This window comes from Thiobacillus thiophilus (assembly GCF_055378705.1).
Genome location: NZ_AP042404.1, coordinates 2,981,886 through 3,036,787 on the forward strand (window position 1 = coordinate 2,981,886; position 54,902 = coordinate 3,036,787).

General features: G+C 63.6%; 58 protein-coding genes and 2 pseudogenes (1 of these 60 only partly in view). 33 read left to right on the forward strand and 27 right to left on the reverse strand.

The genetic code is table 11. From position 1 onward, the window contains the following. The 18 genes from uvrC to ACZ41T_RS15070 all read right to left on the reverse strand — a co-directional run. On the reverse strand, positions 1–1,066 hold the 5' portion of the coding sequence (gene uvrC, locus ACZ41T_RS14985) for an excinuclease ABC subunit UvrC (RefSeq protein WP_464922154.1). It extends 731 nt beyond the left edge of the window; the window shows 1,066 of its 1,797 coding nt (coding positions 1–1,066); its start codon is at positions 1,064–1,066; the stop codon falls past the left edge of the window. 97 nt (positions 1,067–1,163) lie between these two features. After that, complete coding sequence (locus ACZ41T_RS14990; RefSeq protein ID WP_464922155.1) at positions 1,164–1,349, reverse strand: tautomerase family protein; 186 nt, start codon at positions 1,347–1,349, stop codon at positions 1,164–1,166. Further along, the gene (locus ACZ41T_RS14995) at positions 1,313–1,975 is read right to left on the reverse strand and encodes a uracil-DNA glycosylase (RefSeq protein WP_464922156.1); all 663 of its coding nucleotides are present in this window, start codon (positions 1,973–1,975) and stop codon (positions 1,313–1,315) included. The genes ACZ41T_RS14990 and ACZ41T_RS14995 overlap by 37 nt, the downstream gene beginning before the upstream one ends. Positions 1,976–2,060: 85 nt before the next feature. Further along, on the reverse strand, positions 2,061–2,453 hold the full coding sequence (locus ACZ41T_RS15000) for a DUF6858 family protein (protein WP_464922157.1): 393 nt from the start codon (positions 2,451–2,453) through the stop codon (positions 2,061–2,063). A 50-nt stretch (positions 2,454–2,503) separates the two neighbouring features. Continuing rightward, entirely contained in the window at positions 2,504–3,100 is a 597-nt protein-coding gene (locus ACZ41T_RS15005; RefSeq protein WP_464922158.1) for a cytochrome b/b6 domain-containing protein, read from the reverse strand. Beyond that, positions 3,093–4,730: a tetrathionate reductase family octaheme c-type cytochrome gene (locus tag ACZ41T_RS15010; RefSeq protein WP_464922159.1), complete on the reverse strand. Its 1,638-nt coding sequence runs from the start codon at positions 4,728–4,730 to the stop codon at positions 3,093–3,095. The genes ACZ41T_RS15005 and ACZ41T_RS15010 overlap by 8 nt, the downstream gene beginning before the upstream one ends. A gap of 88 nt (positions 4,731–4,818) precedes the next feature. Next, on the reverse strand, positions 4,819–5,100 hold the full coding sequence (locus ACZ41T_RS15015; RefSeq protein WP_464922160.1) for a hypothetical protein: 282 nt from the start codon (positions 5,098–5,100) through the stop codon (positions 4,819–4,821). A 60-nt stretch (positions 5,101–5,160) separates the two neighbouring features. Then, entirely contained in the window at positions 5,161–5,796 is a 636-nt protein-coding gene (locus ACZ41T_RS15020; RefSeq protein WP_464922161.1) for an HD-GYP domain-containing protein, read from the reverse strand. A 153-nt stretch (positions 5,797–5,949) separates the two neighbouring features. Next, positions 5,950–6,276: a hypothetical protein gene (locus ACZ41T_RS15025; protein ID WP_464922162.1), complete on the reverse strand. Its 327-nt coding sequence runs from the start codon at positions 6,274–6,276 to the stop codon at positions 5,950–5,952. A gap of 96 nt (positions 6,277–6,372) precedes the next feature. Further along, a complete protein-coding gene (locus ACZ41T_RS15030; RefSeq protein ID WP_464922163.1) occupies positions 6,373–7,764 on the reverse strand; it encodes a 4Fe-4S binding protein in 1,392 nt (463 codons plus the stop codon). Next, positions 7,761–8,591 (reverse strand): FTR1 family iron permease, encoded by an 831-nt coding sequence (locus ACZ41T_RS15035; RefSeq protein WP_464922164.1) that lies wholly within the window; start codon positions 8,589–8,591, stop codon positions 7,761–7,763. The genes ACZ41T_RS15030 and ACZ41T_RS15035 overlap by 4 nt, the downstream gene beginning before the upstream one ends. Before the next feature lie 105 nt (positions 8,592–8,696). Further along, entirely contained in the window at positions 8,697–9,020 is a 324-nt protein-coding gene (locus tag ACZ41T_RS15040) for a cupredoxin domain-containing protein (RefSeq protein ID WP_464922165.1), read from the reverse strand. Between the two features lie 10 nt (positions 9,021–9,030). Beyond that, the gene (locus ACZ41T_RS15045) at positions 9,031–10,485 is read right to left on the reverse strand and encodes a carbohydrate porin (RefSeq protein WP_464922166.1); all 1,455 of its coding nucleotides are present in this window, start codon (positions 10,483–10,485) and stop codon (positions 9,031–9,033) included. Then, positions 10,485–11,039 (reverse strand): iron transporter, encoded by a 555-nt coding sequence (locus tag ACZ41T_RS15050; RefSeq protein ID WP_464922167.1) that lies wholly within the window; start codon positions 11,037–11,039, stop codon positions 10,485–10,487. The genes ACZ41T_RS15045 and ACZ41T_RS15050 overlap by 1 nt, the downstream gene beginning before the upstream one ends. Before the next feature lie 159 nt (positions 11,040–11,198). Continuing rightward, on the reverse strand, positions 11,199–11,381 hold the full coding sequence (gene hemP / locus ACZ41T_RS15055; protein WP_464922168.1) for a hemin uptake protein HemP: 183 nt from the start codon (positions 11,379–11,381) through the stop codon (positions 11,199–11,201). A gap of 256 nt (positions 11,382–11,637) precedes the next feature. Further along, complete coding sequence (locus tag ACZ41T_RS15060; RefSeq protein ID WP_464922169.1) at positions 11,638–12,042, reverse strand: hypothetical protein; 405 nt, start codon at positions 12,040–12,042, stop codon at positions 11,638–11,640. Positions 12,043–12,208: 166 nt separating this feature from the next. Further along, positions 12,209–12,955: a DUF4197 domain-containing protein gene (locus tag ACZ41T_RS15065; RefSeq protein WP_464922170.1), complete on the reverse strand. Its 747-nt coding sequence runs from the start codon at positions 12,953–12,955 to the stop codon at positions 12,209–12,211. 152 nt (positions 12,956–13,107) lie between these two features. Beyond that, positions 13,108–14,505, reverse strand: a complete 1,398-nt coding sequence (locus tag ACZ41T_RS15070; protein ID WP_464922171.1) for a PhoH family protein — start codon at positions 14,503–14,505, stop codon at positions 13,108–13,110. 158 nt (positions 14,506–14,663) lie between these two features. Between ACZ41T_RS15070 and ACZ41T_RS15075 the strand changes: the two genes are divergently transcribed. The 11 genes from ACZ41T_RS15075 to ACZ41T_RS15125 all read left to right on the forward strand — a co-directional run bounded on the left by ACZ41T_RS15075 (position 14,664) and on the right by ACZ41T_RS15125 (position 22,791). Further along, entirely contained in the window at positions 14,664–15,044 is a 381-nt protein-coding gene (locus tag ACZ41T_RS15075; protein WP_464922172.1) for an HIRAN domain-containing protein, read from the forward strand. Between the two features lie 11 nt (positions 15,045–15,055). Further along, positions 15,056–16,144, forward strand: a complete 1,089-nt coding sequence (locus ACZ41T_RS15080) for a PQQ-dependent sugar dehydrogenase (RefSeq protein WP_464922173.1) — start codon at positions 15,056–15,058, stop codon at positions 16,142–16,144. A 10-nt stretch (positions 16,145–16,154) separates the two neighbouring features. Further along, positions 16,155–16,844: a tRNA (adenosine(37)-N6)-threonylcarbamoyltransferase complex dimerization subunit type 1 TsaB gene (gene tsaB, locus ACZ41T_RS15085; RefSeq protein ID WP_464922174.1), complete on the forward strand. Its 690-nt coding sequence runs from the start codon at positions 16,155–16,157 to the stop codon at positions 16,842–16,844. Further along, positions 16,841–17,320: a ribosomal protein S18-alanine N-acetyltransferase gene (gene rimI / locus ACZ41T_RS15090; RefSeq protein ID WP_464922175.1), complete on the forward strand. Its 480-nt coding sequence runs from the start codon at positions 16,841–16,843 to the stop codon at positions 17,318–17,320. Before tsaB ends, rimI begins: the two co-directional genes overlap by 4 nt. 1 nt (position 17,321) lies before the next feature. Then, positions 17,322–17,966, forward strand: a complete 645-nt coding sequence (locus ACZ41T_RS15095; protein WP_464922176.1) for a uracil-DNA glycosylase — start codon at positions 17,322–17,324, stop codon at positions 17,964–17,966. A 114-nt stretch (positions 17,967–18,080) separates the two neighbouring features. Next, positions 18,081–19,133, forward strand: a complete 1,053-nt coding sequence (locus ACZ41T_RS15100; RefSeq protein WP_464922177.1) for a class I SAM-dependent methyltransferase — start codon at positions 18,081–18,083, stop codon at positions 19,131–19,133. A 33-nt stretch (positions 19,134–19,166) separates the two neighbouring features. Continuing rightward, complete coding sequence (locus tag ACZ41T_RS15105) at positions 19,167–19,790, forward strand: LemA family protein (protein ID WP_464922178.1); 624 nt, start codon at positions 19,167–19,169, stop codon at positions 19,788–19,790. Positions 19,791–19,797: 7 nt separating this feature from the next. After that, positions 19,798–20,628 (forward strand): TPM domain-containing protein, encoded by an 831-nt coding sequence (locus tag ACZ41T_RS15110; RefSeq protein WP_464922179.1) that lies wholly within the window; start codon positions 19,798–19,800, stop codon positions 20,626–20,628. Between the two features lie 326 nt (positions 20,629–20,954). Further along, the gene (locus ACZ41T_RS15115) at positions 20,955–21,425 is read left to right on the forward strand and encodes a TPM domain-containing protein (RefSeq protein ID WP_464922180.1); all 471 of its coding nucleotides are present in this window, start codon (positions 20,955–20,957) and stop codon (positions 21,423–21,425) included. Between the two features lies 1 nt (position 21,426). Then, positions 21,427–21,834, forward strand: coding sequence for an NfeD family protein (locus ACZ41T_RS15120; protein WP_464922181.1), 408 nt, complete (start codon positions 21,427–21,429; stop codon positions 21,832–21,834). Between the two features lie 42 nt (positions 21,835–21,876). Then, positions 21,877–22,791, forward strand: coding sequence for an SPFH domain-containing protein (locus ACZ41T_RS15125; protein ID WP_464922182.1), 915 nt, complete (start codon positions 21,877–21,879; stop codon positions 22,789–22,791). Here the strand turns inward: ACZ41T_RS15125 and lplT are convergent. Then, positions 22,788–24,005: a lysophospholipid transporter LplT gene (lplT, locus tag ACZ41T_RS15130; RefSeq protein WP_464922183.1), complete on the reverse strand. Its 1,218-nt coding sequence runs from the start codon at positions 24,003–24,005 to the stop codon at positions 22,788–22,790. The two genes, ACZ41T_RS15125 and lplT, sit on opposite strands and share 4 nt — an antisense overlap. A 145-nt stretch (positions 24,006–24,150) precedes the next feature. On the opposite strand from lplT, the gene ACZ41T_RS15135 reads away from it, so the two are divergent. Both ACZ41T_RS15135 and ACZ41T_RS15140 read left to right on the forward strand, forming a co-directional pair. Then, entirely contained in the window at positions 24,151–25,095 is a 945-nt protein-coding gene (locus ACZ41T_RS15135) for a LysR family transcriptional regulator (protein WP_464922184.1), read from the forward strand. Next, positions 25,095–25,463: a hypothetical protein gene (locus ACZ41T_RS15140; RefSeq protein ID WP_464922185.1), complete on the forward strand. Its 369-nt coding sequence runs from the start codon at positions 25,095–25,097 to the stop codon at positions 25,461–25,463. The genes ACZ41T_RS15135 and ACZ41T_RS15140 overlap by 1 nt, the downstream gene beginning before the upstream one ends. Before the next feature lie 11 nt (positions 25,464–25,474). On the opposite strand, the gene ACZ41T_RS15145 is transcribed toward ACZ41T_RS15140, so the two are convergent. The 3 genes from ACZ41T_RS15145 to ACZ41T_RS15155 all read right to left on the reverse strand — a co-directional run bounded on the left by ACZ41T_RS15145 (position 25,475) and on the right by ACZ41T_RS15155 (position 27,625). Continuing rightward, positions 25,475–25,783 (reverse strand): putative signal transducing protein, encoded by a 309-nt coding sequence (locus ACZ41T_RS15145; protein ID WP_464922186.1) that lies wholly within the window; start codon positions 25,781–25,783, stop codon positions 25,475–25,477. 15 nt (positions 25,784–25,798) lie between these two features. Next, positions 25,799–26,209 (reverse strand): Fur family transcriptional regulator, encoded by a 411-nt coding sequence (locus ACZ41T_RS15150; RefSeq protein ID WP_464922187.1) that lies wholly within the window; start codon positions 26,207–26,209, stop codon positions 25,799–25,801. A 222-nt stretch (positions 26,210–26,431) separates the two neighbouring features. Next, entirely contained in the window at positions 26,432–27,625 is a 1,194-nt protein-coding gene (locus ACZ41T_RS15155; RefSeq protein WP_464922188.1) for a mechanosensitive ion channel family protein, read from the reverse strand. A 235-nt stretch (positions 27,626–27,860) separates the two neighbouring features. Between ACZ41T_RS15155 and ACZ41T_RS15160 the strand changes: the two genes are divergently transcribed. Next, positions 27,861–28,319, forward strand: coding sequence for an outer membrane lipoprotein (locus tag ACZ41T_RS15160; RefSeq protein ID WP_464922189.1), 459 nt, complete (start codon positions 27,861–27,863; stop codon positions 28,317–28,319). 134 nt (positions 28,320–28,453) lie between these two features. Here ACZ41T_RS15160 and ACZ41T_RS15165 read toward each other — a convergent pair whose 3' ends face one another. After that, the gene (locus tag ACZ41T_RS15165) at positions 28,454–28,870 is read right to left on the reverse strand and encodes a hypothetical protein (protein ID WP_464922190.1); all 417 of its coding nucleotides are present in this window, start codon (positions 28,868–28,870) and stop codon (positions 28,454–28,456) included. 238 nt (positions 28,871–29,108) lie between these two features. On the opposite strand from ACZ41T_RS15165, the gene ACZ41T_RS15170 reads away from it, so the two are divergent. After that, complete coding sequence (locus ACZ41T_RS15170) at positions 29,109–29,513, forward strand: ribonucleotide reductase subunit alpha (protein ID WP_464922191.1); 405 nt, start codon at positions 29,109–29,111, stop codon at positions 29,511–29,513. A 17-nt stretch (positions 29,514–29,530) separates the two neighbouring features. Here the strand turns inward: ACZ41T_RS15170 and ACZ41T_RS15175 are convergent, their stop codons facing one another. The 3 genes from ACZ41T_RS15175 to ACZ41T_RS15185 form a co-directional block, all read right to left on the reverse strand. Continuing rightward, complete coding sequence (locus tag ACZ41T_RS15175; protein WP_464922192.1) at positions 29,531–32,410, reverse strand: EAL domain-containing protein; 2,880 nt, start codon at positions 32,408–32,410, stop codon at positions 29,531–29,533. A gap of 237 nt (positions 32,411–32,647) precedes the next feature. Continuing rightward, positions 32,648–34,198 carry a bifunctional aminoglycoside phosphotransferase/ATP-binding protein gene (locus ACZ41T_RS15180; protein ID WP_464922193.1) on the reverse strand — a complete coding sequence of 517 codons (1,551 nt, stop codon included), beginning with the start codon at positions 34,196–34,198 and terminating at the stop codon, positions 32,648–32,650. An 11-nt stretch (positions 34,199–34,209) separates the two neighbouring features. Continuing rightward, positions 34,210–34,608: a TraR/DksA family transcriptional regulator gene (locus ACZ41T_RS15185; protein ID WP_464922194.1), complete on the reverse strand. Its 399-nt coding sequence runs from the start codon at positions 34,606–34,608 to the stop codon at positions 34,210–34,212. 158 nt (positions 34,609–34,766) lie between these two features. On the opposite strand from ACZ41T_RS15185, the gene ACZ41T_RS15190 reads away from it, so the two are divergent. From ACZ41T_RS15190 to yrfG, 9 genes are all read left to right on the forward strand, one after another. After that, positions 34,767–36,098, forward strand: coding sequence for a replication-associated recombination protein A (locus ACZ41T_RS15190; RefSeq protein WP_464922195.1), 1,332 nt, complete (start codon positions 34,767–34,769; stop codon positions 36,096–36,098). A gap of 140 nt (positions 36,099–36,238) precedes the next feature. Next, complete coding sequence (locus ACZ41T_RS15195; RefSeq protein WP_464922196.1) at positions 36,239–36,475, forward strand: hypothetical protein; 237 nt, start codon at positions 36,239–36,241, stop codon at positions 36,473–36,475. 28 nt (positions 36,476–36,503) lie between these two features. Further along, entirely contained in the window at positions 36,504–38,243 is a 1,740-nt protein-coding gene (locus ACZ41T_RS15200; RefSeq protein ID WP_464922197.1) for an autotransporter assembly complex protein TamA, read from the forward strand. Beyond that, on the forward strand, positions 38,240–41,965 hold the full coding sequence (locus tag ACZ41T_RS15205; protein ID WP_464922198.1) for a translocation/assembly module TamB domain-containing protein: 3,726 nt from the start codon (positions 38,240–38,242) through the stop codon (positions 41,963–41,965). The genes ACZ41T_RS15200 and ACZ41T_RS15205 overlap by 4 nt, the downstream gene beginning before the upstream one ends. A gap of 230 nt (positions 41,966–42,195) precedes the next feature. Continuing rightward, a complete protein-coding gene (gene surE / locus ACZ41T_RS15210; protein WP_464922199.1) occupies positions 42,196–42,939 on the forward strand; it encodes a 5'/3'-nucleotidase SurE in 744 nt (247 codons plus the stop codon). Next, positions 42,924–43,604, forward strand: a complete 681-nt coding sequence (locus ACZ41T_RS15215) for a protein-L-isoaspartate(D-aspartate) O-methyltransferase (protein ID WP_464922200.1) — start codon at positions 42,924–42,926, stop codon at positions 43,602–43,604. The genes surE and ACZ41T_RS15215 overlap by 16 nt, the downstream gene beginning before the upstream one ends. A 5-nt stretch (positions 43,605–43,609) precedes the next feature. Continuing rightward, entirely contained in the window at positions 43,610–44,557 is a 948-nt protein-coding gene (locus ACZ41T_RS15220; protein ID WP_464922201.1) for a peptidoglycan DD-metalloendopeptidase family protein, read from the forward strand. After that, positions 44,554–45,498 (forward strand): RNA polymerase sigma factor RpoS, encoded by a 945-nt coding sequence (gene rpoS, locus ACZ41T_RS15225; protein WP_464922202.1) that lies wholly within the window; start codon positions 44,554–44,556, stop codon positions 45,496–45,498. The genes ACZ41T_RS15220 and rpoS overlap by 4 nt, the downstream gene beginning before the upstream one ends. A gap of 43 nt (positions 45,499–45,541) precedes the next feature. Continuing rightward, on the forward strand, positions 45,542–46,216 hold the full coding sequence (yrfG, locus tag ACZ41T_RS15230; RefSeq protein ID WP_464922203.1) for a GMP/IMP nucleotidase: 675 nt from the start codon (positions 45,542–45,544) through the stop codon (positions 46,214–46,216). A 115-nt stretch (positions 46,217–46,331) separates the two neighbouring features. Here the strand turns inward: yrfG and ACZ41T_RS15235 are convergent, their stop codons facing one another. Continuing rightward, positions 46,332–46,721 (reverse strand): Mth938-like domain-containing protein, encoded by a 390-nt coding sequence (locus ACZ41T_RS15235; protein ID WP_464922204.1) that lies wholly within the window; start codon positions 46,719–46,721, stop codon positions 46,332–46,334. Positions 46,722–46,869: 148 nt separating this feature from the next. On the opposite strand from ACZ41T_RS15235, the gene ACZ41T_RS15240 reads away from it, so the two are divergent. The 9 genes and pseudogenes from ACZ41T_RS15240 (at position 46,870) to ACZ41T_RS15280 (ending at position 54,861) form a co-directional block, all read left to right on the forward strand. Then, the gene (locus tag ACZ41T_RS15240; RefSeq protein ID WP_464922205.1) at positions 46,870–48,114 is read left to right on the forward strand and encodes a pyridoxal phosphate-dependent aminotransferase; all 1,245 of its coding nucleotides are present in this window, start codon (positions 46,870–46,872) and stop codon (positions 48,112–48,114) included. A 132-nt stretch (positions 48,115–48,246) separates the two neighbouring features. Continuing rightward, positions 48,247–49,560 (forward strand): homoserine dehydrogenase, encoded by a 1,314-nt coding sequence (locus ACZ41T_RS15245; protein WP_464922206.1) that lies wholly within the window; start codon positions 48,247–48,249, stop codon positions 49,558–49,560. A 13-nt stretch (positions 49,561–49,573) separates the two neighbouring features. Then, complete coding sequence (gene thrC / locus ACZ41T_RS15250; protein WP_464922207.1) at positions 49,574–51,016, forward strand: threonine synthase; 1,443 nt, start codon at positions 49,574–49,576, stop codon at positions 51,014–51,016. Between the two features lie 18 nt (positions 51,017–51,034). Then, positions 51,035–51,679, forward strand: coding sequence for a uracil-DNA glycosylase family protein (locus ACZ41T_RS15255; RefSeq protein ID WP_464922208.1), 645 nt, complete (start codon positions 51,035–51,037; stop codon positions 51,677–51,679). A 209-nt stretch (positions 51,680–51,888) separates the two neighbouring features. Beyond that, entirely contained in the window at positions 51,889–52,497 is a 609-nt protein-coding gene (locus tag ACZ41T_RS15260) for a glutathione S-transferase N-terminal domain-containing protein (protein ID WP_464922209.1), read from the forward strand. 235 nt (positions 52,498–52,732) lie between these two features. Continuing rightward, the gene (locus ACZ41T_RS15265) at positions 52,733–53,680 is read left to right on the forward strand and encodes an IS110 family RNA-guided transposase (protein ID WP_464922210.1); all 948 of its coding nucleotides are present in this window, start codon (positions 52,733–52,735) and stop codon (positions 53,678–53,680) included. Positions 53,681–53,799: 119 nt separating this feature from the next. Further along, the gene (msrA, locus tag ACZ41T_RS15270; RefSeq protein WP_464922211.1) at positions 53,800–54,336 is read left to right on the forward strand and encodes a peptide-methionine (S)-S-oxide reductase MsrA; all 537 of its coding nucleotides are present in this window, start codon (positions 53,800–53,802) and stop codon (positions 54,334–54,336) included. A 49-nt stretch (positions 54,337–54,385) separates the two neighbouring features. Beyond that, positions 54,386–54,627 (forward strand): annotated as a pseudogene (locus ACZ41T_RS15275) (DUF4160 domain-containing protein). A 22-nt stretch (positions 54,628–54,649) separates the two neighbouring features. Then, positions 54,650–54,861: pseudogene (locus ACZ41T_RS15280) on the forward strand (DUF2442 domain-containing protein). Positions 54,862–54,902: the final 41 nt, after the last annotated feature.

Below are 54,902 nucleotides of genomic sequence, written 5' to 3' on the forward strand. Positions count from 1 at the left end.
GCGCGTTGGCCTGCGCCATGCCGATCCAGACTTTTCGCTCGCCGGTGACGCGGTGCAGGAGCGTGACTTTTTTGCCGGCCTGTTCGGTCAGCAGCGCTTCCAGCGCGTCGGTCTCGATCGCTTCGCTCACCAGGATGCGCGCCGGGACCGGGTGCTCCAGATAATGCTGGGCAATGAAGGCTTCCAGCGCTTCGGCCGGCGTCGCCCCTTCGCCATGCTGCGGAAAGAAGCTGCGGTCGCCGAGATGGCGGCCGCCGCGGATCATGGTCAGGTTGACCGCGATCACCCCGCCGGCCTCGGCCACCGCCACCACGTCGGCATCGGCCTCGCCGCCGGTGGTGTCGACGAACTGCTTTTCACGCACCGTTGCCAGCATGCGCAGGCGGTCGCGCAGCAGCGCGGCGGTCTCGAAATCGAGCGCGGCTGCGGCGGCGTTCATCTGTTCGGTGATCAGCTCGGTCAGTGCGGAGGCCTCGCCGTGCAGCAACTGGGCGGCCGCGCTGACGTCGCGCGCGTAGGCTTCCGGCGTGACGAGTTTGACGCAGGGCGCGGTGCAGCGCTTGATCTGGTGCAGCAGGCAGGGGCGCGAGCGGTTGGCGAACACGGTGTCCTCGCAGGTGCGCAGCTGGAACACCTTCTGCAGCAGCTGGATGCTCTCGCGCACCGCGTAGGAATTGGGGTAGGGGCCGAATGCCTGGTCGCTCTTTTTCGGCGTGCCGCGAAAATAGGCTAGCCGCGGAAAGCGGTGCCCGGTCAGCAGCAGGTAGGGATAGGATTTGTCGTCGCGGAACAGGATGTTGAAGCGCGGCTTCAGCCCCTTGATCAGGTTGTTCTCCAGCAGCAGCGCCTCGGCCTCGGTGCGCGTCACCGTGGTGTCGATGTGATCGACGCTCTTCAGCATCAGCCGGATGCGTGGGCTCTGGTCGGTTTTCTGGAAATAGCTGGTGACGCGCTTCCTGAGATGCTTCGCCTTGCCGACGTAGAGTACCGCGCCGGCCGCGTCGATCATGCGGTAGACGCCGGGCAGGGTGGGCAGCGAGGCGAGAAATTCCTTGGTAATGTTCACATGCAAAACCGTTTTATCCGCGAAGGGCGCGAAGGGACACGAAGAAAATCTTCAGGGTCTTGTTTCGCGCTTCTTCGTGCCCTTCGCGGATAAAACGTCATTTCTCATCGAGCAGCTTGCCGGCGATCGCCCAGTTCTCGTCCGGCAGTTCCTCGAACGCGATATAAGTGTAGGAGGCCGGCTTGCCGGCGTGGCGCTCCAGCGTGGCGGTGATTTCCTCGGCGACTTTCTGCTTCTGCTCGCGGGTCAGCGTGCCGGCGAGCTTGATGGTGACGACGGGCATGATCGGTTCTCGCTTTGAATCAGGGTGAACACCGCCGCGAACATTTCCGGGGTGAGGCGGCGTGTCTGCGTATTGTAGCGGGAGCAGTGGTAGCTGCTGACCAGCCGCCGTCCGCCGGGCAGGCGGTAGTCGCTGGCGTGGCCGAAGGGGTAGTCTTTGAGTTTGAGGCCCTGCGCGCGCAGAACCGCCTGATGTGCAATCTGGCCGAGCGCCAGGATGCTGGCGTGCGTCGGCAAGGCGGCAATTTCGGCTGCCAGGAAACGATTGCATTCACGGATTTCGCCCGGTTCCGGCTTGTTGGCCGGCGGCAGGCATTTCACTGCGTTGGTGATGCGGCAGCCGCTGAGCGTCAGGCCATCGTCGACGGAAATCGACTGCGGCGCACTGGCGTAGCCGAAGCGGTGCAGGGTCTCGTACAGCAGTACCCCTGCGTGATCGCCGGTGAACGGCCGGCCGCTGCGGTTGGCGCCGTGCATGCCGGGGGCGAGACCGACGATCAGCAGGTCGGGCGCAGGATCGCCGAAGGCGGGCACCGGGCGCGCGTGGTAACCGGGATGGTGCGTGCGCACTTCGTCCAGAAAGCCGGCAAGGCGTGGGCAGGCGCGGCAGCCAGGATCAAAATTCATTTCAGGCACGCTGTAAACATCGGGGTATCGGGACGCGCATTGTAGTGGGTGCGCCCCGGTTTTCATGCTGGCGGCGGGGCGCCGCTCAGCCCTTGTTGCGCAGCCCTTTGACCCAGGCTTCCATGGCTTCGTTCGCGGGCCTCATCGGCGCTTCCATGAAGCTCACCACGAACTTGTCGCCCATGTCCGCCACGCCGATGGAGCGGGGACGCACCGCCAGCACCTGCGGATTGGGCAGGGCCAGGCCGAAGCAGAAGATCACGTCCACCGCGGCCTTGATGTCGGGATTGATCTCGCCTTCGATGCGTCGAGTGTGGGCGTAGTGGTCGAACACGCCGATGAATTGCACCTTGGGGTTGGCGGCGATTTTGTCCTTGAGGCCGCTCACCACCTCGTCGACGCTTTGACAGCGGGTTTCGGACTTGTCGATCTCGGCGACGAAGATCGGGTATTTTTCCTGCAGCAGGGTTTGTTTCATCAGGCATTTCTTCTCGGTTGCGGTTGGGTGGGTGCGGCGTCGAAGCCGTTTCAGTGCTCCTCTTCCCAGCCGGTGATCATGGCCTTGATGTGGGCGAGCGGAGTATGTCCGGTGGTGGTGAGGTAGACGTGAGCGACGAGGAAAACCAGCATCATGAAAGCGCCGAGCGTGTGGGCGATGGCGACTTCCTGCAGGCCGAGCCAGGCGGGCGCGAGGTCGCGCCATTCCGCGTAGAACAGGTAGGCGATTCCGCTCGCCCAGATTAACGGATTGATCGCGAGCTTCAGCCCCAGGTAGGCCAGGCGCTGCAGCGGGTTGTGCTTGCGTTCGGGCACCACCCTGTAGGGGTGCGGGCGGCCGAGAAAGATGCCGTAGCTGTAGTACTGGATCACCGCGCCCAACTGGTCGAAGCTGGGGATGTACTGGCGCCATTCGCCGGTGGTGAAATGCCAGAAAATGGCAAAGATCCACAGGCCCACCAGCAGCCAGGCGGCCGTGGTATGAATCGACACCGCCTGGCCGAAGTCGAGCAGGCTGTAGCTGCCGTGGACCTCGAATCCGGTGACCAGCAGGGTGATGACCAGCGCGGCCTGCGACCAGTGCCAGAAGCGCTCGAAGCGCTTGAAGAGGTAGATGCGTTCAGTCATTTCCGTGTTCCCTGCGTTTTCTGCGCGTGAAGATTCGCAGCGTGCCGTGGCCCAGCACGCCGAGCAAAGCGAGGCCGGCCAGCCCGAAGCCGGCGCGGTCCAGCAGCAGGTTGCGGTCGCGGCCCGGCAGATAGACGCCGCTGACCGCCTTCAGGCGGCCGTCGCGGCTGTGGCATTCGGCGCAGCCCAGTGCCTGTTCCTTCGGCGCCACCATGTGGGTGATGGGCCACAGCATCTCCGTTTCGACGAAGCCGAACCTGCCGCTGAAGGGCTGGCCGGCGGCGGCCGTTCCGGCGGCCAGCGCGCGATCCCAGTCGTAGTTGAACCACAGCGCGGTGTCGTCCGGCGTGGCGGTGTGGGGCACCAGCAGAGTGAGGTGCTCCAGGTCGTAGGGCTGCTTGCCGCGGAAGCGCTTGACCGGCCAGATGCGGGCAGCGGGCTCACCGGCATCGCCGTGGAAGGTGTTCATCTTGACGATGCGCGCCGGATCGATGCGGTCGCTCTTCAGCGTGTAATCCACGCGGCCGTCGAACCAGACGTAGTCCGGTTCGACATTCTCGCCCAGGCGGAAGTCGCCCTTCTTGCTGTCGAAAATGACGTGACCGTGTTCATCCTTTTTCTGGAACGGCTTGCCGTCGGCATCCAGCGTGCCCGCCGTGGACCAGTCCCAGAACATCTTGGTGGGCACGCCGCCGCGGGCGAAGGCGGGAATGTGGCAGGTCTGGCAGGCCAGCGTACGGGTATGGGCGTTGAGGCGGTCGCCCCGCGTCAGGCTGCCCATCAGGCCCGCGCCCGGTCCGGGCTTGTGCGGCTGGTCGCCGTGGCAGGCCTGGCAGCTTGCCGGATTGCGATCGGTTTTCTGGCCGCGCAGGATGGCAGGGTGCGGGTCGGAGGCGGTTGGCGCTATCCGGCTTCCGGCGATGCGGTGGCTTTCGGTCTTGTGGCAGGTGGCGCAGGTGAAGTTGCCCCCATCCACGCCCATGTGCACGTCCAGCTTGCGGTCGGGCTGCTTCAGCGAGGAATCCAGATCGCCGTGCTTCACTCCGTCGCCGCCGCCGCCGTAAAAATGGCACGCGCCGCAGGTGGCGCGGCTGGTCTTGCCGACCTGCCGGGCGACCTGCGACAGATCCACCGCTTCGATGAATTTGCCGGAACCCGGCGGATATTCCATGCGCTGGTAGGCGGGATGGCCGGCCAGGCCGGGAATCTTGACGTACTGGCCGGTGTTGTGGCAGGCCAGGCAATCGACGTTCCTTTCCGAGCTGAAGTCGAAGCGGTCGTCCTTCCAGCCGTAGCCCACATGGCAGGCATTGCAGAACGCTTCGTTGGAACGATCGGCGATGCAGAAGCTGTTGAGCATGGTCTTCTTGCCCAGGCGCTGGCCGGTGGACGGGTTGACGTAATCCCAGGTCCAGTGCCGCGTCGCCATCACCTGTTTGGCCGCCTCGGTATGGCAGGACAGGCAGGCTTCGGTCACTTCTTCACCGGTTTTGAACGGCTTTTTCAGCCGGCTGAACTTGCCGTGTTCGGCCGTGGACGCCTTCACCTCGGTCCGTGCAGGCACTGCGTCCGCAGCAGCCGACGCCTGCGTCGCGGCGTTCAGCGCCAGCAGCAGGAGACAGGCGAACAATGCACGCCGAACAAGATATCCGCCGATTAGGCTTGAGTTTTTTATCATGAGCGCTCCCTGTTTCGGTCAGGCACGAGGCGGTGGAAAATCAGTCAGACGAACCCCGGCTTTCCGTATCAAGTGTAGGTGATCCGGCTTGATTTTCCATGCCCGGCCCAGCCGCCGCGAGTCGGCGACTCATGCGCGATTCACCTTGCGGTAGGGGCGCAGGTACTGCCATTCGAAAAACCGCTTGGCCCAGTGGAACAGGCGGCACGGCGGCCATCGACAGGCCCAGCGCTTCGAGGGTGGGGACGGCCATGTTGTTGCCCACCCGGCCATAGACCACTTGCGATTGTACCGAAATCACATCGAGCGGCAGCGGCTTCATGGCTGCCCCAGTATGCCCCTTGATGCCGTCGACCAACACGTTATCGATAAAGTTTTTTTCTCATGTACCCCATCCCCCTCCCAGCCTCCCCCTTTGTTTGTAAGGGCGCTTGGAGGAGAGCGCGTCAAAGACATCGGCCACCGCGAAGATGCATGCGGCAAGTGGAATGGCGTCGCCCTTCAGTTGACGAGGATAGCCGCTGCCATCCCTTTTTTCGTGATGCGCCGCAACCACCGCATTGGCATCATCCAGCCACCCCATGCCGGTCACAATCTCCTCACCCAACGCGACATGGGTGCGCATAATGACGAATTCTTCTTCGTCCAGTTTGCCCGGCTTGAGCAAGATGGCATCGGGTATGCCGATTTTTCCAACGTCATGAAGAAAACTGCCTGCGATCAGGGCCTGCATATCGTGCCCCGTCAGCCCCATTTCTTCGGCAATGCGGGCAGAAACCCAGGCAACCCGGTAATTGTGTTCCCCGGTATCGGAATCCCGCTTGGCAATGGCCCGGCCCAAGGACTCCATCATGGAAATATGAGAATCGAGCACTTCGCGGGCTTTGCGTTCGTTATCCGTCGAAAGATGCACGACCACGGGATAAATCGCGGCACCGCACAGCAATGAGGCAAGACACGTCATCAACGCGACCGTCAGAGCATTGGCAAAGATTTGTTCCTGCTGCCATTTGGGCACCACACGAACACCTTCGAAGTATCCCGTTATGGGACCCCCGACAGCCTCGGTCTGTTCACGCAGGGGAATAAAGACTCGCAATACCCACACGTCGCCTGCCAGCTTGAGACTCTCAATAGGTCGTCGTCAGGTAATCGGGTTTGCCATGGCCGGTCAGAGACTGCTCAATGGCCTCCCCCCAGAGGTCATGGATTCTGCAAGTTTAGCGCCGTTTCCGTCGTAAATTTCCGCGATATCAAACAATCCGCCGACAATGATGTTTGCAGCAGCTTCGGCACGGCCAACCGCGTCCTCCCCCCCCCCCAGATTGATCGCATGGTGGCGGTGGAGCAAACGGCCCGATTCCTCCATGGCCAGGGAGACGATGCTCTCTTCTGCATTTTCTCTGGCGACATACCACGCAATAGGACCGCTGATGGAGGCGAGCAGCGCACTGACGCCGGCAATGAGAATGGCTGTGCGCTTTCTAAAGGGGTTCACGGGAAAAATCCGATCCGAATAAAATCACTTATATATTGTAGAAATGTATGTATTTGTGCCCCAATGTGTCGGCGAACGGTACACGGGACATGTTGTTCACCAGACGAAAAATTGCTGGTACCAGGCCCACAGGGGCAGGGCGGCGGCCAGGGCGACGCCGACCGGCGCGGCCCAGCGCCGCCGGCCGACCCGTGCCAGGCGCCAGGCCAGGCTGGCAGACCAGAGGCCGGTCAGGGCCAGCAGCGTGAGCCGGGCCGGGGCGGCCCAGGCCAGCACGATGCCCTCGCCGAACAACTGGCCGGTGGTGAGCAGGGACAGCCCGACGAAGACGCTGACCCCGGCGAAGGGGATCAGGGTCATGGCCAGGCGGGTCCAGTGTGTTCCCGCAAAGGCGGCGGTTAACCGCAGGCAGAGCCAGATCCAGCCGCCTGCGACCAGGGCGGTGGCGCCGATATAGGCCAGCAACAGGCCGCCATCCAGCCAGGTGAAGGCATCGTTCAATTCCGGGTAGTGGGTGAACAGCCACCACTGGCCGGGGGTGTCCAGTGCCCACCAAACCTCTTGCTCGATCAGCCATTCGGCCGCCACCTGCTTGGCGGCGATAAACCAGGGGCTGGCGCTCCACTGGAACGCACCGAGGGCGACGCCCAGCATGCCGAAGGCGAGCAGGCGCGCGGACCAGCGATCCTGCGGCTCGACCTTCGGGCCGGCATCAGGCAGACGCAGAATTTCCCATTCCGGGGAACGCAATGCCAATTGCACCGCGCCGCGCTTCCCGGCGCAACGGCCGCACATGTGGCAGGCGGAGGCGGACTGCATGCGACGGATATCGATCAGTGGCGCGCAGTTTACCGGCGCCCCGGACTTGGAGGCGCCATCCCAGACAGCCCGGTCCACTGCGAAGTGCAGTGGGGCGATGCGGGCCAGCAGATTGAATACGCCGGAGACCGGACACAGGTGGCGGCACCACACCCGCTTGTTCTTGCCGTACAGCAGGCCAACGACGATTGCGGCCAGCGTCGAGCCGCCCAGGATCAGCAGGGCCGGCTTGGGATATTCGTAGACGCTGGTCATCTGGCCGAACAGCGTGGTCAGCACGAAGGCCAGGAACGGCCAGCCGGCCCACTTCAGCCAGCGCGGTACCGGGAGGCCGAGGCTGAATTTCGAACTCCATTCAGTCAGTGCCCCTTCCGGGCAGAACAGACCGCACCAGACCCGGCCCAGGGTCATCATCGACAGGATGACGAAGGGCCACCAGATGCCCCAGAACAGGAACTGGGCAAAGCGGGTGAGGTTGTCGAGGATGTGGTCGCTCTCGCCGGGCAGGGGCAGGAAGACGGGCCAGGCCACCACCACGACGTAGAACAGCACCACCGCCCATTGCAGGGCGAGGATGCTGCCGCGGTGCCGGCGCAACCAAAGGCCCAGCCGAGCCAGGCGCTCGCCTTTGCCGCCTGCCGGCCGGGAGGACGGGGCACAGGCGCTCATCGCAATTCTCCCGCCGGCCTTGCCCGCAACGCCAGGGCGAAGGCCAGCCCCCACCACAGCGCCAGCGCCAGGTAGCTGAGGCCGGCGGGCTGGGCGCGCCAGCCGGTGAAGGCGGCGATGAGGCCGCCGGCACGGCTGCTGTCATCCAGCAGGAAACCGGCATCCCACAGCGGATCGACCAGCGCCGGCAGCGCCTCCAGACCGATCAGCTTGTCGAGACCGTCCACCAGCAGGGCACCGCCCAGCAGCAGCAACAGAATTTCCGTTGCGCGGAAGAACAGCCGCCAGGAGAACCAGCGCGCGCCCCGCACCAGCCCGGCATAGGCCGCCAGCGCGAGCAGGAAACCGGCCACGCCGCCGGCAAGCAGATCGGCGCCGCTGTCGTTGGTGGCGGCGCCGTACAGGAAGATCACCGTCTCGGCGCCTTCGCGGCCCACCGCGAGGGCGGCCAGCAGCGCCATGCCGGCCCAGTGGGCGCGTTCGGCGGCGACGGACATGCCGGCCTCCAGTTCGCGCTTGAGGCCGGCGCCGTGACGGCGCATCCACACGACCATCTGGAAAATCAGCCCGGCGGCGACCAGCGGCATGAGTGCCTGGAACCACTCCAGGGTGGTGTCGTCGGCCCAGGCCTGGATGCCCAGCAGGGTGAGCGCCAGCAGCACGGCCAGCGCCAGCCCGGCGCCGACGCCGCCCCACAGCCAGCGCAGGGCGCGGCGGCGCTGGTCGGGCAGCAGTCCTGAGTGGGCGGTGAGCCAGCCGTGCAGGATACCGACGACCAGCATGGCCTCGATGGTCTCGCGCCAGACGATGAAGGCAGCATTACCCATGATTCGTTCTCCCTGAAACCAGGCGCCACAGGGTGCTCGGGGGGAACAAGGTCGGCCAGGCTGCGGTAGCGCCGGCGAGCTGGGATGGAGGCATGGCGGGTGTTTTCATTTCGCGACGATGCGGCCTTTGGATGTGTCTGGGTGGAATTCGTCGAAGAAGTCGTATTCGCCCGGTTTCAGCGGGGCGATGACCACGAAGGAGCGGGCGCCGGGGGCCAGCACCTTTTCCTTCCTGAGTTGCAGGCTTTCGAACTCGATCGGTTCGCGCCCCGCGTTCTCGATGACGATCTTGAAACGCACTCCGGCGGGAACCGCCAGGGTGGCAGGCGTCAATCGCCCGCTTTTCGCCATCACCGTATAAGTGGGCAGATCGGCGTGGGATGCACCGGCATACAGGGCGGCGACGAGGAGGAAGGCACGGAGCTTCATGGCGCCGCCTTCAGAACGACAGGGCGGCGCGCAGGCCGGCCACGTTGCTGTTGCCGTTGGCCTTGTCGGCGGCGGCATGGCGGATGAACTGCAGGTCCGGCGTCAACATCAGGCTGGGGGTGGCCTGCCAGTTGTAGTAGAGCTCGACGGTCTGTTCGGCGCCGGCCGGGTCGGCCAGCGTCGCACGGTAGGCGTCGCTGACGGCAAGATGCGCCACCGCAACACCCAGGCTGTCGGCGGCCCGATTCCAGTAGCTGCCGGAAAAACTGGCGCCCAGCGTGACGGCCCGGTCGTACATGGGGGCGCCTTTCAGGGAATAGCCGTAGCGGCCCCACAGGATGATGCCGTCGCCGACCCGTTGATCTGCCGAGACGCCCAGGCCGGACTGCTTCTCGAGGCTGCCGTCGTGCACCGTGCCCTGGCCGGTGTGCCAGCCGTAAAGGCGGAAGTGGCCGTCGCGGCCGCCGAACAGCTTGTGGGTGCGCTCGAGCTGCAGGATGTGCAACGGTTTCTCGAAGCTGTCGACGAAGGCGGCGCCCCCGCCGGTGGCGAACAGACCGTAGGACACGCCCCAGGTGAGGGGGGCGTTGGTCTCGTTGACATAGGCCAGACGCATTCCCGGGGTGAAGCCGTAACTGTCGAACACCGCGCCACCACCCGCATCCAGCAGGGGATTGTGGACGAAGTTGAGGTTCAGGTATTGGGTGGTTTCGTTGTTAGAGGCGTCGTTGCCATCGAAGAAGCCGTAGGGATCCATTTTGCCGAAGGTGGCTTCCAGGTGTTCCCGGGAGGCACCCTTGAAACCGCCGAGGGGCAGCGGCACATTGAGCTGGTACCAGGCCTGGGCCAGCACGGCATGGACATTGGAGGGGTCGGAATGGGTCGCATCGAAGGCGGTGGCGTTGACCGGCGAGCCGCCGGCCTGTTCCACGCCGTCGCCCTGGCCCATGCGCAGGTGGAAAAAGAACTGGCCTTTGGCGTTGCCTACCTCGCCGCCTGGCATGCCAACTTCGACGTCGCCGCGCCAGGACAATTGGGACGGGTCGCTTGTGGCTGCCGGGTCGAGCTTACTGGCATGCTGGGCCACCAGGGTGAGGGCGCCGCCGGCGCTGATACCTTCCACCGCCTCGGCCAGGCGTCCCGCCGGCCCGAGCCGGCCCATGTCCGCCTCCATTGCCTTCAGGCGGGTGGCCAGCTCCGGCTCATCCTGGGAAAGACGCTCGCTGGCGAAGGAAGCTTCCAGCTTGAGATTGTCACTTTCCATCTGCTGCACCCGTGTTTCCAGGGCGGCGGCGGACGGGGCGGCGAGCTGCCGTTCCAGTTCGGCATTGCGCACCTCCAGACGGTCGAGGCGATCCTGCATCTGCTGCAGAGTCTGGGCCAGTTCGACGGGCAATCCGGCCGCATCGACGCTCGCGCTGCCGGCCAGCGCCATGGCCAGGACGACGGGTTTCAGGGCGCGCATCAATAGCCTCCCCGTTTGCCGATACCGGCGAAGCTGAAGTCCCATTCCACGGCGAACCGCTTGAACCAGGGCCGCACGCCGGTGAGCCGGTCGGTGTGGCGATGGAAGTGGTGGCCGGCGTGGTTGCCTTCGTCGTTGGGTGGCAGCACGGTGAACTTGACGCGGTACTTGCCGGGCCCCATCAGCTTGACGTTGTCGCCATAGTGCGGACCGTCGCTGGCCACCATGGGCAGGAAATCGCCCTTGATGCAGTCGCCGCCCTGCTTGCAGACCTCGTACTTGACCAGCAGGTAGGGGATCCAGTCGCCCTCGGCGAAGCCGTTTGGGTTGCTGCCCAGAGCGCGGATGTCGGCCTCCAGGTGCACGTCCGTCTGGCTGGCGGGCAGCATCTGATGGCCCATCACGGATTCCATCTCCACCGGCTGCAGGTAGACACCGGCGATTTCCATGCCGCTGCGCTGCTGCGGGGTGCCGATGGGGTATTCCGCTGCCAGGGCGGCGCTGGACAGGCTGGCGGCAAGGACCAGGGCGGCGAGGGGGCGAACGATAGCCATGAACTTCTCCTTTTCAGTTAGAGCCAATGAAAAAATGTATTGGCTGGCTACCGGGGCGGAGAGCCCGTTGGCTGGCTAAGACCGTCCATCCAGTCTTCTTGGGTTCAGGTGGCTTGCTGGCGCTTTGTGCGTTGGCGGGCGGGTGATGCGGTGGCAGATTTATTTGGTGAGAATCAGTTTGCCGTTCTTGGTGATGCGCAGGCGATAGTGCTCGCCTTTGTGGCTGATCAGGATTTCCTGATTGCCCTGGAATAAATAGTCTGTCGGGATGACGTCCGGCCGAAAAGTTCGCGTGCCAGGCTCAGCCGGGGAATGGGTGGATAAAGGTGTTTGCGTGTGCATGGATTGGGCGTCTGGTTTGGCTGGACCGGGTTTCATTCGTGCTGTTCTCGTTTGGTGAATGATAATCATTCGTATTAATGTGTCAAGCGGTGGCGGTAAATATTTACAAAAATAGGCGGATGGAGTCCACCGGAACAGCGGGCATGGCGGATCGCCAGTGGGGCGACTGGACGCTTACGAAGGAAGATATCCAGGTTGGCATCGATGGCAACCGGGTTTCGATCAGCGCCTGAACCAGGAAGTGGGAATCGTCTATTTAACGCGGCGCCTGCCAGCAGTTGTTGTTGATCTGCCAGGTCATAGAGAGTTGCTCGCTGGCGGGGTACAGCACGTATTTGACGCCCATGCGGTCGACACCTTTACGCCAGAACATGGCCAGCAGGTTCTTTTCGCCGCTGGCGATGACGCTGGTATGGGGGATGACCTTAAGCGGATTGCCGTAAAGGTTGGAATAATTCGAGGCGACGATGACAAAGTGGCGGAAGGCCGGTTCGATTTCCTGGTCGAACGCCACCAGCTTGTCGTTGCAGAAGGGGAACGGGAAGCGGCCGCCGCCGGGGCTGTCTGGCAGGTCGTAGACAAACAGGCCGTCGTTGCCGACGGGCAGGGCCTTGTCGAAATCCCAGGTTTTGAGCGTCCGCTCGACCTCGGCGCGACTCATGCCATTCTTGAATTCGCCGATTTTCCACGCCAGGGCGGGCCAAGCAGCAGCCCCGCAAGCAGGTCAAGCATTTTTTTTCACAGTTATGGCGATCCCGAATGCGGGGCGCGAACCCGTCTGAAGCATGGCCCTGCGTGCCACATGGCGTGCGGCGGTCTCGTCCACATTACTTGCCGCTGATGGCGCCGAAGACCTTTTTCAGCAAGTCGCTGCCGGTCTGCATGGGGTTGGCGCGGATGGCCGTCTCTTGTTCCCCGATCAGGGTATAGAGCCGGTCGAGTGCCTGCTGGGTGACGTACTGCTCGACGCTGGCCTGCTTGCTGTCGATCAGGTTGAACTGCGCGGCCGTGCCGGCGTACTGGTTGTACTGCTGCGCCAGTCCGACCTTGTCGGTGCTGGCCTTGACGATGGGGCCGAAGCGCTCGGTGAGCCGGGCCTCGGTTTTCCTGCGGAAGAAGTCGGTGGCCGAGGTCTGCCCGCCGCTCAGGATGCCTCGGGCATCGTCCAGCGTCATCTCCTTCACCGCGTCGACCAGCAGGGTTTTGGCTTCGGGCACCGCCGCCTCGGCGGCGCGGTTCATCGACAGCACCAGCTCGTCGGCCTGCTTGCCCATGCCGAGCATGCGCAGGGCCTTTTCGGCTTTTTGCAGGCTGGGCGGCAGCGGGATTTTCAACGCGGGGTTACCGAAAAAGCCGTCCTTCTGACCGAGCTGGGCGACGGCGGCATCCGCCCCGCGGGTGAGCGCCTCCTTCAGCCCGGCGTTGATGTCGGCGGTGGAGAGCGCGTCGACCCCGCTGGCCGTTGGCTGACTGGCGGGTTTGCCCAGAACGCCCTTCAGCATTTCGTTCCAGTCGATCGCGTGGGCGGGCAGGGCCAAGGTAAAGCCGGCGGCCAGGATCATCCATCGCTTCATGGTGCATCTCCTCAAGTGGTTCCTGAAACTGCAGTGCTCCCACCCTTAATCAACAAACCATTAATTTCCTGTCGTTCTCCGTGCCTCTGTGTCCCAAGGGATACCGTCTCTGCGGGACATATCTCTGTGGTGGGGGTTTCAGGGTGATTGGACTACAGCACTTCTGCAGCATAGTCGGCCAGGCGCGAACGTTCGCCCCGCTGCAGGGTGACGTGGCCGTTGTGCGGCCAGCCCTTGAAGTGGTCGACCACGTAGGTGAGGCCGGAGCTGCCTTCGGTGAGGTAGGGCGTGTCGATTTGCGCGATGTTGCCCAGGCACACCACCTTGGTACCCGGTCCGGCACGCGTGATCAGCGTCTTCATTTGCTTGGGCGTGAGGTTCTGCGCTTCATCGATAATTAGAAACTTATTGAGAAAGGTGCGCCCGCGCATGAAATTCAGCGACTTGACCTTGATCCGGGAACGGACCAGATCCTGCGTCGCCGCGCGCCCCCAGTCGCCGCCGTCGTCCTCGCTTTTGTTCAGCACGTCGAGGTTGTCTTCCAGCGCACCCATCCACGGCGTCATTTTTTCTTCCTCGGTGCCTGGCAGAAAGCCGATGTCCTCGCCGACCGGAACGGTGACGCGGGTCATGATGATTTCGCTGTAGAGCTTTTTGTCGAGCACCTGCGCCAGTGCGGCGGCCAGTGTCAGCAAGGTCTTGCCGGTGCCGGCCTGGCCGAGCAGGGTGACGAAATCGATCTCGGGATCCATCAGTACGTTAAGCGCAAAGTTCTGCTCGCGGTTGCGCGCGACGATGCCCCAGACGTTGTTCCGGGTGTGGCTGAAGTCACGCACCGTGACCATTTCTGCCAGCTTGCCCTCGACTTTGAGCACCTTGGCATAGAGCGGGTTGGGGCCTTCCTGGAAGACGAACTCATTCGGCAGGAAACTGGAAACCAGCGGTCCCTTGATGCGGTAATAGGTGTGGCCGTTGGCCTGCCACGATTCCATACCCTTGCCGTGGCTGTCCCAGAAATCGGCGGGCAGTTCGCGCAGACCGGTATACAGCAGGTCGGTGTCTTCCAGCACCTTGTCGTTGAAGTAGTCCTCGGCCGGCAGCCCCAGCGTGCGCGCCTTGATCCGCATGTTGATGTCTTTCGACACCAGGATGACCTGACGCTTGGGGTGGTGGCGCGCCAGGAACAGCACCACGCCGAGAATCTGGTTGTCTACCTTGGAAGTCGGCAGGGAGAGCGGGATGTCGCCGGTGATCGCCTGGGTCTGCAGGAACAGCTTGCCCGTGGCGGAATTGTGGCTGTGCGACGCCAGCGGCACGCCTTCCTCGATGGTGTCGAGCTTGCTGACCATCTCGTCGAGAAAGCGGCTGGCCTGGCGGGCGTTGCGCGAGACCTCGGTCATGCCCTTCTTGTGTTGATCGAGCTCTTCCAGGGTGGCGATCGGCACGTAGATGTCGTGCTCCTCGAAGCGGAACAGGCTGGTGGGGTCGTGCATCAGCACGTTGGTGTCGAGTACGAACAGCTTGGTCTGGGCAGCGGCTTTTCTCGGCATGGCGTGGGATCGCGGAGGTTGGAATGCATTCATCCTACATCAAGCCGAAGCGGGCTTGTCGAGTCGTAAAAGTAAACCCGAAACCTGTCCGCCGGCGCGGATTGGGCAGCGGTTTTTTCAGTAGAATGTTGCGTTAACCCTGAAATTCGAGCCATCGTATGTCTCGTCGGCTGCTGTTGCTGTGTATGGTGTGGGTGTGGGCGCCGCCGCTGTGCGCCCAGGTCGCCGCGCACATCCTGCTGCAGGATTCGCCGCTGGCCGGGTTTCAGTACCACGCGGACAAGGCGCTGTGGTCGCGGATGCAGGTGGGCGATGCGCTCACCCTGGTTCGCGAGCCGGACAACCCCCACGATGCGAGGGCCGTGCGGGTGGAATGGCAGGGCCACAAGATCGGCTATGTGCCGCGCCGCGAGAATGCCGATGTGGCGCGCTTCATGGATGGCGGCCGGACACTGGAGGCACGCATCGTGCGGCTGGCCGAGGTGCGCGAGCCGTGGTTGCGGGTGCGTTTCGAGATCCTGATTCCCTTGCAGCCCTGAAGGAGGACGTTATGAAGCGACTGATCCTGCCCATCATGATGCTGTTTGCCTGGCTGGCGCCGGCGGCCGCGGATTCCCTGCCGCTTGCCAGCCTTAAATTGCCGCCCGGATTCGAGATCGAGCTGTTCGCGCGCGTGCCCAACGCGCGGCAGATGGCGCTCGGTAACAACACCCTGTTTGTCGGCAGCATGCGCGCCGGCAAAGTCTATGCGATTCCGCTCGGGGGCGCGCGCAAGCCGGTGGTCATTGCCGACGGACTCAATATGCCGGTGGGCGTGGCGTTCCGCGACGGCGACCTCTACGTGTCGGCGGTGAGCCGCATCCTGCGGCTTGCCGGCATCGAGGCGCGCCTGGACAAGCCGCCACGGCCCGAGGCGGTCAGCAGCGCCTATCCGGGCGATCCCCATCACGGCTGGAAATTCATCGCGTTCGGCCCCGACGGCAGGTTGTATGTGCCGGTGGGCGCACCGTGCAACATCTGCGAACCCGACCCGGATCGTTACGCCAATATCACCGCGCTCGATGTGGCGAGCGGCAAGATCGAGGTGGTCGCGCGCGGCGTGCGCAACACGGTCGGCTTCGACTGGCAGCCGCAGAGCGGCGAGCTGTGGTTCACCGACAACGGCCGCGACTGGCTGGGCGACGACGCACCGCCAGACGAGCTCAATCGCGTCGGCCGGCCCGGCCAGCACTTCGGCTACCCGTATTGCCACGGCGGGAGGTTCGTCGATCCCGAGTTCGGCCGCGCCCGCCGTTGCGACGAATTCGAGCCGCCGGTGCAGAACCTGGGCGCGCACGTGGCGAGCCTGGGCATGCGCTTCTATACCGGCACCCAGTTCCCCGAGCACTACCGCAATGCGGTCTTCATTGCCGAGCACGGCTCGTGGAACCGCAGCAGCAAAACCGGCTACCGGGTCAGCGTGGTGCGCCTGCAGGATGGCCGCGCGGTCAGCTACGAACCCTTCGTCAGCGGCTGGCTGCAGGGCGACTCTGCCTGGGGCCGTCCCGCCGATGTGCTGGTGATGCCCGACGGCAGTCTGCTGGTGTCGGACGACCATGCCGGCGCGATTTACCGCGTCACCTACCGCGGTAGCCGGTAAAATTACACGCATGGAACTGCTTGTCCTCGATACCTCAACCGAATGGTGCTCGGTCGCGCTGTGGCTGGACGGCCAGATCCAGGCGCGCCGCGTGCTGGCCGGGCAGCGGCACAGCAGCCTGCTGCTGCCGATGGTGGACGAACTGCTGCGCGAGTCGGACCTCGGCCTGCGCCAGCTCGACGGCATCGGCTACGGCGCCGGCCCCGGCTCGTTCACCGGCCTGCGCATCGCCTGCGCGGTGACGCAAGGCCTGGCGTTCGGCGCCGACCTGCCGGTGGTGGGGGTCTCCACGCTGGAATCGATTGCCGAACAGGCGGGTGCGGAGCACGTACTGACCGTGCTCGATGCGCGCATGGCCGAGGTCTACTGGGCGGCGTATCGGCGGGATGCCAATGGCTGGTGTGCCGTGAGCGAGCCGCAGCTGGCGCTGCCCGAGTCGGTGACGGTGCCGGCCGGCGGCGAGTGGGTCGGCGCCGGCAACGGCTTTGCCGTCCTGGGCGAGGTGCTGCGCCCGCGCCTGGCGGCACAGCTCGCGCATATCGACGACACCCTGATGCCCGACGCCGCGGCGATGGCGCCGCTTGCCGTCCGGGCATTCGAACGTGGCGAAGGTGTGGATGCCGCGCTCGCCGCGCCGATTTACCTGCGCGACAAGGTGGCGCTGACGGTGGACGAACGCCGCCGGAAAAAGTCCGCATGAGTGCCCTGCCAGAGATTCCGGTCCACGAGGTCGCGCACCGCCTGCGCCCGATGACCGAGGCCGACCTGCCGCGCATCCACCGCATCGAACTGGCGAGTTACGAATACCCGTGGAGCCTGGGCAATTTCGCCGATTCGATGAGCGCCGGCTACAGCATGTGGGTGCGCGAAGCCGAGGGCGAGGTGATCGGCTATTACGCGATGATGGCGGCGGCGGGCGAAGCACATCTGCTCAACCTCACCATCGCGCCGATCTGGCAGCGCCACGGACTCGGACGCGATCTGCTCGACCACTGCCTGGCGCGCGCCCGCGATCACAAGACCGCAAGCCTGTTTCTCGAAGTGCGCACCTCCAATACGGCTGCCATTGCGCTGTATCGCAGCAGCGGTTTCGCCGAGCTGGCTGTGCGGCGCGGCTACTATCCCGCACGCGGCGGCCGCGAGGATGCGCTGATCATGAAGAAAGACCTGACCTGACATGCTGAGCCGCGACGACGTCTTCGGCGAACTCGGCATCGGCCCCGTCTGGCGCCTGCGCGAAACCCCCGCTTCGCCGCTTTCCGCTCCCCCCCACACCTGGGATACGCTCGCCGATGCCGTCGCCCATTGCACCGCCTGCAAGCTCTCTGCCACCCGCACCCAGGGTGTGCTCGGCGCGGGCGACCGCAACGCCGACTGGCTGATCGTCGGCGAGGCGCCGGGCGCCGAGGAAGACGCGCAGGGCGAGCCCTTCGTCGGCCCGGCCGGCAAGCTGCTCGATGCCATGCTGGCCTCGATCGACCTCGCACGCGGCGATAACGTCTACCTCACCAACGTGCTGAAATCGCATCCGCCCGGCAACCGCAATCCCGAGCCGGACGAAGTGGCCGCCTGCCGGCCTTATCTGCTGGCGCAGATCGAACTCATCCAGCCCAAGCTCATCCTCGCGCTGGGGCGTTTCGCCGCGCAAAGCCTGCTCGACACCGACGAAGCGATCGGAAGCCTGCGCGGTCGGGTGCACACGTTTCAGGGCGTGCCACTGGTGGCGAGCTATCACCCCGCCTACCTGCTGCGCAAGCCGACCGAAAAGGCCCGCGCGTGGGAGGACCTGTGCCTGGCGCGGCGGACGATGAAACGCATGTAAAACCCTTCACCACAGAGGCACAGAGGCACAGAGAAAAAAATCAACTGCCCCGTCCTTGAAGATTCCCTCTGTGCCTCTGTGGTGAGATTTTTTGTATCCGGATAACTGAGCCCTATGAAACTCCTGCATTCCGCACTACGCTTTCGCGTCAATTATTTTTCCGACCTCGGCCGCCATCAGGTGGTGATCTGGATGTCGGGCGACACGCCGCCGGTTGACGCCCAGATGGATGTCGGGCCGAAGATCGAGCACGAGGTGCCGAACGAGGCGTTCCGCAGCGACATCGCGCCGCTGAAACTGGGACGCTTCTATCCGTCGCTGCTGCTGCGCGCCGACGAAGCGCCCGGCCCGATGTTCCGTGTGACGAAGCTCGACGAATCCAGCTTCGTCGCCAACTTCAGCCACCCGCTGCAGGGCCGCATCTTCAGCATCGACAGCGGCAAGGCCGATGTTTCGACCGAGCCGGTCGGCAAGGTCACGCAGCTGCTGGAATGGAGCGGCATGGAAACGCAGATGCAGATGCCGACCGACTTCGAGGAGCCGGATTCGTTCAGCCGCGAGGATGAGTTCCCCGACACCGAGTTCTACTCGATTGCCAGAAAAGTCAGCCACGTCGACGCCGTTTGCGCGCGCCGCATCCAGGCGCTGTACCGCACCGTGCTGCCCGAGAACGCGCGGGTGCTCGACCTGATGGCGGGCTGGCGCTCGCATCTGCCCGATACGGTGCAGTCCGCCGTGGGACTGGGTCTGAACGCCGAGGAACTGGCCGACAATCCGCAACTCGCCGAGCGTATCGTGAAGGACATCAACGCCGACCCCACACTGCCGTTTGCCGATGCCAGCTTCGACGCGGTGGTGTGCACGGTGTCGTTCGAATACCTGACGCAGCCGCATCAGATCGTGGCGGAGGCGAAACGGGTGTTGAAGCCGGGCGGGATGTTGGTGGTGACGCTGTCGCACCGCTACTTCCCGCCCAAGGTGACCAAACTGTGGACCCAGTTGCACCCGATGGAGCGCATGGCCTGGGTCGGCACGCTGATCAAGCAGGCCGGCTTCAGGAAGGTGGAAACCTATGTCGAGCGCGGCCTCAAGCGCCCCAAAGACGACCGCTACGCCGACAGTCTCGCCGAATCCGACCCCCTGTTTGCCACCTGGGGCGTGGCGTAAACTAAGCTCATACAACACCCCCAGGAGGCTGACATGTTCAAGTGGCGCAATGTATCCCAATGGCTATTCGCAACATTCATGGTGTTGGCCCTTTCCGGCTGCGGCTACAACACGCTGCAGAGCACCGACGAGGACATCAAGGCCACCTGGGCCGAGGTGCTGAACCAGTATCAGCGCCGCGCCGACCTGGTGCCGAACCTGGTCAACGTAGTGAAAGGCTACGCGGCGCACGAGCAGGAGGTGTTCATCTCGGTGACCGAGGCGCGCGCCCGCGTCGGCGCGATTCAGGCAACGCCCGAGCTGGTCAACGACGAAGCCGCGTTCCAGAAATTCATCGCCGCGCAGGGCGAGCTGACCGGCGCGATTTCGCGCTTGTTGCTGGTGGCGGAAAACTACCCGCAGCTGAAGGCCGACGGCCTGTTCCGCGACCTGCAGGCGCAGCTCGAAGGCACCGAGAACCGCATCACCGTCGCGCGCAACCGCTACATCGCCGCGGTGAAAACCTATAACGTCACGGTGCGCGCTTTCCCGTCCAACCTCACCGCGATGCTGTTCGGCTACAAGACCAAGCCGAGCTTCACGGTGGAAAACGAGGCAGCCATCGCCGTGCCGCCGAAGGTCGATTTCGGTGCGCCCGCACCGGCAGTCGGCAACTGATCCCCGGATGAGCCGATCGGCCCGGACGTTCGCGGCCGGTTTCTTTCTGCTGCTGTGTGCGCTGTCCGCCTGGGCCCAGGTGGCGGTGCCCGAGCTGTCGCGCCGGGTCACCGACCTCACCGCCACGCTCGACGCCGCCCAGATCGCGGCGCTGGAAGGCAAGCTGGCTGCGTTCGAAGCACAACAGGGCAGCCAGATCGCCGTCCTCATCGTCCCCACCACCCAGCCCGAGGACATCGCGCAGTTCGGTATCCGCGTCGCCGAGCAGTGGAAAATCGGCCGCGCGAAAATCGACGACGGCGTGATCCTGATCGTCGCCAAAGACGACCGCATGCTGCGGCTGGAAGTCGGCTACGGGCTGGAGGGCGCGATCCCCGACGCCATCGCCAAGCGGGTGATCGCCGAAACCATTACCCCGTATTTCAAGGCGGGCGATTTCTATGGCGGCATCGACGCCGGCGTGCAGCAGCTGATGCGGGTGATCGAGGGCGAGCCGTTGCCGCCGCCCGGCGAGGCGGGCAGCAACGGCGACGATGGCGCCCTCGTTATGCTCATCGTTGGCGGTATGGTCGCCGGCTGGCTGCTCTCCCTGCTGATGAGCCGTCCGGTCGCGGGCGGGGTCGCCGCGCTCGGCAGCGGGGCAGTGGGGGCGATGCTGCTGGGATTCACCCCGCTGTTGCTGTTCATCGCCGTGTTCGTGTTCGCCGGGGTCGCCGGTGGAGGCCGCCACGGCGGCGGCTGGAGCAGCGGCGGCGGGGGTGGATTCGGCAGGGGAGGCGGTTCCTGGGGCGGCGGTGGAGGCGGATTCGGCGGCGGGGGCGCATCGGGCTCATGGTGAATACGATCCTAAAAACCACAGTTGACCGCTTGTTACCTTAAATGAGGCTCTCATGAATATTTGTCTTTTCCGCTTCGATACGATTCACCCATCAGGTAATGACGCTACGTACCCGCTGGCACGTTTGTGCGCGCGCCTGCCTTTGTACCCGCAAGGAGTAGGCCGGATTCGTAAAGCCGCTAAAGCGGCAACGACTCCGCTCTCGCGCCTCGTTGCAGGCACCGGCCTGCCGCCTCGTTGCTTCGCGGCAGACACACCCACAAACGCACCATCGGGCACGCCCAACTATGGTTCTTAGGATCAAACGTTTGGCGAGGCATTTTTTCATGCCGCCGTGGGCGTGGCGGCGCGCGTTTCCGCGGGCCACGCTCGATGCCATCGAGGCCGCGATACGGGTGAGCGAAACCCGCCACGGCGGCGAAATCCGCTTCGCCATCGAGAACAGCCTGCCCGGCACCCTGGCCTGGCGCGGCATGAGCAGCCGCGAACGCGCGATCGGGATGTTTTCCAACCTGCGCGTGTGGGATACCGAGCACAACAGCGGCGTGCTGATCTATCTGCTGCTGGCCGACCACGATATCGAAATCGTGGTCGACCGCGGCATCGCCGCGCGGGTGGACCAGGCAACCTGGGAGGCGGTGGCGCAAACGATGGAGGCCGCATTCAGGCAGGGAGAGTTCGAACACGGTGCGCTGGCGGGGATCGAGCAGATTGGTGCGCTGCTGGCAGCGCATTTTCCGCCGTCCGGGCATAATCCGGACGAGCTGGCGAATCGGCCCGTGATTGTGAGGAGATGAGATGCAGGCTTATGTAGCGTGGTGGATCCTGGCGGCGGTGCTGGTGGGCGTTGAACTCACCAGTGGGACGTTTTACCTGCTGCTGTACGGTCTCGCCGCAGCCGCCGCAGGCGTGGCCGCCTGGTTAGGCGCCGGCACGCTGGCGCAGCTGGTGACCGCAGGTGCGATCGCCGTGCTGGGCACCCTGGCCCTGCGCCGCTGGAAACGCAGTACCGGCCACCCGGAATCCACCGTGCAGGACATGGACATCGGCCAGAGCGTGCAGATCGAGTTCTGGCAGGATGATCGTGGCCAGGCCAAATACCGCGGCGCGCTGTGGGACGCCGAGGCCGAGTCGGCCGGCGTCGACACTATGCGTCCGCTGATCATTCGGGCAGTAAGAGGCAATACGCTGATTCTGGGCAACTGAAGCACGGGTCGCGGAACAGATAAACAAAGGGAGAAATAACAGATGGATATCGTTGCACTGGTCATCCTTGCCGTCATTGCTATCGTCGTCGCCAAGGGCGTGCGCGTGGTGCCGCAGCAGAACGCCTGGGTGGTCGAACGCCTCGGCAAGTTTCACGCGGTGCTCGTGCCGGGCCTCAACCTCGTGATTCCTTTCATCGACACTGTCGCCTACAAGCATTCGCTGAAGGAAATCCCGCTCGACGTGCCGAGCCAGGTCTGCATCACGCGCGACAACACCCAGCTGGCGGTCGACGGCATCCTGTACTTCCAGGTCACCGATCCGAAAATGGCATCCTACGGGTCGAGCGACTATATCGATGCGATTTCGCAGCTGGCGCAAACCACCCTGCGCTCGCTGATCGGCCGCATGGAAATGGACCGCACCTTCGAAGAGCGCGACGACATCAACCGCGGCGTGGTGCTGGCGCTGAACGAGGCTTCCACCAACTGGGGCGTCAAGGTGCTGCGCTACGAGATCAAGGACCTCACGCCGCCGAAGGAAATTCTTCACGCCATGCAGCGGCAGATCACCGCCGAGCGCGAAAAGCGCGCGCTGATTGCATCAAGCGAAGGCCGCATGCAGGAGCAGATCAATATCGCCACTGGCGCGCGCAATGCCGCCATTCAGGAATCCGAAGGCGAGATGCAGGCGGCGATCAACGTCGCCCAGGGCGAGGCCGAGGCGATCAAGGCCATCGCCGCCGCCAACGCCGAAGCCATTGCCCGTGTCGCACGTGCCGTTGAACTGCCCGGCGGCATGCATGCGGTGAATCTGAAAGTGGCGGAAAAATACGTCGATGCCTTCGCCGGTATCGCCAGGACCGGCAATACTCTCATCGTGCCATCCAACATGGCGGACATCAGCTCGCTGATTGCGGGGGCGATGAGTGTGGTGAAGTCGCAGAATGCGGGTTAATGCACGACATCATTGCGATGCCGTAGCCAGATGGCGCTCATCACGCTGCTGATAAACAGGCCGAATACCCAGATGATGGTGTGGATGTGCCAGTCGGCGCGTACCATCAGGGCGTAGGCGCCGGTCATCAGCAGGATGCTGATATTTTCGTTGAAATTCTGCTGCGCGATGGAGTGGCCGGCACCCATCAGCAAATGGCCGCGATGCTGCAGCAGGGCGTTCATCGGCACCACGAAATAGCCCACCAGCACCCCCGCCAGGGTTAGCAGCAACACGGCGGGCAACAGGCTTTCCACCCAGATCAGCGCAATCGGCACGAAGCCCAGCAGAATGCCGGCGGGCAGGACGCTGACGGCGCGCTGCAAGCTGACGAATTTGCCGGCCAGCACGGAACCGATGGCGATGCCGAACGCAGTGGCGGCGGTGAGCTGAGTCGCCTGGTCGAGTCCGTATTTCAGGTTGAGTGCGGCCCAGGCGATGATGAGCAGGCGCAGGGTGGCGCCGACGCCCCAGAACAGGGTGGTGACGGCGAGCGAAACCTGCCCGAGCGGGTCGCGCCACAACAGTTTGAAGCTGTGCCAGAAGTCATGCAGGATGAACAGCGGCAACCGGCTGGGGAGTTTGTGGTCGATCGGCAGGTGCGGGATGAACAGGTTGACGATGGCGGCGCCGAGATACAGGCTGGTGATGGCGGCGATGGCAAATTTTGGGGCGATCAGCCGGCTGTCCAGGCCGATGTTGACCAGAATGCCTTCGGCCAGCTGCGGGTTGATGAGCGCGCCGCCGACGATGGCGCCGAGCACGATGGCGGCAACGGTGGTGCCCTCCATCCAGCTGTTGGCGACGATGAGCTTTTCGGGCGGCAGCAGTTCGGTGAGGATGCCGTATTTGGCGGGTGAATACATGGCCGCGCCGACGCCGACAATGGCGTAGGCCAGCAACGGGTGCAGGCCGGCCAGCATGATGAGGCAGCCCGCGAATTTGATCGTGTTGGCGATCAGCATGACGCGGCCCTTGGGCAGGGCGTCGGCAAACGGCCCAACCAGCGGCGCCAGCAAAATGTAGGCAACGACGAAAACCGTCTGCAGCAGCGGTGAAAACCATTCCGGAGCCGAGAAGAACAGCAGCAGCCCGATGGCCGCGAAGAGCAAGGCGTTGTCAGCCAGCGCGGATAGGAACTGCGCCAGCAGGATGGTGTAAAACGCGCGGTTCACTTAGGGACGGCGGAGAGGGGTGTCGGGCAGGCGCCCAGGCGCTGGCAAAAGGCCATAAAATACAGTGGGTTGGTGATGGGAATGTTTCAACACGGGCAGGTTTGTGGTTAGATAAAAAGCTTTTCTGACCCGGGGGCGGGGATTTATGGCTGACCGCAGACTTCAAGTATTTTACACTGTTGCCAAGCAGCTCAGCTTCACCAAAGCTGCGGATGTTCTTTACATGACCCAGCCTGCGGTGACCTTTCAGATCAAGCAGCTGGAGGAGCATTTCAACACCCGCTTGTTCGAGCGCAGTCACGGCAAGATTTCGATGACGCCGGTAGGCGATCTGGTGTTAGGCTACGCTGAGCGTATTCTGGGCCTGACCGCCGAGATGGAGGCGCGCGTGGGCGAACTGACCGGACAGGTGACAGGGCCCTTGATGATCGGCGCCTCCACCACCATTGCCGAATACCTGCTGCCGCGCATCCTGGGGGAATTCAAGGAGCGTTTTCCGCAGGTGCAGGCGCGTCTGACCGTAGCCAACTCGGAAACCGTGGCGGCGAAAGTGGGTGACCATTCGCTCGATGTCGGCCTGATCGAAGCGCCGTCGCATAACCCCAACCTGACCACGCTGGCGTGCTGCGAGGACGAGCTGGTGATGATTTGTTCACCCAATCATGTGCTGGCCTCGCGTTCGAGCGTGAACGCCCGCGATATCGCCGACCAGCCCTACGTGTCGCGCGAGCACGGTTCGGGCACGCGCGAGGTGGTGGACGATTTCTTCAAGGACCATGGCGTCAACCCCGACGACCTGCACATCGAAATGGAGCTTGGCAGCCGCGAGGCGATCAAGGGCGCGGTCGAGGCCAATCTCGGCGTGGCCATATTGTCGGCTTCCACCGTCACCAAGGAAATCCAGCTCGGCACGCTGGTCGCGGTGCCGCTGACCCCCCGCTTGACGCGCGAGCTGACCATGGTCTACGCACCGAAAAAATTCCGCAGCAAGCTGCTCGATGCCTTCATCAACTTTGTCGACAACAAGTTCCAGCAGTGCAATCTCGATATCACTTCGCTGAAACGCCCGAATAAGGGACGCAGCCGCTGATGCGCGACAGCAAGCGCCTGCTGTCGATATTCCGTGCGCTGTCGGAAACACGGCAGCAGGCCTTGCTGGAATACGCCGAATTTCTGGCTGAGAAGGAAGGCGGCGAGATCGCCGCGGCGCCCCCCTCGGAGCCGCTGCCGATTCCACGTCCCGAGCAGGAAAACGTGGTCAAGGCGATTCAGCGTTTGATGCAAACCTATCCGATGCTGGAGCGCAACCGGATTTTCCACGAAGCATCGGCGCAGATGACCCGCCACCTGATTCATGGCGTGGCAGCGGCAGAAGCGATCGACGAACTGGAGCGGATTTTTATGCGCCAGTATCAGGACCACCTCGAAGCACTGAAACAAGACCCGCTATCACCCTGACCTCGCGCGGCTCAATCAGGCAGCGCACGCCCGCACTTCCAACAACTCAGAAAATTCCCGGGATTGAGCTCACCGCAATGGGCGCAGGTTTTTTCGTTGCGCGGCAGCGCGTTGCGCAAGCCGGCCAATACCCCACGCGCACGCGCTTCCTGCGCATCGTCGTCGACCCACACTTCGGGCTGCACCTGCATGAAGGGCACCTCGCCCAGTGCACCGGCGGCGTTGGCGTTGAAAATATGGGTGACGATGCCGAGGCTGGATAGCGTATCGACAGCCAGCTGGGCGTCGAGCAGGGTGGGAGCGATGAGAACCCGCTTCATCAACGGGCAGGAATGTCAGCTTGCGAGGCGGACACGCACAATGAGGTCGATGCCTTCGATCACTGTTCCTGCCGGCAATGGCGGCAGGCCGGAAACCTGCATGTACTCGGCACCGATGTCGGACAACTTGCCGGTGTCGATCTCGTAGAGATGATGATGCGGATGGGTGTTGGGGTCGTAAAACACCTTGCTGGGGTCGACGATGAGTTCGCGTACCAGGCCTTTTTCGACGAATAGCTTAAGCGTGTTGTAGACCGTGGCCTTGGACGTCTCGGAATGGTGCGTGTTGACGAACGCCATCACCTGGTCGGCCGAGAGGTGTTCCTGGCGCGAAAACAGTACGTATGCAATCTCGATCCGCTGGTGGGTCGGATTGATGTCGTGGCCACGCAAAAGGCCGATCATATTGTCTCGTGTGTAGAGCATTTGTACATGATACGCATTGATTTAGACTTTGTCTAATGCTGGCTGGCGGTGGCATGCGCCTGTTGTGGGATTAGCTGTGGCGGCGGCTTGCCAGACCTGTCGGGAGGCGATCAAGCTGACGACACGCGCCATGAGCCTCTTGATCGATACGCTGGATTGCCGCGCGAGTTTATGCCCTCTGGGTACTCGCAATGACGGTCTCAGCATCGGGTTCCTGCAAGCTCAGCCTGGCAGTTGCGGGGGCGTTTCCAGGCACGGGCCGGGTTCGATATGCAGGGTGCGGGTGGGGAAGGCGATTTCCGCGCCATGGGCCTGGATGATGGCCGCGACTTTCAGTAGTACATCCTGTTTGACCTCATGGAAGTACACCCACTGGACGGTTTTGGTGAAGGTGTAGATGAAAAAATTCAGTGACGACGCAGCAAATTCGTTGAAATTGACGATCAGGGTGGCGTTGGGGTCGATTTCAGGGTGGGCCTGCAGCATGGCTTTCACGTCGGCAACGATGGCGGCCATTTTGTCGAGGTCGGAGTAGCGGATGCCGATGGTTTCCTTGATGCGCCGGTTGGTCATGCGGGTGGGGTTTTCCACCACGATGGTGGTGAACAGGGCGTTCGGCACGTAGATCGGATTCTTGTTGAAGGCGCGCACGCGGGTGTGGCGCCAGCCGATGTATTCCACCGTGCCTTCGATCTGATGGTCCGGCGAGCGGATCCATTCGCCCACGGTAAACGGTCGGTCAAGGTAGATGGTGAGGCCGCCGAAGAAGTTGGCGAGCATATCCTTGGCCGCAAAGCCCATGGCAATGCCGCCGATGCCGCCGAAGGCCAGCACGCCGGAAATGCTGAATCCGATGGTTTGCAGAATGACCAAGGTGGCCACGACGATGACCGAGACCCGGCCCAGCTTGGAGAGGGCGTCGACGGTGGTGAAGTCCATCCTGTTTCCCGTTGCGGCGCTGCGGGTGAGGAAATTGCGGGAAGCCTGGCTGATCAGCTGCAGCAGGAACCAGGCCAGTGCGGCGATGATGAGCGAGTTGCGGGCAGGAAGTACGAAATCGAAGACGGGGGTACCGAGATGCTGGTGCACGATCTGGATGGCGTAAGTTGTACCCATCACCCAGATGATGAGGGTCAGGGGTTTGCGGGTGGCCTTGATCAGGGCGTCGTCCCAAACAACCGGAGTGTGCGCGGCGACCTTTTCGATGTGGCGCAGCAGGTAGTAGGCACCGATGTTGATGGTGGCAACGGCGGCAATCACCGTCAACACCTGGGGAAGCCAGGATGCGGCCAGGAAGGAAAGTCCGAATTGTTGCGCCAGATCGTTCATGAGCAGGGTTTTCTGTACGGGGTGGACTTGAGGGGACGGGGCGTCTGTGGGGATGTCAAGTTGAAAGCCGTGAATCTTTCCTGCCATATTACCGGGCCGCGCACGTGAACGGCCACATGAATTTGCCGCAGCAACCTGGCTGTAGCGTTTTCTGTTCAATTATCCTGAAAACTGCAGTTGACCGCTTATTGCTCGCAGGAATTTCCCATGAATGCTTGCTTGAGTGCCATCGATCACATTCACCTGTTGGGTGAGCACACTCGCGGTTTATAGGATTATTTCCTAGACTGAACACTCCAGATCAACAAGAAGGAGTTTGATCATGAAATATCGAATTGCATGGCCATTGATATTGTGTGCAACCTTAGTGGGGGGCTGCGCCGAAACGGGCAGCCTGGGGGGAACGAAATATGGCGAGACGGATATCACGGCGACGCGCCAGTCGGATCGCGATGGCACCATCGCGCAGTTGGAAAACATCGAGGTGGACGGCAACTACAAGCTGGGGGTGGGGACGGCCGTGGGCGCGGTTGCAGGCGGCCTTCTTGGCGCCGGGGTGGGCGACAGTACCACCGCCACAATGGCGGGTGCAGTATTGGGCGGTGTGGCCGGCACCTATGCCGAGAGCAAAATGGCCAAAAATGATGCGCAGCGGATCACCGTCAACATGGTGACCGGGGGGCGCGTAACGATTACGCAGCCGATGGATGGCCGCCTGCGGGAAGGCATGAATGTACGTATCGAGGGCAGCGGCGAGAACGCCCGCGTGGTACCGCGATAAATAGTGCGGCACGGTGGTGGAAGGCCGGCTTGCACCAGCCGCGCCGTTCGCTTCTACCAACGGTCGCTTCCCGAGATAAAAGCATTGTCCATCACGGGGTCCTGTTCAGCCATTCGCACCGGCCGTACCGGACATTATTGACTGTGTGCGTGACCGCGCTTGCCGGGTAGGATGCCGTCACTCCGATACCGATACTTAGCCGTCATGGCCCGTGTTCCCGCCCCGCTCACCGATCGTCGAATCCGCCAGGCAAGGCCGGTCGCACGCTGCACGCCGGTGAGGATGAACAGGCCCACGCGCTGGCGCTGGTCATGCAGCGGCGCAATCTGTTCCTGCGGACGATTGCGGCGATGAACGAAATGCTCGATGAGGACGGTGTAACGGTGCGTCCGGCGGCCGAGGCCGGCTTTGTTCGGGACGATCCCGCGCGGGTGGATGTTCGCAGCGACTGGAAAAACCGGCCACCGATCCTGGCCTTGCCATCGACCATCGCGCGTCGCTGGCGGCCCTGCGCGAAAGCGGGGAGCGCTTCCGTCTGCTGCTGGGTTCATCGCCAACAGTCCTGCCTGCACCAAACAGGAACTGCGCCATGTGCGGGATCATCGGGTGGTGGTAGGGGTGAGTCCCGCGCAGCCCCCAGGGCGAAGGAGTAACCAGACCAGCCGTCAGGTAAAGTTTTGCGGGATCGTTGCCTGCATTCGCTCCGGATTCGCTCATCGACGCCAATATGGATTTCAAATTTTGTCGGGGACGTTTATATTCCAGTAGTCCTGAAACAAGGTAACCTACATGAACATCTCGAATTATCCGGATCTGTTAAACGCCGCCAGGCAGCAGCCGGAACCGCAACGGCTTCTTTTCGTTTTTACGCAATCCGAACTGCCGGAAGGCTATACCGAAGCCCAGACGCAGCGTTTCAAAGCCGGAAAGGGGGGGGTGTTGACCCCCAAAATGTGCACCGACAAAGCACTGGACGAGCTGGGTGATTTTTCCGATCTGGTCGAGGAATCACGCAAAACCGGGCTGGACTGGAAAATCGTGTTTGTCGCCTGCCTGGCCGGGCGTGCAGGCGTCATGCCGAGTACCGAAGATGCGCAGACGCCCCTGAAAAAGATGGTCGATTCCATCCTGAATGGCGCGGTTTCCCAGTATCTGGCCTACGATTCGGACGGGAATCAGGTTCGGTTTTCCTGAGCAATTCAGCTGGACGGCTACCGCTTCAGCAAGGCCTCGAATTCGTCGGCAGGCAGTGGCCTGGAGAATAGATATCCTTGCGCATAGTCGCAGCCTGCCTGGGTCAGCAGCGCCCGCTGCGCTTCCGTTTCCACTCCTTCGGCGATCACCTTGAGGCCGAGCTTGTGCGCCATCACAATGATGGCCTCGGACAATGCCCGGTCATTCGGGTCGGTCACCAGGTCGCGCACGAACGACTGGTCGATCTTCAGATAATCGATATCGAATTTTTTCAGGTAGGACAGCGACGAATAGCCTGTTCCGAAGTCGTCGATTGCGATCTGAATGCCCGCGTCATGGAATCCGAGCAACTCGTCGGTGACGCCGGTTTCGGAATTGAGCAGCAAGCCTTCGGTGATCTCAACGACCAGGCTTTGCGCCGGCAGCGCCAGCTCCTGCAAATAAACGAGCCATGCCTTGTACAGGCAGCCGGCGTCGCCGAACTGTGCGGGCGACAGGTTTACGCTGACCTGAAGTCTGCTGTTGTACAACGCTTCCCAGTGTTTCAGTTGGCGCGCCGATTCCTTGAATACCCAGTCGCCGATTTCGACAATCAAGCCATTCTCTTCGGCCAGCGGGATAAGCTGCGCCGGGCTGACCATACCGAGTTCCGGGTGCTGCCAGCGGATCAGCGCTTCTGCCTTGTGGATGCGGCCGCTAGCCAGGTCGACGATGGGCTGGTAATAGACCCTGAACTGGTTGGCTTCCAGGGCGCCGCGTAAATCGTTGGTCAGACGCAGCCGGGCCTGTGCGGATTGCTGCATGGACGGGGTGAAATAACTGAAGCGGTTGCGCCCTTCGTTCTTGGCGGCATACATCGCCTGGTCGGCGTTCTTGAGCAGATCGTCCACATTGGTGGCGTCGTTGGGATAGAGCGTGATGCCGATGCTGGCCGATATGTAGGCTATTTCATTTCTCAGCAGAAACGGCATGGCCAGGCTTTGCCGGATATTTTCCGCGACCCGCTCGACACTGCCTGGATCGCCAAGCTCGGCCAGGATGACGGTGAACTCGTCACCGCCCAGGCGTGCCACGGTGTCGGTCTCGCGCACACAGCCGCCAATGCGGCGCGCGGCTTCCTGCAGCAGGATGTCGCCCATGGTGTGCCCCAGCGTGTCGTTGACCTCCTTGAATTTGTCGAGGTCGATGAACAGCAGGGCTATTTCGAGTTCGGCGCGATCTGCTTTCTTGAGTTCCTGCTCCATCCGGTCGTGGAACATGTGGCGGTTGGGCAGGCCGGTCAAGGTGTCGAAATTGGCCTGCTTCCAGATCAGCTCCTCGGATTCCTTCTTGCTGGTGATGTCGCGGATGAAAGCGCTGAATTCGTGTGTGCCCTTCGCCTTGATCGGCACGACGGCCAATTCGACGGGGAACTCATGGCCATCGCGATGCAGCCCGACAAGTTCGATCCGCGAATTCAGGACAGGCCCCTCACCCGAGCGCAGGAAATGCTTCAGCCCCTGCTCATGGGCCTCGCGATACTGGGGTGGAATGATGGTTTCGCCGAGTGGCCGCCCGAGCGCATTCCCGTGTGTCCAGCCGAAAATATTTTCCGCCTGGCTGTTCCAGCCGGTGATGATTCCTTCGCTGTTCATCTGCACCACGGCATCCAGTGCGGTCTCGATGATGGCGCGCAGGCGCGCTTCACCTTCACGGTGCGTTTCAAGCAGGGCTTTGAACCCGTCGGCCATTTCGTTGAAGCTGTCGCCCACCTGGCTGAGTTCGTCGCGCGTGCCGAGTTCGATGCGCGTGTCCAGGTTGCCGCCGGCAAAGACGCGCGCACCGTGGGCGATCGACTGGATGTTGCCGACAATCGCGTAGTAAAAGCTGACCGACAGATAGACCGCCAGCAGGAACACCAGCAGGGAGATGCCGACGCTGGCGAACAATTCCTGCCTGGCGCGGTCGATATGCGTCTGAGCCAGGTTCCGGGCCATCGGCAGCAGGACATCGTACAGTTGCACATAACTGCGGTCGATTTGTTTCGTGGCGGCATTGAGGAAGGTTTCAGGCGGGAGGGCAAAGCGGCCGGAGAGAATGCCCGTTGTCACAAGCCCGGTCACCAGTTGGACCGAACTGTCGATATCCCGGGATACCGCTTGGAGCGCGCCATGTATGGCCGGATTGTGGCGTCCGATACTGTCGATGCCGAGGTTGAAATGCCGCAGCGCGTCGTCCAGTCCGGCCATCATCACCCGCAGCTCGACGCGCTGGTCCTCGTTGAGCCGCTTTCCGGTCAGCGCGTATCGGGTCAGTGCGCCCGTGCCGTAGGCGCGCAGGCGGCCAAGCTTTTCCAGCACCTGTGTCAGCCTGCTGGTGGCGATGTCGGTCAGGTAATACGCAGCGATATCCGTATCCATGCCCAGCAGGTGTTTCTCGGAAACCAGCTGTTCGAAGAATTGCAGATGCTCGATCAGCCCGGTATGCGCGGCAAGATTGTCGGCCACGGTCAATGACAGGCCTTCCTTTTGCAGTCGTGCCCAGTCGGTGCGGATGCGGCGGTAGTCTTTGGTCCCGGTCAGGGCGGGGGGAAGCTTCTCTTCCAGCATCCCGAGGGCATTGGCGACTTCCTTTTCCTGGGCAGCGCACCGGTCGCGCATGGACGCGTTGCCGCTCAACAGGGCGGCCGAGAGCCCGCGGTGCAATTGCAGGGCCTGCGTGGTGCGGGTGACCGGCTCGATCAGCGCGAGGCCTTCCAGCCGCTGTTGCGAGGGTTGAATGACACGGTCCAGGTTGACAAAAAGGCTGTACACCACCACGCCAATCGCAATCAGCGACACCCCCCACAGCAGTGTGAATTTCTTGGTGTAGTTCAGGCGATTCAGCATGAAAATGGCAGGGGAGAAGATTCTCTGCATTTATGCTTCCCCGCCGTTTTCGTTGTGCATGCCCGTTCTTCTCATGAAGGATATTTTTATATTGGGTGCGGTGCCGGATGACATTGCGCCGTCCGGCCATCGCAAATGGTGTCTTATCCCGTGCATTGCCGTCAAGGCCGCCGGGTGGGCGCACCCCGTCGTCCGCGCAAGAACCATTCACACGGGATATTTCATCATGCTGGCAATCGAGCACCCACCGTTTGCGGCCTGCCGCAACTACATGTCGATGCTGGCGATATCGGTCCGCTCGTCGGCACCGAGCGGTTCCTCGGTGTCGAGCTGATGCTGCAGCACCGCGAGATCGGCTTCCGAGGCATCCTTGCCTTCATGTGACCGCTGGACGATGCGTTTGCGCAAGGTGGCGACGGGGACGGGGAAATCGAGAATGCGGAATTCGACCTTGCGGGTGTGCGCCGTTTCGCGCAGCAGGTCGCGCTGCCAGCGTGAAGTGAAGGTGGCATCGGCGATCACCGGCCAGCCGGCGTCGAGAATGCCGTTTGCCAGGCGCGCCAGATGGTTGTAGGTGTGGCGGGTGGCGTCGGCCGCATAGAGTTGTTGCCCGACGCCGGAACCGCTTTTCTCCTGGGCGTCGAGCCCGGCCAGGCGCTTGCGTTCGACGTCGGAGCGCAGGCGGATGGCGCCCGCTGCCTGCATCAGTTTGCGGGTGACGGTGGTCTTGCCGGAACCCGACAGACCGTGGGTGATGTCGAGCCGGACGGGCCGGGGGCGTGTCAGCGCGGTGGCCAGGTCCAGCAGCGTGCGCACCCCGGCGAGCGCGGCGTCGCGTTCGGGGCCGGCGGTCTGCGCGGTGCGAATGGCCGCCACCTTGGCGCGCACCAGCGCGCGGTACACCGCGTAGTAGCGTAGCAGCGCGAGCCCTGGGTAGTCGCCGGTCTGCTCCAGCCAGGCATTGAGGAAGAGCCAGGCCCACCCAGCATGGCCGCGTTGCAGCAGGTCCATATAGCAGAATGCGACTTCTGACTGGATGTCGATCCAGCGTAGTTCGGGATTGAATTCGATGCAATCGAACACCAGCAGCTGGTCGTCGACCCAGGCGAGGTTGCCGAGATGGAGGTCGCCGTGGCATTCGCGCACAAAGCCGTCGCGCTTGCGCGCGGCCATCAACGGGGCGAGCCTGGCGTGCTCGGCTTCGCTCCAGCGCTGCAGGGCGTCGAGACCCTGCCGGTCGGCCGGCTCGTCGAGGCGCGGCGCGATCTGCGCGAAGTTCTGCGCCACCGGCTGCCAGACTTTCTCCGGGCTCCCCCAGGGGCTGTCTGCCGCGGCGCGTGCGCAGCCTTCGCGGTGGAAGCGCGCGAGGGTGGCGGCGATGGCTTCGACGTGGTGCGCGGTCAATCCGCCTTCGGCGTCGATCCGGTCGAGCGTGGCGTCGGGCGGAAACTGACGCATCTTCACCGCGTATTCGAACGTCTCGCCGCTGCCGTTGACGCGCGGGGCGGCCGGAGAGCCGGTGATGGGGACGACGTCGAGATAGATGGCCGGCGCGAGCCGCCGGTTGAGCTGCACTTCGTCGCAGCAGGCGTGCAGGCGCTTGTCGAGGCTGCTGAAATCGAGGAAGCCGAGGTTAAGCGGCTTCTTGACCTTGTAGGCGAATTCGCCGGTGAGCAGGACCCAGGAAATATGGGTTTCGATCACCCGGACCGGGCCTGCCGCATGGTCGTAGCAGACCGGATCACGCAGACTGCGGACCAATTGAGGCAGCTCTTCTTTCAATTCCGGCATCGCGTAATTTCCGTTTTGGTCGATCATGCCTGACCGGATCACATTTTGGGGTGGCCTTCCTGTGCAAATTCACGTTCATGTTTTTCCTGACACACGATGCAGCGCTTGGCGGTCGGGTAGACTTGCAGGCGGGCGAAATCGATGTCATTTCCGCAGTCGCTGCACACGCCGTATTCCCCATTACCGATGCGCTGGAACGCGGCCTCGATGTCGCGCATGCTCCGGATATGGCGGTCCAGAATCGCCACGTTGAAGTCCGCCAGGGCGTTGGCCATCGACTCGTCGCCAGTGTCGCCGGGCTCGCTGTTGAGCAGGTCGATACGATGCCGATCGCCCGAATTTTCCAGTTCATTGCGCACTTCGCGCAACAGCGCCTGATTGTCCTCGTTCAGCCTTTTGGCGAGTTGATCTAGCTGGGACTGGGTTAGTGCGGCCATCGAACCTCCTGTGCAAGTTTGATTGAATAAACCCAGATAGTTTATTAGACGATTTATGGCGCGTAGGGTGCACTCCGTGCATCTTCGGGTGTCAATCGGTGCACGGAGTGCACCCAGTACGCCGCTGCTACAGCGGTTCTAGCGGATAATTGGCGGCAATGTCCACCCAAGACCTTTTCCAAACCGACACCCCCGAGCCCGCGCGCGACGATCCCCACGCACCGCTGGCCGAGCGCCTGCGCCCGCGCACCCTCGCCGACGTCGTCGGCCAGACGCATCTATTGGGCCCCGGCAAGCCGCTGCGGCTGGCCTTCGATTCCGGCAGGCTGCATTCGATGATCCTGTGGGGGCCGCCGGGCGTCGGCAAGACCACGCTGGCGCGGCTGACCGCGCAGGCCTTCGGCGCCGACTTCATCGCCATCTCCGCTGTGCTCTCCGGCGTCAAGGACATCCGCGAAGCGGTCGAGCGCGCGCGCATGAACCAGACCCTGGCCCGTACCACCATTTTGTTCGTCGACGAAGTCCACCGCTTCAACAAGGCGCAGCAGGACGCGTTTTTGCCGCACGTCGAATCCGGCCTGTTCACCTTCATCGGCGCCACCACCGAAAATCCCTCGTTCGAAGTCGTCGGCGCGCTGCTGTCGCGCGCCCAGGTCTACGTGCTGAAATCGTTGACGGCCGACGAGCTCGGCCAGCTGATGCAGCGCGCGCTGAAGGCGCTACCGGACCTGAAGCTGGGCGAGGGCGTCGACAAGCTGCTGGCCGCCTACGCCGACGGCGATGCCAGGAAGCTTTTGAACCTGCTGGAGCAGCTCGACATCGCCGCACGCACCTCGCAGGTGAAGGAGGTCGACGCCGCCTTCGTCGAGAACGCGCTGGCGCAATCGCTGCGCCGCTTCGACAAGGGTGGCGAAGCCTTCTACGACCAGATTTCCGCGCTGCACAAAAGCGTGCGCGGCAGCGACCCCGACGCCTCGCTCTACTGGCTGGTGCGCATGCTCGACGGCGGCGCCGACCCGCGCTACCTCGGCCGGCGGCTGATCCGCATGGCCAGCGAGGACATCGGCCTGGCCGACCCGCGTGCGCTCGGCATCGCGCTCGACGCCGTCGCCACCTACGAACGCCTCGGCAGCCCCGAAGGCGAACTCGCGCTGGCCGAAGCCTGCCTGTATCTGGCCTGCGCGCCCAAGAGCAACGCCGCCTACGTCGCCTACAACGCCGCGCGTGCCTTCGTCCAGTCCAACCCTTCCAACGACGTCCCCATCCACCTGCGCAACGCCCCCACCAGGCTGATGAAGGAACTGGGCTACGGCCGCGCCTACCGCTACGCCCACGACGAGCCCGAAGCCTACGCCGCCGGCGAACGCTACTTCCCCGACGGCATCGAAGAACAGAACTGGTACCAGCCCACCCCGCGCGGACTGGAAGGCAAGATCGCCGAGAAACTGGCGCACCTGAAGAAGCTGGATGAGGAAGCGGGGAAGGGCTGAGGGTTGTCGTTGCGGTTGAGTTTGGCCACGCCGGGCTACAGCCGGGCGTGGCCGGCCGGGTGAACTGATTGTGCGCGGTCTCAGCCGCGCCCTGCCTGCCGAGACGCTGGTAGGTCACCGCCAATCCCGCGGCAGGCGTGGTGGCGCCCGACGATCTCGACCATACGCTGGTGCCGGAAATCGCCGAGCCGTATCTGGGTGAGACGGTGGGGGTCCATGGCGACTGGGCATCGCTGCGCGACAGGGGCTGGCCCTTCCGCGAGGCTGCTGGACAGCGACGATCCGTGGCAGTTCAGGAACATGCGCGTGACCTGAGCATCGATCCCGTTTGCTTCTCCCGTATTTTTTGCCCGATCCCCGCGCACCCCCTAGAATGAAGCGACGACTTCGTTCTCGTGGACTGTTTTGCCTTCACCCATTTTCAGAACCCTGCTGTTTCTTGCCGCGCTGTGCGCGACGCCGGCGCACGCCCTGACGGTGGAGGTAGCGGCGCCGGATGAGCTCAAGCCGCTGCTGGACCAGTACCTGGAAGCGGCACGGGCGGCGCGGCTGGGCGAGACGCTGGATGAGGCGGAACTGGCGCGGCTGCGCGGGGTGAGCGAGGAAACCGCGCGCGAACTGCTGGCGACCGAGGGGTATTTCTCACCGCAGATCGACAGCAGTCTGACGCAGTCGGAAAACGACTGGGTGATGCGTTTTGCGGTGACGCCGGGGCCACGCACACGGGTCCGCACCCTGAAGATCGACTTTGCCGGGGCGCTGGCCGACGCGGACGGGGCGGGGGCGCGGTTGCGCGCACGCACCGAGCGCAATTTCATGCTGCAGCCGCAGATGCCGTTTCGCCAGGCCGACTGGGATGCGGCCAAGCTGGCCCTGCTGGGGCCGTTGCTGACGGTGCGTTATCCGACGGCGCGGCTGGCGGCGAGCGAGGCGCACATCGACCCCGAAACGCAATCGGCGGATTTGAACGTGACGGTGGACAGCGGGCCGGCGTTTTTTTACGGCCAGCCGGCGATCAGCGGCAACCAGCGTTATGCCGAGTCGATCATCCGCAACCTGAATCCGCTGAAGCCCGGCCAGCCGTATCGCCAGCAGGATCTGCTGGACTACCAGACGGCGCTGGAGGCCAGCGGCTATTTCGCGCAGGCCACGGTGCGCATCGAGCCCGATCCGGCGCTGGCGGCGGCGGTGCCGATCCAGGTGGAGGTAGTGGAGCGACCGGAAAAGCTGTTCAGCGTGGGGGTCGGCATCAGCACCGACACCGGTGCACGGGTGTCGACGTCGTGGGTGCACCGGAACATCCTGGATCGGGGCTTGCGCCTGAAGCTCGATGCGCGTGTGGAAGAAGCGCAGCAGACCGGCGGAGCGGAACTGGCGTGGCCGCACGATGCCAAGGGCTACGAGAACAGCCTGGGATTCCAACTCAAGCAGGAAGACATCGAGGGGCAGGAAACGCGCTCCACCGCGCTGGTGGCCAAGCGCAACCGCACGCGCGGACAGATCGAGACGACGCTGTCGCTGCAGTACCAGACCGAAGAGCAGGATATCGGCGATGTGGTGGGCGTGAGCAATCAGGCGCTGACCCCCAATTATGCGTGGACCTTGCGCACGATCGGCCGCGACTTCTATCCGCGGCGCGGCTATGTGCTCACGCTGCAGGGCGGCGGCGCGGCCGAGGCGTTGTTGACCGACACCAGCTTTGTCCGCCTGTACGGCCGCCACACCCAGTATTTCCGCATCGGCGACAACGGGCGGCTGATCCTGCGCGGCGAGCTCGGCAGCGTCCTGGCGCAGACACGCGAGGGCATTCCCACCGATTTCCTGTTTCGTGCCGGCGGCGACAACTCGGTGCGCGGCTATGCCTACCAGAGCCTGGGGCGCACGCTTGAGGGGGGGGTGGAATCGGTGCGTTATCTGGCCACCGGCAGCGTCGAGTACAACCATTTCTTCAAAGGCAACTGGGGCATGGCGGTGTTTGTCGACGCGGGCGATGCGGCCGACAGCCCCGGCGCCCTGTCGCCCGTGTTCGGCTACGGCGTCGGCGCGCGCTACCGTTCGCCGGTGGGGCCGATCAACCTCGACCTGGCGTATGGCGAGGCCACCGAGAAATTTCGCCTGCATTTCTCGCTCGGGGTGTCGTTTTGAGACGCGCTGCCTGGGGCCTGGCCGCGCTGCTGGCCCTGCTGGCGGGGCTGGTGGCGGCGGGCGCCTGGATGACGACCACCGCCAGCGGGTTTCGCTGGCTGACCGCAACGGTGACGGCGCTCAGTGGCGAGCGGCTGAAATTCGAAGGCGTCGACGGCCACCTCGGGGCGCCGCTCGGCATCCGAAAACTGACCTTTGTCACCGACACCCAGCGCATCGAGATCGAACGCCTGCGCCTGGAATGGCAGCCGCGTGCGCTGTGGCAGCGCCGCGTCGAGGTCGACCTGCTGGCGGCGCAGGCGATGCGGATAACCACCCTGAAAAAGGACCCGACGCCGCCCGCGCTTCCCGCCAGCCTGCGCCTGCCGCTCGACCTGCAGGTGCACGTGATTGATCTGGCCCGGCTGGACATCGTCGAGGCGGGCGCGAGCATGACGTTCCGCAATCTCAGGGCCCGCCTCGACGGCACCGGCGAGCGCTACCGGCTGAGCAGCGCGACGCTGGAGACGCCCTGGGCGGACATCGGCGGGCAGCTCGATCTCGGCAAGGACGCACCGTTCGCGCTGCGGGGGCAGATCGACGCGGTGCGCCGCGACCCGCTGCCGGTGACGGCGCGGCTCGAACTGAGCGGGGAACTGGCCATGCTGGAATTTCAGCTGAATACAGCGGCGGAGGGCATGCGATTTTTCGCCAGCGGCGAGGTGGCGCCGTTTGCGAAAGTGCGCCTGCCCCGGCTGCTGGTGGCCGGCGAGGGCATCGACCCGCGCCGGTTCGCGGCGAGCGCGCCCAGTGCCGATCTGGCGTTTTCCGGCATATTCGAGGGCCAGCCGGGCGAGCGCCTGCTCGGCACCTTCAGCCTTTCCAACCGGCTGGCCGGGCGCCTCGACCAGGAACGCCTACCGCTGGCCAAGCTGACCGGCGCGGTGTTCGGCGACAGCACCCGCGCCGACGTCAGCGACCTGGTCATCGACCTCGGCGCGGCCGGACAATTCACCGGCGGCGGCCAGTGGCGCGACGGCCGCTTTACGGTGAACCTGGAAAGCCCGCGCCTGGACCTCGCCGGACTGCACCGCGACCTCAATGCCACCCGCATGCGCACCGTGTTGCAGCTGGCGGGCGACGCGACGCGCCAGACCCTCGGTGGCGAGGTGACTGAAACCTGGGGCCAGGGCCGCTTCACCCTCAGCCATGCCGACGCGACCCTGCGCCTGGAATCGGCGAACTTCAGCGGCCAGGCCGGACGCCTGACCGCGCAGGGCGAACTGCGACTCGATGCCGGCCGTGCGTTTTCCGCCGAATTCGACGCCACGCAGATTAACCCGGCGCGCTTCGGCAAGTTTCCGCGCGGGCGGCTGAATGCACGCGGCGAAGCGAGCGGCGCATTGCTGCCCGAGCTGCGCCTGCAAAGCCAGTTCACCCTGCCGCCGGGCGAGCTCGAAGACCGCCCGGTCACCGGGCAGGGCCGGCTGCGCTACGAAAACCGGCATCTGGCCGATGCCGACATCGACCTCGACCTGGCCGGCAATCTGGCCAAGGTGAAGGGGGCCTTCGGCCACGCCGGCGACCGCCTCACCTGGGACATCGACGCCCCCGCGCTGGCGCGCCTCAAGCTCGGTCTGGCCGGGCGCCTGGCCAGTACTGGCAGCGTCAGCGGCGACCCTGCTGCGCTGCAGATCGAGGCGGTGCTTTCCGCCAGCGGCCTGCGCCTGCCGGGCGACATCGCCGCCGACGCGCTGGAACTGCAGCTCGACCTGCAGACCGCAACCAGCGGCGCCTTCAACGGCCGGCTGGATGCGCGCGGGGTGACGCTGGCCGGGCAGCGCCTGAGCACAATTGGCGCCAAGCTGCAGGGCCACCGCAATGCCCACACCCTGACGCTCGACGCCCGCATGCCCGATTGGCAGGTAACGGCGAGCCTGGAGGGTGGGCTGGACGAGCAACAAATATGGCGCGGAAAACTGAATCAGGCTGCGGCGCAGGGACCCTGGCCGATGCAGCTGATGGCGCCCGCCACCCTGCTGCTGTCGCGCGAGCAGCAGCAGGTGAGCGATCTTGCGCTGACGCTGGCGGGCGGCCGCCTGAGCGTCGAGCAGTTCAGCCGCCAGGGCGCTCAGCTTGACAGCCGCGGCGCGCTCGCCAACCTGCCGCTGGCGCCGCTGCTGGCGCTGCTGGAAACCGAGCCGCTTTTCACCACCGATCTCAGGATCGATGGCGACTGGAATCTGCGTGCCGGCGACAGCCTCGACGGCCAGCTGCGGCTGCGTCGCCAGTCGGGCGATATACGGATGAAGGATCCGGCGCAAAGTCTGGGGCTGACGACGCTGGTGCTCAATCTTGACGCTGTGGCCAGCCGCGTGACCGCACACATCGAGGCGGCCAGCCGCGACGCCGGCCAGCTGCGCGCCGACGGACAGGCGACGCTGCTGCGCGAGGGCGCCTTCTTCACCCTGCCGCGCACGGCGCCGCTAGCGTGGACGGCGCAGCTCGATATTCCCGATCTGCGTCTGGCCAGGCTTTTTATTCCGGTCGGCGTCAACGCCGATGCCCGCCTCAACGCTCAGCTCACGGGCAGCGGCACCCTGGCTGCGCCGCGCGTCGATGGTCGGATTGCCGCCGACGCGATCCGTTTTTCCATGCCGGAGGAAGGTGTGGCGATTACCGACGGCACGCTCAAACTCATTCTGGACGACGACCGCGTGTGGGTGCAGGAAGGCGTGCTGAAAGGCCAGAGTGGGCGCATCCTGGTGAGCGGCGAGGCGCGGCTGCGGGACCCGCAGGCCGGCCTTGCGCTCACTTTTGAAAAATTTGCCGTTACCAACCGCAGCGACCGACGCATCGTCATTTCCGGCGTCAGCCAGCTCAATCTCGATCTGAAACGCATGCAGCTGACCGGTGAACTCACCGCCGACCGCGCCCGCCTCGAAATCCCGGAAGCCAGCCGTCCCAAGCTGTCGGAGGATGTAGTCGTGGTTGGCCGGCCGCCGCGCGAAAAATCCGCCGCGCGGCGCATCCCGCTGCTGCTCGATCTCAAACTCAATCTGGGCGACGATTTCCTGTTCAAGGGCGGCGGGCTCGACGCGCGTCTGGGGGGGCAGCTGCGTGTGTTCACCGTGAACGACGCACTGCGCGGCGAGGGGCGCATCCAGGTGGTGAAGGGGCGCTATGCCGCCTATGGGCAGGCGCTCGACATCGAGCGCGGCGTGCTCAGCTTCATCGGCCCGATCGCCAACCCGGGGATCGATGTCCTGGCGGTGCGCAAGACGCCCACGGTCACGGCTGGCGTGCAGGTCAGGGGCACGGTGCAGCGCCCGCTGGTGACGCTGTATTCCGATCCGGCACTGTCGGACACCGAAAAGCTCTCCTGGCTGGTGCTGGGACACGGCCTGGAAACGGGGGAGCAGGAGGAATTTGCGCTGCTTCAGCTCGCCGCTGGCGCACTGCTGAGCCAGGCGGAATCGGTGGGCATGCAGGCGCGGCTTGCCGAGGCCCTGCGCATCGAAAGCTTCGGCATGCATGCGGGTGAGGGTGATGATCTCTCCAGTACCGTGGTCAGCGTCGGCAAGCGTTTGTCCTCGCGCACGATGCTGAGTTACGAGCAGAGCCTGGACGGGCTCAGTCAGGTGGTGAAAGTGCTGTACCAGTTGTCGCCGCATGTGCGGCTTGAAACGCAGGCCGGGCAGCAGAGCAGTTTCGACGTGTTTTACACTCGGGAATATGACTGAAACGGCTTGTCTGCGGAGGACACGAAGTCTGTAACGCAAGGCCGGGGGCAAGGCCATCCCTACACGATTTCATTCACTTCGTGCTTCTTCGCGCCCTTCGCGGATGGATATACGGTTTCCCGGCTGAACCGATCAAGGCGGGATGTTAGAATCGGGCGCATGTTCGACGTCCGCATCCTCGCCATGAATTCCTTGCGCCGATTGCCTGTTCTGTCCGGAGGCGACCACTGATGCGCATCCTGCTGTCCAACGACGATGGTTATTTTGCCCCCGGCCTGGCCGCGCTGGCGCAGGCACTTGCGCCACTGGCCGACATTACCGTGGTGGCGCCCGAGCGCGACCGCAGCGGCGCCTCCAATTCGCTCACCCTCGACCGCCCGTTGATGCTGCGCCAGGCGCCGAGCGGCTTTTATTACGTCAACGGCACTCCCACCGATTGCGTGCATCTGGCCGTCACCGGCATGCTCGACCACATGCCAGACATGGTGATTTCCGGCATCAACCACGGCGCCAACATGGGCGACGACACCATTTACTCCGGCACCGTCGCCGCCGCCACCGAAGGCTATCTGCTGGGGATTCCGTCGATTGCGGTCTCGCTCGCCAACCACAATGCGCTGCACTTCGACGCCGCCGCGCGCGTGGTGGTCGAACTGGTGCAGCGCATCCAGGCGCAGCCGCCGACCGAGCCGATGCTGCTCAACGTCAACGTGCCGGATCGCGCCTGGGTCGATTTGAAAGGCCTCACCGTGACCCGGCTGGGCAAGCGCCACAAGGCCGAATCGGTGGTGAAAACCACCAACCCGCGCGGCCAGACCGTGTACTGGGTGGGCGCAGCCGGGCTGGCGCAGGACGCCGGCGAAGGCACCGATTTTCATGCCGTCGCCAACGGCTTCATTTCGATCACTCCGCTGCAAATGGATTTGACCCGTTTCAGCCAGATGGACAGCGTGAACGCATGGCTGAAACGCTGACCCCCCGCGCCGGCATCGGCATGACCTCGGCGCGCACGCGCGGCCGCATGGTCGAGCGCCTGCGCGAGCAGGGTATCAAGGACGAAATGGTGCTGTCGGCGATGGGCAGCGTGCCGCGCCACCTGTTTGTCGACCAGGCGCTGGAATCGCGCGCCTACGAAGACACCGCGTTGCCGATCGGCTTCGGGCAGACTATTTCCAACCCCTACATCGTGGCGCGCATGGCCGAACTGGCGCGCCATGGCGAGAACGGCCAGGGTCGTGCGCTCGGCCGCGTGCTGGAAATCGGTCTGGGCTGCGGTTATCAGGCCGCGGTGCTGGGCAAGCTGGCGCGCGAGGTGGTGTCGCTGGAACGCATCGCGGCGCTGGTCGGCAGGACGCGTATGCGGCTGCGCGAACTCAGGGTCAACAACGTCAAGCCCAAGCACGGCGACGGCATGCACGGGGTGAGGGATTTCGCACCGTTCGATGCCATCGTGATCGCGGCGGCGTTTGCCGAGGTGCCGCAGGAACTGCTGGCGCAGCTGGCCGATGACGGGCGTCTGGTGATGCCGCTCGGCCATGCCACGCAGACGCTGTGCGTGAGGGAACGCCAGGGAGATACGTACACCGAGCGCCTGCTGGAAAGGGTGAAGTTCGTTCCTCTGCTGCCTGGGGTGGCGTGATGCGGATGGCTGCCCGGAATCGTGCGATCGGAATGGCCGCCGCAGGGCGCGCATCCGTCGCCTGGCTGGGCCTGTTGCTGTTGGGGCTTGCTGCCTGCACCTCGCCCGGGCCCGCGCCGGTAAGCGATCGGTCCGGGCGCACGGTCAGATCCGGGGCGTCGCGCCCCATTACGCCGCAGATCGCGCCGTCCGCCAATGGCCTGCATACCGTGCAGCGCGGCGAAACACTGTATGCCATCGCCTTTGCCAACGGCCTCGATTACCGCGAGATCGCCATCTGGAACCGGCTTGAGTCGGCCGACCGTATTCTGGTCGGCCAGGTGCTGCGGCTGGCGCCGCCGCCGGGGGCGGTCGAAATCCGTCCGCTCGACGACGAACCCGTGCCGAGCGCGCGTCCATTGGACGAGGCAACGCCGACGGGGCCGCCGGTGCTGCGCGAGCCGCAAGCGGTACTGCTGGCGTATTCCGAGGCCGGCTGGGCGCAGGTGTCGGGCGCCCCGGTGACCGTGGTGGCGCCCGCCGTGGCCAGGCCGGCGCCTGTCGCAGCGATACCGCCGCCTCCGGCACCCGCCGCAAGCGGGCTGGTCGACAGCTGGCTGTGGCCGGCCGAGGGTACGCTGGCCGGGCACTTTGGCGCAGCGGGCGGCAAGGGTATCGACATCGTCGGGCAGCGCAATACGCCGGTGGTCGCGGTGGCGCCCGGCAAGGTCGTGTACAGCGGCAGCGGCCTGCGCGGCTACGGGCAGTTGCTGATCGTCAAGCATGCGGGCGAGTTTCTTTCGGCCTACGCGCACAACGAAACGATTCTGGTGAAGGAGGGCGACACGGTGGCCGCCGGGCAGAAAATTGCCCTGATGGGCGACAGCGACGCCGACCGGGTTAAGCTGCATTTCGAAATCCGCCGCTATGGCAAGCCGCTCGATCCCCTGATCTATCTGCCGGAGCGCTCATGAGCCACGACCCCAGCGATGAATCGGACGATCTGACGTCTGAAGAATCCGAAGTAGAGCCGCAGGCGCCGGCGGACACCAGCGAGGAACTGGCATCGGCCATCCTCGACAAGCCGCAGGTCGACGTCACCCAGCTTTATCTCAACGAAATCGGCCGGGCCCCGCTGCTGACGCCGGCAGAGGAAGTCGTGCTGGCGCGGCGCGTGGTCGAGGGCGACTTCGAGGCGCGCCAGACCATGATCGAGCGCAACCTGCGGCTGGTGGTCAACATTGCCAAGCACTACGCCAACCGCGGACTGACCCTGCTCGACCTGGTGGAGGAGGGCAACCTCGGCCTCATCCACGCGCTGGAAAAATTCGACCCCGAGCGCGGCTTTCGCTTTTCGACCTACGCGACCTGGTGGATCCGTCAGAACATCGAGCGCGCGATCATGAACCAGTCACGCACCATCCGCCTGCCGGTGCACATCATCAAGGAACTCAACATCTACCTGCGCGCCAGGCGTCATCTGGAAACGCACGGCGTCGCCGACGCCAGTTCGGACGACATCGCCGCCCTGACCGGTCATGCGGTCGAGGACGTGCGCCGCATCATGCAGCTGAACGAGCGGGTGGCCTCGCTCGATGCGCCGCTCGACATCGATCCCGCGCTGTCGCTGGGCGAGGCCATCGCCGATGAAAACGCCCACCTGCCGGATGAAATGCTGCTGCTTGAGGAAATCGGACACCACGTCCGCGAATGGCTGGGGCAGCTCAATGACAAGCAGCGCTGGGTGATCGAGCGGCGCTTCGGCCTGAACGGCTGCGAGGCCTGCACCCTGGAAGATCTGGCGCTGGAACTGCAGGTCACCCGCGAACGCGTGCGGCAGATTCAGATGGAAGCCCTGCGCATGCTGCGGCAGACGCTGCGGCGGCGCGGCATCTCCAAAGACGAGCTGTTTTGACGTGCCGTCACGAGTTACGGGGGCGCCGGACGGCGGCGCTGCAATGATCGACTGGCCGCAGGTCGATACCGTCTTCCTCGACATGGACGGCACCCTGCTCGACCTGTATTTCGACAACTATTTCTGGCTTGAGCACATGCCGCGCCGCTATGCCGAGTACCACGGCCTCGCGCCGGAGGTGGCGCATGCACATCTCACCGCGCATTACGCGCGCCACAGCGGCACGCTCAACTGGTACTGCCTGGATTTCTGGAGCAGCGAGCTCGCGCTCGACATCATGCAGTTGAAGGAAGAAGTCGCCCACCTGATCGCGGTGCGCCCCGACGTGCCGGCCTTCCTGCAGGCGGTGCGCGCATCGGGGCGCCGCATGGTCATGGTGACCAACGCGCATCCCAGGAGCCTCGAACTCAAAATGCGCGAAACCCGCATCGACGCCTATTTCAATGCGTTGATCTCGTCGCATCAAGTGGGTGTGCCCAAGGAGCATTTGGATTTCTGGCAGGGGCTGCAGGGGGTTGAGCCGTTTGACAAACAGCGGACGCTATTTGTGGATGACAGCTTGCCGGTGTTGAAGAGTGCGCAGGCTTATGGGATCGCGCAGTTGCTGGCGGTGTGTAACCCGGATTCGAAGCAGCCGCATAAAGATTGTGGGGGGTTTATGGAGATTTCGAGTTTTGGGGAGGTGATGCCGGGGATGTGCCTGGGCGTGTGGCCGTAGGCCGGGCAACCCCCGGCCTACTGTCAGCAGTCCTGCAAAAGTGCTTACTACTTGGTCGTGCTTCGCGCATGATCAACTGGATTGCTTCAGCACTACGCGCCTCACAACGACGGGCTCAGTTCTCGGCTGCAGGCTCGATCAACACCGCCGCCCCCACGCTCCGTCCCTCTGCCGCAAGAATATTGTAGGTACGGCACAGCGCGCCGATGTCCATCACCTCCAGCCCGATGCGCGCATTCATCAGCGCGCGCGTGAGCGAAGGGTGGGGAAAGCGTTGCCGGGGGCCGGTACCCAGCAGCAGGATATCCAGTTCGTGACGGGCTGCCCATTCAAAATGGTCGGCGGTCAGCGCCTCAAAACCCTGTCCGACCCACGGTGCGATCTCGACACCGCGTGCGGTCAGCAGCAGGCTGCTATCAAAACGCTGACCGTTGATGAGAACGTGATCGTCGGCATAGCCGGTGAACAGTAACTGGCTGGCGTCGGTGTTGAGGTGCAGTTTCATGGTGAAACCATAGCAGATTCAGTGAAATTCCGGGTACTGTCGCCCACTGCAACGGCGTTTGCCGGGGCAGGGCGCCTCCGGTAAAATCGCGCGTTTCCCAAGGCGTTGTTTTGCCTTGGTTTTGCGCAGGTTGACCAGGAAGCTCATCGTGACGGCTGACAACAAGCCATGCTTACGCACCATCCATAAATCGTCCAAGCTCGACAACGTCTGCTACGACATCCGCGGGCCGGTGATGGCGCGCGCGCGGCAGATGGAGGAAGAGGGCCACCGCATCATCAAGCTGAACATCGGCAACCCGGCGCCGTTCGGCTTCGAGGCGCCGGAAGAAATCGTGCAGGACGTGATCCTCAACCTGCCGAACGCCTCGGGCTACAGCGATTCGAAGGGGCTCTTCTCGGCGCGTAAGGCGATCATGCACGAGACCCAGCGCAAGGGCATTCCCGGGGTGCAGATCGACGATATCTTCATCGGCAACGGCGCCTCCGAACTGATCGTGATGGCGATGCAGGCGCTGCTGAACAACGGTGACGAGGTGCTGGTGCCGGCGCCCGACTATCCCCTGTGGACCGCCGCGGTAAGCCTGGGTGGTGGTAAGCCGCGCCATTATCTGTGCGACGAGGGCGCCGGCTGGCTGCCCGACCTGGACGACATCCGTGCCAGGATCACGCCGAACACGCGCGCCATTGTCATCATCAACCCGAATAATCCGACCGGCGCGCTGTACCCGAACGAGTTGCTGCTGGAAATCCTGGAGATTGCGCGTCAGCACCAGTTGATCGTGTACGCCGACGAGATCTACGACAAGGTACTGTTCGACGGCGTGATCCACACCTCGATCGCCTCGTTGGCCGAGGATGTGCTGGTCGTCACCTTTAACGGCCTGTCGAAGAACTACCGCTCCTGCGGCTACCGCTCGGGCTGGCTGATCGTGTCGGGCGACAAGCGCCACGCCAGGGATTATCTGGAAGGACTCAACATGCTGGCGTCGATGCGCCTGTGTTCCAACGTGCCGGGGCAGTATGCGATCCAGACCGCGCTGGGCGGCTACCAGAGCATCAACGATCTGGTCGCGCCAAGCGGGCGGCTGACGCGCCAGCGCGACCTGGCGCACGAGTTGCTGACTCTGATTCCCGGCGTGAGCTGCGTGAAGCCGAAGGCGGCGATGTATCTGTTCCCGAAACTGGACCCTAAGCAGTACCCCATTCACGACGACCAGAAATTCATCCTCAACCTGCTCGAAGAGGAGCGCGTGCTGGTGGTGCAGGGCAGCGGCTTCAACTGGCCGCATCCCGACCACATCCGGGTGGTGTTCCTGCCGCACGAGGAAGAACTGACCGAGGCGATCTCGCGCATGAGCCGGTTCCTCGATCGCCAGCGTGCGCATCGCTGATTTTCAATTGCAGAAAACATTTTCACCACAGAGGCACAGAGACACAGAGAAACCCACCCTGTCGTTATTCGGTTCCCCCTCTGTGTCGCTGTGCCTCTGCGGTAAAGAATTTAAATTGAACGAGATTAATCAATGAAACCCATCAACGTCGGCCTGCTGGGCCTGGGAACTGTCGGGGGCGGCACGCTCACCGTGCTGCGCCGCAATGCCGAAGAGATCACCCGCCGCGCCGGGCGCGAAATTCGCGTGGTGCGCGCGGCGGTGCGCAATCTTGAAAAAGCCAAGGTGCTGGCCGGCGACCTGCCGCTGACGACCAATCCGTTCGACGTCGTCGACGATCCCGAGATCGATATCGTGGTCGAGCTGATCGGCGGCCTGGAGCCGGCACGCGAACTGGTGATGCAGGCGATCACCCACGGCAAGCACGTGGTCACCGCCAACAAGCATCTGGTCGCCAAATACGGCAACGAAATCTTCGCGGCGGCGCAGGCGCGGGGCGTGATGGTGGCGTTCGAGGCGGCGGTAGCGGGCGGAATTCCCATCATCAAGGCGCTGCGCGAAGGCCTTACCGCCAACCGCATCGAGTGGCTGGCCGGCATCATCAACGGCACCAGCAACTTCATCCTCACCGAAATGCGCGACAAGGGCGCGGCCTTCGACGATGTGCTGAAGGAGGCGCAACGCCTGGGCTATGCCGAGGCCGACCCGACCTTCGATATCGAGGGCATCGACGCCGCGCACAAGCTCACCATCCTGTCGGCGATCGCCTTCGGCATCCCGATGCAGTTCGACCGCGCCTACACCGAGGGCATCTCGAAGCTGACGCGCGAGGACGTGCAGTACGCCGAGGAACTGGGTTACCGCATCAAGCTGCTGGGCATCGCGCGCCGCGCCGACAACGGCATCGAACTGCGCGTGCATCCGACACTGATTCCCGAGCGGCGGCTCATCGCCAACGTCGACGGCGCAATGAACGCGGTGCTGGTCCTGGGCGACGCCGTCGGCCCGACGCTGTATTACGGCGCCGGCGCCGGTGCCGAGCCGACCGCCTCCGCGGTGGTCGCCGACCTGGTCGACGTTACCCGCCTGCACACCGCCGATCCGCACCACCGCGTGCCGCATCTGGCGTTCCAGCCGGACCAGCTGGCCGACACGCCGATCCTGCCGATGGACGAGGTGCGCACCGCGTACTACCTGCGTCTGCGTGCCTTCGACCGCCCCGGCGTGCTGGCCGACATCACCCGCATCCTGGCCGACGGCGACATTTCCATCGACGCCATGGTGCAGAAGGAGCCTGCCGAAGGCGAGGAGCAGGTCAGCATCATCCTGCTGACCCATATCACGGTGGAGAAGAACATCAACGCCGCGATCGCCAGGATCGAGGCGCTGGATACCGTGGCGGGGCAGGTGATGCGCATCCGCCTTGAAGAGCTGGCGTCCAAGTAAAAAAGGTCAGGCCATGAACTACCTCAGCACCCGCGGCCTCGCGCCGCAGCTCCGCTTCTCCGAAATCCTGCTCGGCGGGCTGGCCAGCGACGGCGGCCTCTATGTGCCGGAGACCTACCCGTGCTTCACGCCCGCCGAACTCGAAGCGATGCGCGGCATGAATTACCGCGAACTGGCCTTCACCGTGCTGTCGCGCCTGATCGACGATATTCCGCACGACGACCTGCGCACGCTGATCGACAAAACCTACACCGCCGATGTCTATCGCTACACCAACCCGGGCGAGAACGCCGAGGACATCACCCCGCTGAAAACCCTGGAGCCCGGTTTGCATGTGCTGGCGCTGTCGAACGGCCCGACACTGGCGTTCAAGGACATGGCGATGCAGCTCCTGGGCAACCTGTTCGAGTACGTGCTGGCGAAGACTGGCGGTGAATTGAACATTCTCGGCGCCACCTCCGGCGACACCGGTTCCGCCGCCGAATACGCGATGCGCGGCAAGCGCGGCATCCGTGTCTTCATGTTGTCGCCCGAGCACGGCATGACACGCTTCCAGCAGGCGCAGATGTATGCGCTCACGGACACCAATATTTACAATCTCGTCATTCGCGGCGTGTTCGACCAGTGCCAGGACATCGTCAAGGCAGTGTCGAACGACCTCGAATTCAAGACGGAACATCACATCGGCGCGGTCAACTCGATCAACTGGGCGCGCGTCGCGGCGCAGAGCGTGTACTACTTTAAGGCCTATTTCGCGGCAACCCGGAGCAACGACCAGCAGGTGTCGTTCTCGGTGCCATCGGGCAACTTCGGTAACGTCTGCGCCGGCCACATCGCGCGCCAGATGGGGCTTCCGATCAGGAAGCTGATCGTCGCCACCAACGAGAACGACGTGCTCGACGAGTTCTTCACGACCGGCGTCTACCGGCCACGTCCGGAAACGAAACACACCTCCAGCCCGTCGATGGACATCTCCAAGGCGTCCAACTTCGAGCGTTTCGTGTTTGACCTCGCCGGGCGCGATGCCGCTACGGTCCGGAGCTTGTGGCGTGCGGTCGAGTCGGGCGGCAACTTCGATCTGAATGCCCATTCCGATTCCAGGGGAGGCCGCCTGTTCGACCGCGTCGCCGAATTCGGCATGGTCTCGGGATCGAGCAACCACGCCAACCGCATCGACACCATCCGCACCGTGTACCAGGTGTACGGCACGATGATCGACCCGCATACCGCCGACGGTCTGAAAGTAGGGCTGGAGCACCGCGAGCCCGGCGTACCACTGGTCTGCATGGAAACCGCGCAGCCCGCCAAATTCGATGACGCGATCCACGAAGCGCTCGGCATCGAGCCGGTGCGTCCGGCCGAACTCGCTGGCCTCGAAGCGCAGCCGCAGAAAAAACACATGCTGGATGCCGACGTGAATGCGGTCAAGCAGTTCATCGTCGACCACGCGGGCTGACCGGCGCGCCGGGTGGCGATGAAAAAACCGCGCAACATCCGCTCGCCCAGGGCCTTTACCGAACTGCTGGCACGGGCGCAGGCCTGTACCGTCTGCGCCGCCAACCTGCCGCATCCGCCGCGCCCCGTCATACTTGCGTCTCCCACCTCGCGTTTATTGATCGTCGGCCAGGCGCCCGGACGCCGGGTGCACGAAACCGGCATCCCCTGGAACGACCCCTCGGGCGATCTGTTGCGGCAGTGGCTGGGGATGACGCGTGAGCAGTTTTATGACGCCTCGCACATCGCCATCGTCCCTACCGGCCTGTGTTACCCCGGCACCGTGAAGGGCAGCGATCTGCCGCCGCGTCCCGAATGCGCGCCGCTTTGGCATCCGCAGTTCCTCCAGGCCATGCCGCAGATCGGGCTGACGCTGCTGATCGGCGCCTATGCCCAGGCGTATTACCTGGGCAAGCGCCGTGGCCGCACGCTGGCCGACACGGTTCAGGCCTGGCGCGATTTCGGCCCCGACTATTTTCCGCTGCCGCATCCCAGCCCGCGCAATCGTCTATGGTTCACGCGCCATCCCTGGTTCGGGCAGGAGGTGTTGCCGGCCCTGCGCGAGCGGGTTGGAGCGCTGCTTCCGGCAGACGATAATAGCGGCACAAATAGCCAAGCCTATTGAGACCGCCTGATGATGTTCGAAGTCATAAAGTATTTTTACGGCATTCTGCTTGATTGGTTCGCTGAGCCGTCTCAATAGAGCGCTGTTTTTAATGCTTATTGATTTGGCCTTTCTCGCTATCGCACACAGTTCGATTAAGCTGAACCTTAACGCCACTTCAAACTTCATCTGGCTGAATCAATAACAAAATTGAATTTCAGGGGGCCCGCATGAAACTCGTCACCTCGCTCACCAGTCCCTACGGCCGCAAAGTCCGTGTGGTGCTGCTGGAAAAGAAAATTCCCTTTCAACTTCACGTCGAAAATCCCTGGTTGCCAGACAGCCCTGTTGCCGGCCTCAATCCACTCGGCAAGGTGCCGGTGCTGGTGCTGGAAGACGGTGTCAGCGTGTTCGATTCACGCGTCATCGTCGAATACCTCGATCATGTCAGCCCGGTCGCGCACCTGATCCCGCCCGAACCGAGAAGCCGCATGGTGGTGCGCGGTATCGAGGCCCTGGCCGACGGCGTCACCGACGCCACGGTGGCGGCTTACCTGGAAAAGAAACGCCCGCCCGAACAGCAGAGCAGCGACTGGCTGGTGCTGCAGGAAAAAACCCTGTTCCGCGGGCTGGGAGCCCTGTCGGAAGCCCTGGGCGAAAAGCCCTGGTACCTCGGCAGCAGTATGACGCTGGCCGACGTCGCCTGCGGCTGCACGCTCGGCTATCTGGAACTGCGCGCCCCTGGAATCGATTGGCGCACCGCGCATCCCAATCTGGCCAGGCTCGCCGACAGGCTGGCGACGCGTGCATCGTTCAAGGAAACAGTGCCGGTCGTCTAAGCTGTCATCCTATGCTTGCGCCAACTCGTTTTGAATAGGATATTCGAGACGAGCTAGGAGAAGGGTCTGAAGCCGAAGTTGTCATGAGTCGTTCGAGGCTGTTCGCAATGGTGGTTGCCCTTCTCCGCCCTTACTGATTCCGGACAGTTCATTGGGGCGTGACCCCGCATTCAGGATGGATGGAAAGTGTAAGTGGCTGGTTTTTCATACATTTCCAAGGATTCAGGGGTGATTGATGATTGTAGGCATTGATATCAGCAAGAAATGGTTTGATGCGGCCTGGCAGGTGGATGGTCAGGGCCGGCATCAGCGCTTTGAGTACACCGATGAAGACATCGGCCAGTTGTTGGCGCAAACGCCCGAGGCGGCACACTACGTGATGGAAGCAACGGGAACCTACCATGCGCGCTTGGCGCTCAGGCTGCATGAGTCGGGGCGGCGAGTGAGCGTAGTCAACCCGCTGGTCATCAAGCGCTTTTCCCAAATGCAGCTGTCACGGGTAAAGAGCGACCGTGCGGATGCCGAGTTGATCCGGCGCTATGGCGAACAGCAGCCCTTGTCGCCCTGGGCGCCCGCCACGGATGAAGTACTTGAATTGCAGCAGGCGCATGGCTGGCTGAACGACCTGATCGGGGAGCGCACCCGGCTGCTCAACCGGCGCGAAGCCCATGCCCACCACGCCAAACCCAACGCCTTCGTCATTTCGCAGATGGCAGCGCAGTTGCAGCAACTGGACGGACAGATCAAGACATGCGAACGGCATCTGGAGGTGATGGTAAAAAAGTCTTTTACCGAGTTGTTTGAGCGGCTGCTCACGATTCCCTCGATCGGCGCCAAGACGGCGATCGAGCTGATCATCGTGACGGACGGCTTCAGGCGCTTCGAGGACGTCAAGGCGCTGTGCGCCTATATCGGGGTGAGCCCGACGACATTCCGCTCGGGCAGCTCGGTCAATGGCAAAGGCGGGATCGCCAAGCTGGGGCAGGGGCGGATGCGTCAATTGCTCTACCTGTGCAGTTGGACCGCGAAGACCTGCAATCCGGCCTGCAGGGCACTGTATGCCCGCTTGAAAGCACTGGGCAAGCCGCCGAAGGTCATCAACGTCGCAATTGCGCATAAATTGTTGAGGCAGGCCTTCGCGGTGGCAACGACCAATGCGCCTTTTTCGACAGAATATGCTTGACGAGAAGCACAGTTCATTGCGAGGCGAAGCCGAAGCAATCCAGTGTGCGTGTCCTGTTGCTGGATCGCCACGCCCTGCGGGCTCGCGATGACATGCGGCATTAGTAAAGGAGAAGAGACATGGCTTACGCGGTAGCGACTCTGGCAGGAGGCTGTTTCTGGTGCCTCGAAACGGTGTTTAACCAGCTGCGCGGCGTCGAATCCGCGGTGTCCGGCTACATGGGGGGGCGCACGGAGAACCCCACCTATGCGGACGTCTGTAACGGCGACACCGGCCACGCCGAAGTGGTGCAGGTGCGCTTCGACCCGGACGCGATCTCGTATCGCGAGCTGCTTGAAGTCTTCTTCACCCTGCACGATCCCACGCAACTGAACAGACAGGGCAACGACGTCGGCACCCAGTATCGCTCGGCGATTTTCTGGCACACGCCGGAGCAGAAGGCCGAAGCCGAATCTATCATCGTCGAACTCGCTGCAGCCAAACAGTTCGATGCCCCCATCGTGACCGAAGTCACCGAGGCGGAGACGTTTTACCCTGCCGAGGATTACCACCAGGGCTACTTCGACCAGAATCCCAACCAGCCTTACTGCCAGTTTGTGGTTGCGCCGAAGGTCGCGAAGGCGCAGGCGAAGTTTGCCGCGCGTTTCAAGGACTGAAGCGCGTAGCGGGCGGGCAAAACGGGAAGCGATGCGCTAACATCCGGCCATGCCGACCATTTTCCTGTTCGAGGGTTATCGTTTTTTCTTCTTCTCCAACGAAGGCAGTCCTCGGGAACCGATCCATGTGCACATACGCAAGGAGGGCAGCCGCGCGAAGTTCTGGTTGAGTCCGTAGGCCTCGCAAACAATCAGGGCTTCACCGGCAAGGAAGTGAACAGTTTGGCGCAGATCGTGGAAATGCACAGAGACGAGATTGAAAGGGCATGGCATGAACATTTCGGCGACTAGGCTCGACTTCGACGAATCGATGATGTGGGTGGATTTGTCAGACGGACAAAAACTCGGCGTGCCCCTCGCCTATTTCCCGCGCCTGTTGCGGGCGACGCGGAGCAGCGCTTGCAATACGAAATGTCGGGCAACGGCACGGGGCTGCACTGGGATGCGCTGGATGAAGACATCAGCGTCGAAGGTCTGTTGATGGGAATCGGCGATCAGACGCAGGGGCATTCGCTGGCGGCCTGAGAGTTGGCTCGCCAAATTCAAATCAAGCCTGGAACCGTTAA

Coding starts and splice junctions, on each gene's coding strand:
- ACZ41T_RS15080 (WP_464922173.1), top strand. CDS start 15,056: ATGAAGCGACTGATCCTGCCCATCATGATGCTGTTTGCCTGGCTGGCG.
- ACZ41T_RS15110 (WP_464922179.1), top strand. CDS start 19,798: ATGAGCCGATCGGCCCGGACGTTCGCGGCCGGTTTCTTTCTGCTGCTG.
- ACZ41T_RS15265 (WP_464922210.1), top strand. CDS start 52,733: ATGATTGTAGGCATTGATATCAGCAAGAAATGGTTTGATGCGGCCTGG.
- ACZ41T_RS15245 (WP_464922206.1), top strand. CDS start 48,247: ATGAAACCCATCAACGTCGGCCTGCTGGGCCTGGGAACTGTCGGGGGC.
- ACZ41T_RS15155 (WP_464922188.1), bottom strand. CDS start 27,625: ATGGCAGGAAAGATTCACGGCTTTCAACTTGACATCCCCACAGACGCC.
- ACZ41T_RS15170 (WP_464922191.1), top strand. CDS start 29,109: ATGAACATCTCGAATTATCCGGATCTGTTAAACGCCGCCAGGCAGCAG.
- yrfG (WP_464922203.1), top strand. CDS start 45,542: ATGATCGACTGGCCGCAGGTCGATACCGTCTTCCTCGACATGGACGGC.
- ACZ41T_RS14990 (WP_464922155.1), bottom strand. CDS start 1,349: ATGCCCGTCGTCACCATCAAGCTCGCCGGCACGCTGACCCGCGAGCAG.
- ACZ41T_RS15045 (WP_464922166.1), bottom strand. CDS start 10,485: ATGCGCGCCCTGAAACCCGTCGTCCTGGCCATGGCGCTGGCCGGCAGC.
- ACZ41T_RS15070 (WP_464922171.1), bottom strand. CDS start 14,505: ATGCCGAGAAAAGCCGCTGCCCAGACCAAGCTGTTCGTACTCGACACC.
- surE (WP_464922199.1), top strand. CDS start 42,196: ATGCGCATCCTGCTGTCCAACGACGATGGTTATTTTGCCCCCGGCCTG.
- ACZ41T_RS15125 (WP_464922182.1), top strand. CDS start 21,877: ATGGATATCGTTGCACTGGTCATCCTTGCCGTCATTGCTATCGTCGTC.
- thrC (WP_464922207.1), top strand. CDS start 49,574: ATGAACTACCTCAGCACCCGCGGCCTCGCGCCGCAGCTCCGCTTCTCC.
- ACZ41T_RS15050 (WP_464922167.1), bottom strand. CDS start 11,039: ATGGCTATCGTTCGCCCCCTCGCCGCCCTGGTCCTTGCCGCCAGCCTG.
- ACZ41T_RS15235 (WP_464922204.1), bottom strand. CDS start 46,721: ATGAAACTGCACCTCAACACCGACGCCAGCCAGTTACTGTTCACCGGC.
- ACZ41T_RS15165 (WP_464922190.1), bottom strand. CDS start 28,870: ATGAACCCAGCAGCAGACGGAAGCGCTCCCCGCTTTCGCGCAGGGCCG.
- ACZ41T_RS15035 (WP_464922164.1), bottom strand. CDS start 8,591: ATGGGTAATGCTGCCTTCATCGTCTGGCGCGAGACCATCGAGGCCATG.
- ACZ41T_RS15160 (WP_464922189.1), top strand. CDS start 27,861: ATGAAATATCGAATTGCATGGCCATTGATATTGTGTGCAACCTTAGTG.
- ACZ41T_RS15220 (WP_464922201.1), top strand. CDS start 43,610: ATGGCTGCCCGGAATCGTGCGATCGGAATGGCCGCCGCAGGGCGCGCA.
- ACZ41T_RS15140 (WP_464922185.1), top strand. CDS start 25,095: ATGCGCGACAGCAAGCGCCTGCTGTCGATATTCCGTGCGCTGTCGGAA.
- ACZ41T_RS15060 (WP_464922169.1), bottom strand. CDS start 12,042: ATGAGTCGCGCCGAGGTCGAGCGGACGCTCAAAACCTGGGATTTCGAC.
- rpoS (WP_464922202.1), top strand. CDS start 44,554: ATGAGCCACGACCCCAGCGATGAATCGGACGATCTGACGTCTGAAGAA.
- ACZ41T_RS15135 (WP_464922184.1), top strand. CDS start 24,151: ATGGCTGACCGCAGACTTCAAGTATTTTACACTGTTGCCAAGCAGCTC.
- hemP (WP_464922168.1), bottom strand. CDS start 11,381: ATGCACACGCAAACACCTTTATCCACCCATTCCCCGGCTGAGCCTGGC.
- ACZ41T_RS15075 (WP_464922172.1), top strand. CDS start 14,664: ATGTCTCGTCGGCTGCTGTTGCTGTGTATGGTGTGGGTGTGGGCGCCG.
- ACZ41T_RS15065 (WP_464922170.1), bottom strand. CDS start 12,955: ATGAAGCGATGGATGATCCTGGCCGCCGGCTTTACCTTGGCCCTGCCC.
- ACZ41T_RS15215 (WP_464922200.1), top strand. CDS start 42,924: ATGGCTGAAACGCTGACCCCCCGCGCCGGCATCGGCATGACCTCGGCG.
- ACZ41T_RS15175 (WP_464922192.1), bottom strand. CDS start 32,410: ATGCAGAGAATCTTCTCCCCTGCCATTTTCATGCTGAATCGCCTGAAC.
- ACZ41T_RS15120 (WP_464922181.1), top strand. CDS start 21,427: ATGCAGGCTTATGTAGCGTGGTGGATCCTGGCGGCGGTGCTGGTGGGC.
- ACZ41T_RS15030 (WP_464922163.1), bottom strand. CDS start 7,764: ATGAGCGCCTGTGCCCCGTCCTCCCGGCCGGCAGGCGGCAAAGGCGAG.
- ACZ41T_RS14995 (WP_464922156.1), bottom strand. CDS start 1,975: ATGAATTTTGATCCTGGCTGCCGCGCCTGCCCACGCCTTGCCGGCTTT.
- ACZ41T_RS15150 (WP_464922187.1), bottom strand. CDS start 26,209: ATGCTCTACACACGAGACAATATGATCGGCCTTTTGCGTGGCCACGAC.
- ACZ41T_RS15260 (WP_464922209.1), top strand. CDS start 51,889: ATGAAACTCGTCACCTCGCTCACCAGTCCCTACGGCCGCAAAGTCCGT.
- msrA (WP_464922211.1), top strand. CDS start 53,800: ATGGCTTACGCGGTAGCGACTCTGGCAGGAGGCTGTTTCTGGTGCCTC.
- ACZ41T_RS15000 (WP_464922157.1), bottom strand. CDS start 2,453: ATGAAACAAACCCTGCTGCAGGAAAAATACCCGATCTTCGTCGCCGAG.
- ACZ41T_RS15185 (WP_464922194.1), bottom strand. CDS start 34,608: ATGGCCGCACTAACCCAGTCCCAGCTAGATCAACTCGCCAAAAGGCTG.
- ACZ41T_RS15040 (WP_464922165.1), bottom strand. CDS start 9,020: ATGAAGCTCCGTGCCTTCCTCCTCGTCGCCGCCCTGTATGCCGGTGCA.
- ACZ41T_RS15115 (WP_464922180.1), top strand. CDS start 20,955: ATGCCGCCGTGGGCGTGGCGGCGCGCGTTTCCGCGGGCCACGCTCGAT.
- ACZ41T_RS15190 (WP_464922195.1), top strand. CDS start 34,767: ATGTCCACCCAAGACCTTTTCCAAACCGACACCCCCGAGCCCGCGCGC.
- ACZ41T_RS15100 (WP_464922177.1), top strand. CDS start 18,081: ATGAAACTCCTGCATTCCGCACTACGCTTTCGCGTCAATTATTTTTCC.
- ACZ41T_RS15105 (WP_464922178.1), top strand. CDS start 19,167: ATGTTCAAGTGGCGCAATGTATCCCAATGGCTATTCGCAACATTCATG.
- ACZ41T_RS15255 (WP_464922208.1), top strand. CDS start 51,035: ATGAAAAAACCGCGCAACATCCGCTCGCCCAGGGCCTTTACCGAACTG.
- ACZ41T_RS15005 (WP_464922158.1), bottom strand. CDS start 3,100: ATGACTGAACGCATCTACCTCTTCAAGCGCTTCGAGCGCTTCTGGCAC.
- ACZ41T_RS15015 (WP_464922160.1), bottom strand. CDS start 5,100: ATGAAGCCGCTGCCGCTCGATGTGATTTCGGTACAATCGCAAGTGGTC.
- ACZ41T_RS15095 (WP_464922176.1), top strand. CDS start 17,322: ATGCTGAGCCGCGACGACGTCTTCGGCGAACTCGGCATCGGCCCCGTC.
- tsaB (WP_464922174.1), top strand. CDS start 16,155: ATGGAACTGCTTGTCCTCGATACCTCAACCGAATGGTGCTCGGTCGCG.
- ACZ41T_RS15180 (WP_464922193.1), bottom strand. CDS start 34,198: ATGATCGACCAAAACGGAAATTACGCGATGCCGGAATTGAAAGAAGAG.
- rimI (WP_464922175.1), top strand. CDS start 16,841: ATGAGTGCCCTGCCAGAGATTCCGGTCCACGAGGTCGCGCACCGCCTG.
- ACZ41T_RS15145 (WP_464922186.1), bottom strand. CDS start 25,783: ATGAAGCGGGTTCTCATCGCTCCCACCCTGCTCGACGCCCAGCTGGCT.